The organism is Pseudomonas sp. 1L-B-1-E-C1, from assembly GCF_057291835.1.
Genome location: NZ_JBXAWN010000014.1, coordinates 112,339 through 169,837, shown reverse-complemented (window position 1 = coordinate 169,837; position 57,499 = coordinate 112,339). Strand labels below are relative to the sequence as shown.

The following is a 57,499-nucleotide window of genomic DNA, read 5'->3' as shown; positions in this document are numbered from 1 at the left end:
GAAGTGCCGCCGACCGGCGACGACAAGACTTCGATCATCGTGTCGATGAGCAACAAGCCCGGTGCGCTTCATGAGCTGCTGGTGCCGTTCCACGACAATGGCATCGACCTGACCCGCATCGAAACCCGTCCGTCGCGCAGCGGCAAATGGACCTACGTGTTCTTCATCGACTTTGTCGGCCACCACCGTGATCCGTTGATCAAAGGTGTGCTGGAAAAGATCAGTCAGGAAGCAGTAGCACTCAAAGTGCTGGGTTCCTACCCGAAAGCAGTTCTCTAAGGGCGGTAGCAAATGAGTGGCAACTTCCTCGCTCTGGCACAGCCGGGCGTGCAACAACTTTCGCCGTACGTTCCGGGCAAGCCTGTGGACGAACTGGCGCGCGAGCTGGATCTGGATCCGGCAAAAATCGTCAAACTGGCGAGCAACGAAAACCCATTGGGCGCCAGCCCGAAGGCATTGGCGGCGATCCGCGATGAGCTGACCGAGCTGACCCGCTACCCGGACGGCAATGGTTTCGCCCTGAAATCGCTGCTCGCCGAGCAGTGCCGCGTCGAGCTGAACCAAGTCACGCTGGGCAATGGCTCCAACGATATTCTTGAACTGGTTGCGCGTGCCTATCTGGCGCCGGGCCTGAACGCGGTGTTCAGTGAGCACGCTTTCGCTGTGTATCCGATTGCTACCCAGGCTGTCGGCGCACAAGCCAAAGTCGTTCCTGCCAAGGATTGGGGGCACGATCTGCCGGCGATGCTCGCAGCCATCGATGCAAATACCCGCGTGGTGTTCATTGCCAACCCGAACAACCCGACCGGCACCTGGTTCGGCGCCGAAGCGCTGGATGAGTTCCTGCAGGACGTTCCCGAGCATGTGCTGGTAGTCCTCGACGAGGCTTACATCGAGTACGCCGAGGGCAGCGATCTGCCGGACGGCCTGGATTTCCTCGCCGCTTACCCGAACCTGCTGGTGTCGCGCACCTTCTCCAAGGCCTATGGTCTGGCAGCGCTGCGCGTCGGTTATGGCTTATCGACGCCAGTAGTTGCCGATGTGCTCAATCGTGTTCGCCAACCTTTCAACGTCAACAGCCTGGCGCTCGCCGCAGCCTGTGCGGCATTGAAGGACGAAGAATATCTGGCGCAAAGCCGTCAGCTCAACGAATCCGGCATGCAGCAGTTGCAGGCCGGTTTCCGCGAGCTGGGGCTGGGCTGGATCGAGTCGAAAGGCAACTTCATCTGCATCGATCTCGGCCAGGTCGCGGCGCCAATTTTCCAGGGCTTGCTGCGCGAAGGTGTGATCGTGCGTCCGGTGGCCAATTACGGCATGCCGAACCATCTGCGGGTGACCATCGGTCTGCCGGCGGAAAACAGCCGTTTCCTCGAGGCCTTGCGCAAGGTTCTGGCTCGTGGTTGATGTCACTGCGCTGCAACCTGCTGCACCTATGATCGGTCGCCTTGTGGTGGTCGGTCTGGGGTTGATCGGTGGTTCGTTTGCCAAGGGTTTGCGTGAGAGCGGCCTGTGCCGTGAAGTGGTCGGCGTCGATCTGGATCCGCAATCGCGCAAGCTCGCGGTCGAGTTGGGTGTAGTCGATCGCTGCGAAGACGATTTGGCGGCGGCTTGCGTCGGTGCTGATGTGATTCAGCTGGCGGTGCCGATTCTGGCCATGGAAAAACTGCTCGCGCGTCTGGCTGTGATGGATCTGGGGCAGGCGATCCTGACGGATGTCGGCAGCGCCAAGGGCAATGTGGTGCGTGCGGCGAACGAGGCATTCGGCGGCATGCCGGCGCGTTTCGTGCCCGGGCACCCGATTGCCGGATCCGAGCAGAGCGGGGTGGAAGCCTCGAATGCCGAGCTGTTCCGCCGGCACAAGGTGATCCTGACGCCGCTCGAGCAGACCGATCCTGCCGCGCTGGCGCTGGTCGATCGCCTGTGGCGCGAGCTGGGCGCCGATGTCGAGCATATGCAGGTCGAGCGTCACGACGAAGTGCTCGCTGCGACCAGTCATCTGCCGCACCTGCTGGCCTTCGGTCTGGTCGATTCGTTGGCCAAGCGCAATGAAAATCTGGAGATCTTCCGTTACGCTGCCGGTGGTTTTCGCGATTTCACAAGAATCGCCGGAAGCGACCCGGTGATGTGGCACGACATCTTTCTCGCCAACCGCGAGGCTGTCCTGCGCACACTCGATACATTTCGCAGCGACCTCGACGCCTTGCGCGACGCGGTCGATGCAGGGGATGGGCACCAATTGCTGGGCGTTTTCACGCGCGCCCGGGTTGCCCGCGAGCATTTCAGTAAAATCCTGGCCCGCAGGGCCTATGTGGACGCTATGAATTCCAACGATCTGATCTTCCTGGCTCAACCTGGTGGCCGCCTGTCCGGTCGGATTCGCGTACCGGGTGACAAATCGATTTCCCACCGTTCGATCATGCTCGGCTCGCTGGCCGAAGGCATCACCGAAGTCGAAGGTTTTCTCGAGGGCGAAGATGCCTTGGCGACCTTGCAGGCCTTCCGCGATATGGGTGTGGTCATCGAAGGCCCGCATCACGGCCGCGTGACCATCCACGGCGTCGGCCTGCACGGCCTGAAACCGGCGCCGGGCCCGATCTATCTGGGCAACTCCGGCACCTCGATGCGTCTGCTCTCCGGCCTGCTGGCGGCGCAGAACTTCGACAGCACTCTGACCGGCGACGCATCGCTGTCCAAGCGGCCGATGAATCGCGTGGCCAATCCTCTGCGGGAAATGGGCGCCGTGATCGAAACCGCCGCTGAAGGGCGTCCGCCGATGACCATTCGCGGTGGCCACAAGCTCAAAGGCCTGACCTACACCATGCCGATGGCCAGCGCCCAGGTGAAATCCTGCCTGCTGCTCGCCGGTCTGTACGCTGAAGGCAAGACCACCGTCACCGAGCCGGCACCGACTCGCGATCACACCGAGCGCATGCTGCGTGGCTTCGGTTATCCGGTCAGCGTCGACGGCGCCACGGCTTCGGTAGAATCCGGCGGCAAGCTGACCGCGACTCACATCGAAGTGCCGGGCGACATTTCGTCGTCGGCGTTCTTCCTCGTCGCGGCCTCGATCGCCGAGGGTTCCGAGCTGGTGCTTGAGCACGTTGGCATCAACCCGACCCGTACGGGCGTGATCGACATCCTGCGTCTGATGGGCGCTGACATCACTCTGGAAAACCAGCGCGAAGTCGGCGGTGAGCCAGTGGCTGACTTGCGCGTGCGGGCAGCTAGACTCAAAGGTATCGAGATTCCAGAAGAGCTGGTGCCGCTGGCCATCGACGAATTCCCGGTACTGTTCGTCGCTGCTGCATGCGCCGAAGGGCGTACCGTGCTGACCGGCGCCGAAGAGCTGCGGGTCAAGGAATCCGACCGGATCCAGGTCATGGCGGACGGTTTGCTGGCGCTGGGCGTCAAGTGCGAACCGACCCCGGACGGTATCATCATCGACGGCGGCCAGATCGGCGGCGGTGAAGTGCACGGTCATGGCGATCACCGTATTGCCATGGCCTTCAGCGTTGCCTCGTTGCGCGCTACCGCACCGATCCGCATCCACGATTGCGCCAACGTCGCGACCTCGTTCCCCAACTTCCTCGCGCTGTGCGGGCAAGTCGGTATTCGTGTGGCACAAGAGGCTCAATCGTGAAAAACATTGCACCGGTCATCACCATCGATGGGCCAAGCGGCTCCGGCAAAGGCACAGTCGCCGGGATTCTGGCCAAGCGTCTGGGCTGGAACCTGCTGGATTCCGGTGCGCTTTACCGTTTGCTCGCTTTCGCTGCGCATAACCATGGCGTCGACCTGACCAATGAAGAGCTGCTGAAGACATTGGCCGCTCATCTGGACGTGCAGTTCATTGCCGCGACCGAAGGTCAGTTGCAGCGGATCATTCTGGAAGGCGACGAAGTCAGCGATGTCATTCGCACCGAAAGCGTCGGTTCCGGCGCCTCGCAAGTGGCTGCGCTGCCCGCCGTGCGCGAGGCGCTGCTGCAACGCCAGCGCGCATTCCAGGAAGCGCCGGGCCTGGTGGCCGACGGCCGCGACATGGGTACGGTGGTTTTTCCGGACGCACCGCTGAAGATTTTCCTCACCGCCAGTGCCGAGGAGCGGGCGCGCCGTCGATATTTGCAGTTGAAGGGCAAAGTCGAGGGTGTTAGTCTGTCGAGTCTGCTAGATGAGATCCGTGCACGCGATGAGCGTGATACCCAGCGCGCAGTAGCCCCGCTCAAGCCGGCGGCCGACGCGATTCAGCTGGATTCCACGGAGCTTTCCATCGATCAGGTGCTTGAACGCATCATGAGCGAGATCGCCATTCGCGATATCGCCGGGTGACCAAGAGGGTCGCAGGGGACCAGTCATAGTCCTGCGGTGCTTCTTTTAAATGAAACTAACCCACACCGTCTGGGGTGTGGAGATGGGCGTTTACTTCGCCCTCATCTACAGGAATTAAAATGAGCGAAAGCTTTGCGGAACTCTTTGAAGAAAGCCTGAAAACCCTGAACCTTCAGGCAGGCTCCATCATCACCGGTGTTATCGTTGATATCGATTACCAGGCTCGCTGGGTAACCGTTCACGCTGGTCTGAAGTCTGAAGCACTCATCCCGCTTGAGCAGTTCTACAACGATGCTGGCGAACTGAACATCAACGTTGGTGATGAAGTTCACGTTGCTCTGGATTCGGTTGAAGACGGCTTTGGCGAAACCAAGCTGTCCCGTGAAAAAGCCAAGCGCGCTGAATGCTGGATCGTTCTGGAAGCAGCCTTCGCAGCCGAGGAAGTGGTCAAGGGCGTTATCAACGGTAAGGTTAAAGGCGGCTTCACTGTCGACGTTAACGGCATCCGTGCGTTCCTGCCAGGTTCCCTGGTTGACGTCCGTCCTGTGCGCGACACCACGCACCTGGAAGGCAAAGAGCTGGAATTCAAGGTCATCAAGCTGGACCAGAAGCGCAACAACGTTGTCGTTTCCCGTCGCAGCGTCCTCGAAGCCGAGAACTCTGCCGAGCGTGAAGCTCTGCTGGAATCCCTGCAGGAAGGCCAGCAAGTCAAAGGTATCGTCAAGAACCTCACCGATTACGGCGCATTCGTCGATCTGGGTGGCGTGGACGGCCTGCTGCACATCACCGACATGGCTTGGAAGCGCATCAAGCATCCTTCCGAGATCGTCAACGTTGGTGACGAAATCGACGTCAAGGTTCTGAAATACGATCGCGAACGCAACCGTGTTTCCCTGGGCCTGAAGCAACTGGGCGAAGATCCATGGGTTGCTATCAAAGCCCGTTACCCAGAAGGCACTCGCGTTACCGCTCGTGTTACCAACCTGACCGACTACGGCTGCTTCGCTGAGCTGGAAGAAGGCGTTGAAGGTCTGGTACACGTTTCGGAAATGGACTGGACCAACAAGAACATCCACCCTTCGAAAGTCGTACAAGTCGGCGACGAAGTGGAAGTCATGGTTCTGGACATCGACGAAGAGCGTCGTCGTATCTCCCTGGGCATCAAGCAGTGCAAGTCGAACCCATGGGAAGACTTCTCTGGCCAGTTCAACAAGGGCGACAAGATCTCCGGCACCATCAAGTCGATCACCGATTTCGGTATCTTCATTGGTCTGGACGGCGGCATCGACGGTCTGGTTCACCTGTCCGACATCTCCTGGAACGAAGTGGGCGAAGAAGCCGTACGTCGTTTCAAGAAGGGCGACGAGCTGGACACCGTCATCCTGTCGGTTGACCCAGAGCGCGAGCGCATCTCGCTGGGCATCAAGCAACTGGAAAGCGATCCGTTCTCCGAGTACGTCTCGGTTAACGACAAGGGCGCTATCGTGACCGGTACCGTGAAAGAAGTTGACGCCAAAGGCGCCATCATCGTTCTGGCCGACGACATCGAAGCTACCCTGAAAGCCTCCGAAATCAGCCGTGACCGCGTTGAAGACGCGCGCAACGTTCTGAAAGAAGGCCAGGAAGTTGAAGCCAAGATCATCAGCGTTGACCGCAAGAGCCGCGTAATCCAGCTCTCGATCAAGTCGAAAGACGACGCTGAAGAGAAAGAAGCCATCCAGAGCCTGAAAGCAGCTCCGGAAGGCGAAGCAGCTGACACCACCATGGCGGCACTGCTGCGTCAAGCAATGGCCAAACAGAACTGAGTTCTGCTTGATCATTAAAAAGGGCGACTTCGGTCGCCCTTTTTTGTGCCTGCGATTTGGTCTTTGTACGTCCGTGCATGAAACCAATGGCTTCGGCTGCGGGTCTGTTTCTTTAATCGGATCAATCGCCTATTGGCGACTAAGCTTGATCTTGAGCATTAGTCGTCAGGCTTGCCTGGCATAAGGAAGTGGATGAACAAGTTATTTGTTGTTGCGGTGGTATTGGCGCTGGCAGGGTGTACCACCAGTGCGAAGACTCATGCGGTGCGCGGGGTCAGTGGTATCGAGGTCGATTGCTCCGGGTTGGGTTCCGGTTGGGAAAAGTGCCAGAAGCGTGCAGCGAAGGAGTGCAAAGGCAAGGGCTATAAGGTCATCACCCGTTCTGACGATGCCAAAGATGAAGACGAATACCTGTTCGGCTTCAATCCCGCAGGCTTTGTAACCCGGACCATGCTGGTGATGTGTCGTTAAGTGAGCGGCGATCCGACTCGCTAGGGAATGCCCTGAAAATGGGCGTTTTGACCCCGGGAAAGATATGTCAATCCCTGGGCTGTTCAAAATCATCCGGGCATGCTAAAACCTTTCAAGCGCTGATCTAGCTGCTTGAAAAAGAAGGGAAAAATATGACGAAGTCGGAGTTGATCGAACGAATTGTCACCCATCAAGGGCTACTCTCATCCAAGGATGTGGAGCTGGCCATCAAGACCATGCTTGAACAAATGTCTCAGTGCCTCGCCACCGGTGATCGTATCGAGATCCGTGGATTTGGCAGCTTCTCCCTGCACTACCGCGCACCGCGCGTTGGTCGCAACCCAAAGACCGGACAGTCCGTCAGTCTGGACGGTAAATTCGTCCCGCATTTCAAACCGGGCAAGGAATTGCGTGACCGCGTGAACGAAGAAGAGGAGGAGGGCGCGTGATCTTCGCTATTCAAATTCGAGGGCGCTTGAATGCGTAATCTGCAACGCATACTGCTTGGCGTTTTTCTTCTGCTGATGGTTCTGATTGTTCTGGCGTTTGTGCTTGAGAACCAGCAGTCGGTTTCGCTTCTTTTTCTGGGTTTTTCCGGCCCGCAACTGCCGGTATCAGTGGTCGCGGTATTGGCACTGCTGATCGGTATGCTGATCGGCCCGGTACTGGGCTGGTTTCTGGGACGTTCGTCCAGAGCTGCACGCAAGCGAATGATCTGAAAGCGACGCGAGCACGGCATCTGTCGAAATTGCGCCTCAGCCTGTCTTTATCCATTAGTAAAACTATCATTAAGCTGTAAAATGCCTCCCTTGTTCGATCGTGCCTTAATGCATGTCGATTTTCAGATTGACTCTGACGGATGCCAGTTAGTGGCTTCTGCATCATGGATTAGACCGCGCTCGCTGGCAGCGCTGTCCGCAGCTCAAGGGTATCGTTTCGCGTGAAAATTCTAGTTACCGGCGGCGCCGGCTTCATTGGCTCGGCAGTCATCCGTCACATCATCTCCAACACTTCCGACGCAGTGGTCAACGTCGATAAGCTGACGTACGCCGGTAATCTGGAGTCCCTGGCAGAAGTCAGCCAGAACTCGCGTTACGCCTTCGAGCGTGTCGATATCTGCGATCGTGACCAGATCGACCGTGTCCTGCGTGAGCACCAACCCGATGCAATCATGCACCTGGCCGCAGAATCCCACGTCGATCGCTCGATCTCTGGTCCGTCCGAGTTCATCCAGACCAACATCATCGGTACTTACACTTTGCTCGAGTCCGCGCGCCACTATTGGTCCGCGCTGGACGATACCCGCAAGAGCAACTTCCGCTTCCACCATATCTCCACTGACGAAGTGTATGGTGATCTTGAAGGCCCGGAAGATCTGTTCACCGAAACTACGCCTTATCAGCCAAGCTCGCCATACTCGGCCAGCAAGGCCAGTTCCGACCACCTGGTTCGTGCCTGGGCTCGCACCTATGGTTTGCCAACACTGGTCACCAATTGCTCAAACAACTACGGCCCTTGCCACTTCCCCGAGAAGCTGATCCCGCTGATCATTCTCAATGCGCTGGAAGGCAAGCCGCTGCCGGTGTACGGCAAAGGCAATCAGGTCCGCGACTGGCTCTATGTGGAAGACCATGCTCGCGCGCTGTACAAGGTCGTAACCGAGGGTGTTATCGGCGAGACCTACAACATTGGCGGTCATAACGAAAAGCAGAACATCGAAGTGGTTCGTACACTTTGCGCCCTGCTTGACGAGCTGCGTCCGGATTCTGCACATCGCCCGCATGCCAGTCTGATCACCTACGTCCAGGATCGCCCGGGCCATGATCAGCGTTACGCAATCGATGCCAGCAAGATCCAGCGTGAGCTGGGCTGGACTCCTGAAGAAACCTTCGAAACGGGTATTCGCAAGACCGTCGAGTGGTATCTGAACAACGCTGAATGGGTAGAGCACGTGAAGAGCGGCAGCTACCAGCAGTGGATCGATCAGAACTACGCGGATCGTTCGAACAAGGCATGAAGATCCTTCTTCTGGGAAAGGATGGTCAGGTGGGTTGGGAGCTGCAACGATCCCTTCGGCCGCTTGGCGAATTGATCGCACTGGGTCGGCATGGCGTTGACGGGTTGTCTGGTGACTTGACCGACCTAGCGGCCTTGCGCGAGACAATCCGCAAGATTCAGCCTGACGTGATCGTCAATGCGGCAGCTTACAATGCCGTCGACACTGCCGAGTCCGAGCCAGATCAGGCTAATCTGGTGAATGCGCGAGCTATCCAGGTTCTCGCCGATGAAGCTCGCGAAGTGGGTGCCTGGTTGGTCCACTACTCGACTGATTACGTGTTTGGCGGTCAGGGACAAGAGCCCTGGCTGGAGAGCGACGAACCGCAGCCGCTGAATCGCTACGGCGAAAGCAAGTTGGCGGGGGAGCGAGCCGTTCAGGTCTCCGGTTGCCGTTACTTGCTGTTTCGTACCAGTTGGGTTTACAGCGCTCGTGGCGGCAACTTCGCCAGGACCATGCTGCGTCTGGGTAAAGAACGCGAAAAACTCAATATCATCGTTGATCAGGTGGGAGCGCCGACAGGTGCCGATCTGATTGCGGATATAACCGTACTGGCACTGCAGCAAGCGCTCAAGCGCCCGGAGCTGTTCGGTTTGTATCATCTGGCAGCCGCTGGGGAAGTGTCATGGTACGGCTATGCCTGTCATGTCCTGGATTTTGCCAAGGCCAATGGCGAGTCGCTTGCCGTACAGGCAATAGAACCCATCGAGGCAACGGCTTATCCGACTGCCGCACGTCGTCCGTTGAACTCGCGGTTGAATACACAAAAGCTACGCGACAATTTTTCTCTACACTTGCCGGATTGGCAAAGTGGTGTAACTCGAATGCTTAGGGAAGTTCTGAACAAATGACCACCAATAATCGTAAAGGCATCATCCTCGCCGGCGGTTCGGGCACTCGCCTGCATCCGCTGACCCTCGGCGTGTCGAAGCAGATGCTGCCGATTTACGACAAGCCGATGATTTTCTACCCGCTTTCGGTACTGATGCTTGCCGGCATGCGCGAGATCCTGATCATCTCCACGCCGGAAGATCTACCGAACTTCCGCAAATTGCTGGGTGATGGCAGCCTTTACGGTATCAAGCTGACTTATGCCGAGCAGCCGAGCCCGGATGGACTTGCACAAGCGTTCATCATCGGTGAAGAGTTCATCGGCAAGGACCCTTGCTGCCTGATCCTGGGTGACAACATCTTCTACGGCCAGCACTTCTCGGACAACCTGCGCTCTGCCAATGAGCAGGAGAGTGGCGCCACTGTGTTTGGCTATCACGTTTCCGATCCGGAGCGTTTTGGCGTGGTCGAGTTCGACGCGACAGGCCGTGCCCTGAGCATCGAAGAAAAGCCGTTGAAGCCGAAATCCAACTACGCGGTGACCGGTCTGTATTTCTACGACAACGATGTCGTGGAAATCGCCAAGAATATTAAGCCGTCGGAGCGAGGCGAGCTGGAAATCACTGATGTGAACAGCGCCTACCTCAATAAGAAGTCTTTGAATGTCGAAATGCTCGGCCGTGGCTTCGCGTGGCTGGATACCGGTACCCATGACTCCCTGCTGGAAGCAAGTCACTTCGTTCACACCATCGAACAGCGTCAAGGCTTGAAAGTGGCGTGCCTCGAAGAAATTGCTTACCACAATGGCTGGATAACAGCAGAGCAACTGGGTTCTCAGGCAAATGCCTTGAAGAAAACCGGTTACGGTCAGTACCTGCAAAAACTGCTGGACTCGCCTTCTCGCTGATTCGAAAGCCTCGCGCTTTCAATCGGTGGGTTTAATCGCTGCTAGCAGGAATGGCATGCCAGTAAAACATCCCAAGATTGCGGTTTTGCTGGCTGCCTACAATGGCATGCAGTGGATCGAGGAGCAGGTAGCTTCGATCCTCGGTCAGCAGTCCGTCGATGTCACTATTCATATCAGCGTTGATTTGTCCGATGACGGCACCGAGGCCTGGTGCAAAGCTCTCGAAGAGGTCGACAGTCGCGTGATTCTTTTGCCTCCTGCCGGGCGTTTTGGTGGTGCGGCGCGTAATTTTTTTCGTTTGATTCGAGATGTTGATCTTCACGATTACGATGCTGTGTCGTTTGCAGATCAGGATGATATCTGGGAGTCCGACAAGTTGCTGCGCGCTACACAAGCCATTGCCTCGCACGGAGTCGATGCCTACTCGAGCAATGTCACGGCTTTCTGGCCGGATGGCAAGACCATCCTGCTCGACAAGAGTCAGCCACAAGTTGCCTGGGATTTTCTGTTCGAGGCGGCGGGGCCAGGCTGCACTTACGTGTTAAACCCCGCGCTTGCCCGGTCACTGCGCCAACAGGTCGTTCAGGATTGGGAGCGGCTGCAGCAAGTCAGTTTGCACGACTGGTATTGCTATGCGTTCGCTCGCAGTCATGGCTTCAAATGGTTCATCGATTCGCGGCCGAGCATGCTTTATCGGCAGCACGAGAGTAACCAAGTAGGCGCCAATACCGGGTTGACGTCACTATTTCAACGCTATGTCACCATCCATGAAGGCTGGTGGTTCAAGCAAGTTCAGGCCATCGCACTGCTTGTCGGGGCGGATAAAAACCCCTTCGTAAGCAACTGGTTGCCTCTGCGGCGGCGTGATTTGCTGCGGTTATCCGTCAGGGGCGGGCAGTGCCGTAGGCGGCCGCGTGACAAGTTTCTGTTTTTCTTCGTCTGCTGGCTGACTGCGGTCGTTGGCAGGAAGTGCTGATCGAGGCTGGAGCGGGTTTTGCGATTTCGCTTCGCCTGCTCGAAGCCCAACAACCGCAGATGAAAGTTCTCTATAATCGCCCGCTTCATGAAGGGAACGAATGAAGCCGATGCCGTCGAAGCACTGGATATGATTCCTCAGGCTTCCGACCGGCGTTTTAATTGCAGTGGAGCATACAGTGTCAAGCCCCTTATCAGCGGATTCCGCGAACTCCGGCCTGAGTGTCGATACAGTCGAAGTGCCGGGGCTGGATGAGTCTGTCGCGATATTGCTGTGCTCGTATAACGGTGAGCGATTTATTTCCGAGCAATTGAGCTCCATTGAACAGCAGCAACATACGCAGTGGCGTCTGTTCGTTTCCGATGACGGATCGTCCGACTCGACACTGGAGATTCTCAAGTTGTTTCAGGCGCGTATGGGGGAGCAGAAAGTGACGTTGCTTTCCGGCCCTCGAACGGGGTTCGCCGACAACTTCATGTCGGTGACCTGTCTGGAAAATATCAGCGCTGATTTTTATGCATGGTCCGACCAGGATGATGTCTGGGCGGCCGATAAGCTCAGCGCTGCGTTGACGTGGCTACGTCAGGTACCCGTTGGCGTTCCTGCGCTTTATGCCTCCCGGACGACGCTAGTCAATGAGTCCGGTGTCGAAGTGGGAATGACCCCCGGATATTGCCGCGACTTCAGCTTCCCCAATGCGCTCATACAGAATGTCGCCGCCGGAAACACGATGGTTTTCAATCGCGCGGCGCATGAGCTATTGAAAGCGGGGCCGGCTCGGGGCATTGTCGCCCATGACTGGTGGGCTTATATGTTGGTGACAGGCGCCGGCGGGCAGTTTCATTTCGATCAGGTGCCGCATCTTTTCTATCGGCAGCACGAAATGAATTCGATAGGCGCCAATGCGGGATTCATGGCCGCCCTGACGCGTATCCGGAAAATGTTTCAGGGACGTTTGCGGCGCTGGATCGACCAGAACATCGAGCACCTGGAGGTGGTTGAGCATCTTCTGACCGAGCAGAACCGCAAAGTGCTGAGCCAGTTCAAGAATGCTCGCAAGCATGGCCTGGCTGGACGCATCACCGGGATATGGCGCTCGGGTATTTACCGCCAGACGCTCCTGGGGAATCTGGGGCTTGCAGTAGCAATCATTTTCAAAGGAATTTGATGATGAATGTTGTGAAAAGGGGTTTGAAAATGAGTTTTTTTGAGGTCACAGGTTAATGCAGAAGTTTTCAGCGGCGCCTGGCGTCATGTTCTCCAGTGTCTGGCGCAATCGCGCACTTATCATTGCTTTGATCAAGCGCGAAGTCATCGGTCGCTACCGCGGCTCCTTTATGGGCATTCTCTGGTCGTTCTTCAATCCGATCGTGATGCTGGCGATCTACACATTCGTGTTCAGCTTCATTTTCAATTCACGCTGGACTGGGGCCGGTGATTCAAAAGCCGAGTTCGCGTTGATCCTGTTCGCCGGCCTGATGGTTTTCAACCTGTTCGCAGAGTGCGTCACCCGCGCGCCCAATCTGATTATTTCAAATGCCAACTACGTGAAGAAGGTCGTGTTTCCGCTGGAAATACTGCCGTGCGTAATCGCCGGCTCTTCCTTGTTCCATGCGTTGGTCAGCCTGATTGTGTGGTTGCTGGCTTACTGCGTGTTCTTTGGCATACCGCCGCTCACATTGTTTTACCTGCCGCTGGTCATAGCGCCGCTGGTGCTGATCATCCTGGGTCTGTCATGGGGGTTGGCCGCCATCGGTGTTTACATGCGAGATGTCGCGCATTTCATCGGCCTGGTGACCAGCGGTCTGATGTTCCTGGCGCCGATTTTCTATCCTGCTACAGCAGTGCCGGAGGAGTATCGGCATCTGCTTTTGCTCAACCCGCTCACCGTGGCCGTGGAGAACGTAAGGGCCGTACTGTTTTTCGGGCAGCAGCCTGATTGGCAGGCGCTCGGCATCTACGCATGCATAGCGATTGCAGTGGCTTACCTGGGGTTTGCCTTCTTCCAGAAGACTAGAAAGGGGTTTGCCGATGTCCTCTGAAATCGCAATCAAGCTGCAGAATGTCAGCAAGTGTTATCACATTTACGACAAGCCTCGCGATCGTCTCATGCAGATGGTTGCTGGACAGCGCAAACAATATTATCGGGAGTTCTGGGCGCTCAAGGACGTCTCGTTCGAAATCAAGAAAGGCGAAACGGTCGGTATTGTCGGCCGTAATGGCAGCGGCAAATCGACGTTGCTTCAGGTCATCTGCGGTACGTTGAACCAGACCGTCGGTGATGTTCAGACTCTGGGCCGTATCGGCGCGCTGCTTGAACTCGGCTCCGGATTCAACCCAGAGTTCACCGGGCACGAGAACGTCTACATGAACGCCGCGATTCTCGGCTTGAGCCGTGCGGAAGTGGATGAGCGCTACGCCGACATTGCCGCATTCGCCGACATTGGCGAGTTCATTCATCAGCCGGTCAAGACGTACTCCAGCGGCATGATCGTGCGTCTGGCGTTTGCCGTTCAGGCGATGGTCGACCCGGACATCCTGATTGTCGATGAGGCGCTGGCGGTCGGTGATGAGCGCTTCCAGCGCAAGTGTTTCGCCAGGCTCGATGAGTTGAAGGCGAAGGGCACTTCTATTCTATTCGTCTCCCACTCGGGACCGCAGGTTGTCGAGCTGTGTGATCGGGCGATTTTGATGGAGCGCGGTGAACGCGTCTGTACCGGATCGCCGATGGAAGTAGTCCGGGCGTATCAAAAGCTGATTTACGCGCCCGCGGACGAACAGCCTCGATTGATCGAGGAATTCCGCGCAATTGGTATGGACAAGATTGCTGTCGAAACGACCCCGCTGGAAGCTGGGCAGGATGCTCCGGCGCAAGACCAGTACTTCGATGCCGGAATGGTGCCTGAGTCGACTACGGTCTACCCCGAACAAGGTGCTCGAATCGACGCATTCGAGGTGTTCGACAAAGAAGGACATCGTTGTAATGTCCTGAAGGCCGGCGGCGAATACGATATTGTCATGCGTGGCAAGCTCACTGACGCGGTTTCGCGGGTTTTCTTTGCGATGCATATTCGCACGGTGTCGGGCGTCGTGATTACCGGTCAGCGTTTCCCCGATGAAGGGAAATATTTTGACTGTGAAGCCGCTGAGCGCGAGTTTCGAGTCACGTTCAGCTGCAAGATGGTGATGCTCCCCGGCGTATACTTCGTCGGTGGGGGCGTGTGGTCGGAGAGCGAGCCAACCCTGTGCCATCGGATTCTGGATGCTTCGATGTTCAGGGTGGTGTCGGATCAGGGGGCGAGGTCGTTTGGTTATATGGATGTTTCGGTCGATGAGCCCGCACTTGAATTGCTCTGAACATCAAAAAATTTCCCAGTTCGCGTATGTTGCGCTGAAGAGCTGGCTAATTCACGTTGAAGAACACCGGGCGCTCGGGTTGGCACAGTCTAGTGTCGATAAAGTTTCCGTTCGCGAGATAAGATATGAAGCCTGAGAGGACGGTGATGACAAACAGTAGTGAAGAAAGTTTACTGGATTATTTTTCGTGGAATAGCTGCGTTTCGGATAAGCAGAAGTTGTTCTACGTCGCCACTCCAAAGGTGGCTTGCACGTCTCTGAAATGGTGGTTTGCGGAGCTTGAGGGCGTCGCCCAGGCCGTTAGAGAGAAGAAAATTAGTTCAGAGACCGATCCGGAACTTGTCATCCACGATACGCTGCTGGCCGTAGCTCCGAATCTTCTGGTTCGTTCCGAAGAGCGGCTGGCTCAGGTCATAAGTGAAGGTTATTTTAGCTTTGCGTTGGTAAGGAATCCCTACAAAAGGCTGTTTTCTGCCTGGCAATCGAAAATCTTGCTGCGCGAGCCACTGCAGATTGAACCTTACGTTAGTCAAGCTTTTCTGGACTGCCCGGTTAAGGTCATGTCTGACGTGACAGCTGCGTTCGAGTGCTTTCTCGAGTACTTGTATGCGCATGAGCGTGAGGGGTTCAAGGATTCACACTGGACACCACAGTACGATTTGCTCCAGCCGCTGAATTTCTCTTACGACTTCATTTCCAAAATTGAAGACACTTCAGAGCTTAACGCCGCGCTTCGTAGTCATCTCGGCGATGCTTACGTCAACCCGTTCACGACGGCCAGAGCAAATGAAAGCCTTATTCCTTACCTTCCGGAGTTCATAAGTCCTCGTTCCAAAGCGTTGATAGACGACCTCTACGCGAAGGATTTTGAAGCGTTCGGTTATCCGACGACAGTCGCACCGGCGAAAGAGAAGTTTTCTCAAGAACAGTTGACGGTGGCGCTCAAGGGCGTCGAGTTGCTGCACGGTCGACATCAGCGAATCAGTGAAATTCGCCAGACTTTCACAGAACAGGTGTCCAGCTTGTTAGTCGACAAGCAATGGCTTGCCGAACAGCGTGAGACCTGGATGGAGATGGCAAAGAGCAAAGAGAGCGAACTCTTGGATCTTCAAGCGCATCACAAAGAATTTGTGGGCCAAGCTGAATTGCAGTGGGTCAAGTCTCAGCAACTTCAGGCTGAAAACGAAAAATTGCAGCATGCTCTCGAGAAGGCCCAAACCGGGGTCGCGGCGCCTGCCTCAGAGCATGTTATTGAAAAGGGCAAAGGGGATTAAGGTGGCGAAGGTTTCAGTTGTACTCACTTCCTATAATCACGATAAGTTCATTGGGCAGGCAATTGATTCTGTTCTCAATCAAACTTACAGTGATTGGGAACTCATTGTCGTTGATGATGTATCGCCAGATGACTCTTGGGCGGTTATTGAAAGTTATAATGACCCCCGGATCATCAAGATCCGAAATGATCGTACGCGCCGTTATATTTACAATATCAACCGTGCGATTCAGTCCCAAAGCACTGGTGAATACATCGCGATCCATCACTCGGATGATGCCTGGGCACTGGAAAAACTTGAAAAGCAAGTGGCTGTGCTTGATTCCAATCCGCACATAGGGGCAGTTTTTACCCATGTGCAATGCATCGATGAAAGTAATCAGGCGCTGTCTATCGATTGGTTCAATCAGCCGAACAAAAGCCGAACGGCCTGGTTGCGAGCACTGTTTTTCAACGAGAACCGTTTGTGCCATCCGAGTGTGTTGGTTCGGCGCAGTGCCTATGAGCAGGCTGATCTTTACAAGTGCGCCCATGCTCAAATTGATGACGCTGAGTTGTGGACTCGCCTGTTAAAGAAGTCGGACATTCACGTCATTCAGGAAAAGCTGACACTGCATAGGATCTTCTCGGATCAATCCAATGCGAGTGGCGACCGACCAGATCGGCGGGCTCGCTTGAAGCTGGAATGGCATCTGCAGAAGCAGCATTATGTCGATTTGCCCCAAGCGGATATTCTTGAGATCTTCCCGGAGGCAGCTAAGTGGGTTACGCCTCAGGGTGCGAATAATGAGTTTCTGGTGGCAATGGTGGCGATTCATGTCGGTCTTTGCCCAGGTACGCGATTGTTTGGTATCGAACTGCTCTATCAACTGATGACCTGCGCGGAAACTCAGGAACAGATTGAGACGGTGCACGGCTTTAACTATCTGGACTTCATCGGCCTTACCGGAAAAGAGGATTTTTTCGGTGAGGGTTCCGGACCCTTGCAGCCTCCTGTGACTGCAGTTACGGGATGGCGAGGCTCGGTGAGCAAGGCTCTGCGCAAAATAGGTATTTTGTAAAGTTTTTGGCCAGGCCACTGTAGGCCGGTTGCGACATCGGAATCAGCGATGGCTCTTGAGATAACGTCAAGAGTATTGCTGGTTTTGTTTGCATATCACAAAAGGTTGAGGCGCTGAGTGAAGATTGATCTGAAAATTTTAGGCTCCGTTTGTATATTTGTCTGCCTGGCTGCGGCTGTTTTGTATTTCACTCGCTGGATGGACGTCAAGGCGCCTGTAGAAAACATCACTTCCGTTGCTGTTTCTGATCAGTTGCAGATTGACATTGTCAGCAACGCATTGCAGTTGGAATTGAAAGGCTGTGATGTCGCTCAGGTCGCCGATAATTTTTTTGTTCATATCTATCCGCTAGACGCGTCGAAAGCGGGGGCAGAAGGCTTCATAAACAAAGACTTCAATTTGACTGGCTTAAAGCGGTTATCCAAAGAGACGCGGTCGGGTGTGACCTATTGTCGTTATGTGGTTGCCTTTGGCTCAGTGGCCGTTGACAGGATGGAACTGGGGCAGTTCAGGGCTCCCGAGGGAAAGTGTTGCGAGATACTTTGGAATAGACAAGTAAACTTTAATAGATAGTTTTGGTGTCATTAATGAGCACAACTGTTGCGGATTCCAATCGTTCTTTCGGACTTGACGTTTGTCGGACGCTCGCCTGTTTACTTGTCGTATTCGGCCACATGCTTGGGCATTCTTTGCCCAGTCCGATACTGTCTAATTTCGCATTTCTCGCCATATTTGGCGTTGATCTATTCTTTTGTCTCAGTGGTTTTTTGATCGGCAGGATTCTGCTGAAAGAAGCTGCTAACTGGAGTATGTCCAGAACCAGTGGGCTTACCAATTTTTGGTATCGTCGCTGGATGCGTACTTTGCCACTTTACGTTTTTTTCTTTTTTGTTTCCTTAAAGTTCGACTGGCAAGGGGCGACCACTTTTTCTGAACAGTTTCGCTATCTGTTTTTTGCTCAGAATTTTGCTTGGCCCATGACGGATTTCTATCGTTTGTCCTGGAGCCTAGCGGTGGAAGAGTGGTTTTATTACACCTTTCCGCTGTTGATTTTGCTAGTGATCGGCTTTGGTGCGGGTGTCAAGCGAGCAGCCATGGTTACAATCGTCGTTTTCATGGTCGTGCCATTCCTGGCGCGAATCGGGATGCCTATTGAGTCGGTCAGATATGATGACGCCCGCTATGTTGTCCTCTATCGGCTGGACGCCATAGGCTTCGGTGTGCTGGCGGCGTACATCTATACGTGGCACAGACCAAGGTTTGAGCGCATTGCCAAGTATTGGTATATCCCGCTGGCAGTTGTGATAGGGATTATTGTTTCGACCAAAATGGGAGCGCCTTGGTTGTTGAATGGCAAGGTTCTTCAGTCGCTGTTTTTCACCTGTTCGGCGATATTTTTTGCAGCCTTGATTCCAGCATTCTTTAGTTTGCGGCCCTGCCGCTGGGGCTGGTTCAACCGCTTTGTAAATTTCACGAGTCTGGTTTCGTATTCGATCTATCTCGGGCACATTTTTGCGTTCACGATAGTGATTGCAGTGCTCAATCGTTTCGGATTGCACGAGGCTGTCTACAATAATCCATGGATCGTGTATCCGATATTTACGATTTGTGTCTACTTGCTTGCTTACTCTACTTATCGTCTCATCGAAAAACCGTTTCTCAAACTTCGCGATATTGATGGAACGTCGTTGATGAAATTTTTGAAAAGTCTTCAGCGCCTTGGGGCAGGGAAGTAGGTCTTTTATGCAAGATTCAACAGCTCCCGATTTTCCTAGCTACCGTGCCACGGTTGCAATGGCGAAGAATTACCAGGCAGCATTAGCTGATGGTGCGCAAGATGCTTCTGTACTTGTTGTTACTGCGATAGATGATCGCGCTTGTGACTTGAGCGAAGTTTATGAGTCATTGTGCGCTCAAACATTTCAAGGTTGGAACTGGCTTGTTTCTTATGACCAAGCGTTGGGTCATCAACTGAGTCCTGGCCTCGTTACAGCACTTGCAGGCGATAAGCGGGTATCCCTGCGGCCCCATGCCGAATGTCGGTCTGCGAGTGCATTATGGAAGTCGTTTGATTATGTGGTGCTTGTGGATGCCAAGACGCAATTGGCGGCTACCTTTATCGAGAAGGCTTTATGGTGTCTGGTGTCTAATCCGGAATTCTCCTTTTGCAATTCATTAGGAGTTATACCGGGGAAGAGGGGGGGGCTGATCAATCAGAATCTAAACCAGGGCAAGTATCACCTCGATAATGCTCAGCCAAAAGTCAGAGGGATGGTTTTTCGTAAAGCGCACCTTCTTGGGTCTGTTACTGATGTAGCAAGCCTGGCCGATGGCCGTGACCCGACAGAAATGCTGTCGCGATTGGCAGAGGCTGGTCATTGGGGCTATACCATCCCTGAGTGTTTGCAATGGTGCGGAGTTTCGGCTGTCGAAAGCGAAGCGGAAACGAATGTTGCAAGAGCAAGTAAGCCGGTCCCACAGGTTAATCGTCGCTATCCCTCAGCTTATGAAACATTGCCGGTGGAGTTTCCGTTTCATAATGCATTGAAGCCAAACGCCAATGGCAGGAGGGTAATGGTCCTTTTGCCGTGGATGGTGGAAGGTGGGGCTGATCGGGTCAGTATTGACCTCATCCAGGGAATGGTTGCCAACGGGGTGGATGTTACGGTGTGCGCCACTCTTGAGGCAGATCACCGTTGGCTTGGCAAGTTTGCCGAGTTGACTCGCGATATTTTCATTCTGCCGGATATTTTGTCGCCGTCTGACTTTCCGCGCTTCATCCTGTACCTGATCGGGTCGCGAAGCATCGACACCGTTCTGATCACCGGCAGTACGCTGGGCTATCAACTTCTTCCGTATCTGCGTAGTGCTGCACCGGATACCGCGTTCATCGATTTATGCCATACCGAAGAGATGAATTGGCTTAACGGCGGGCATCCACGATTTGCGGTGGGCTATCAGGACGCGCTCGATCTGAACGTTGTGAGTACGGGTCATCTCTCAAAATGGATGGTGGGGCTGGGAGCGGACCAAGACAAGATTCGGGTCATGTATACCGGGATCAAGTCTCAGCCAGTATCGCTGTCCGAAGAGAAACGTGTTGCGGTATTGCGTGGTTTCGGGCTGGATGAAAATGCGCTGACCATCATTTTCGCCGGTCGTATGTGTGATCAGAAGCGACCGCTGAAGCTTGCTGAAATTTTTCATGCGGCAAAGCAGAAAGGCATCCGTTTCAATGCACTTGTCATTGGTGAGGGGGAGCTGCGTCCTGCGTTCGAAACCTTGATCTCTGACTACGACCTTAAGGCCGAGTTGCGGATTCTGGGGGCCAAATCTCACGCCGATTGGCTGTCCCTTCTGGCGGTATCGGACATCTTGTTGATGCCATCCGAATATGAGGGGATTTCCGTGGCTCTCCTTGAATCCATGGCGGCGGGAGTAGTTCCGGTCGTGGCGGATGTTGGCGGCCAGGATGAACTGGTAGGCGAAGATACTGGCTATCTGATTCCGCACGGCGAGGATGAAGTAGCTCAATACGTGAGTGTCATTCAGGCGCTTGCTGCTGATCCCGTCAGTCGTCGTAACAAAGCACAGGCGTGCATGAAACTGATCGAGCGGAGCTACACCGCTGAGGCAACAAATCGTCAGTGGCTTGAAATCCTGGATGAGGCGCATGTCCGCAGAGATGGCTCAGCGCAGCCTTTCCTGCCGATGGGCCTGGCGAAGGAATTAGCCACGACTGCACTGGAAAACAGACGTGTCACGTCCTATCTTGATCATCTGTATGCGACGCACTGTCTGACTAACAATGCGCAAACAGAGATTTCATATAGTCGCGGAATTGTTAATTTGTTGATTGCTAAAGTTCGTCGATACCGTGTTGCGAAGTTTATATTTGACAGGCCTTTTATCAAGAAAACTTTAAGAAGGCTAAAACTGACTGTTTCTTGACGTATTTTGGTTTTTGTGTTAGGTTTTTTGTCTTTTTGTTGACTGATTTATGTCAGTTTTTTGCAATAGTTTCGATGTCTGTCGAGAGTTTTTATGAAAATTACGGTATTTGGCGGCGGCGGCTTTATCGGCTCGACTATTGTTGATCGCTTGTTGCAAGACGGGCATTCGATCCGAGTATTCGAGCGTCCGCGAGTGGGGGAGTACCGTAAGTTCTTGCCCAATGAATCCGTCGAATGGATGACAGGTGATTTGTCGTCCACCAGTGACATAAACAAGGCAGTAGAAGGGGCAGATGTTGTTTTTCATCTGGTTTCCACCACGCTGCCGAAAAGCTCGAATGAAGATCCGGTCTACGATGTCCAGAGCAATGTCGTTGCAAGTTTGCAACTGCTCAATGCAATGGTTGCGCACGAGGTTGGCAGAATCGTTTTCATTTCTTCCGGAGGCACTGTCTATGGCGCTCCGAAGTACCTGCCGATCGACGAAAAACACCCGACAGATCCAGAAGTTTCTTATGGCATCACCAAGCTGACCATCGAGAAATACCTGCAAATGTACAACCATCTGTATGGCATCAAGCCTGTTGTTCTGCGGGTCGCCAACCCTTACGGCGAGCGTCAGCGCGTGGAGACTGCGCAGGGCGCGGTGGGTGTGTTCATCCATAACGTGCTGAAGGGCTTGCCGATCGAGATTTGGGGGGACGGTAGCGTCGAACGCGATTTCCTGCATGTCAGCGATGTGGCCGAGGCGTTCGCCAAGGCGGCTACCTACTCGGGTAGCGCCAGTGTCTTTAATATCAGTTCGGGCGTGGGAACCAGCCTGAACAGTCTCATGTCGATGATCGAAGAAGTCAGCGGTGAGCCGGTTGCCCGTAACTACAAGCCTGGCCGTTCTTTCGATGTGCCAGTGAGTGTACTGAGCAACGATTTGGCGCGCGACGAACTGGGCTGGGAGCCCAAGGTTTCGATGAGGGAAGGGATCGTGCGAACTTTCGAGTGGGCCAAGAACGAACAGCAGAAGTGAGTGGTCGGTTGAGTTACCGCCTGCTCGGTGCCAGCGTTGGTTACAAATGAAGGTCCTGCTCACTGTTCATCAGTTTTTCCCGGAGTTTTCCGCGGGTACAGAGGTTTTGACGCTGTCCGTTGCCCGCGTATTGCAGGCCCTTGGCCATGAGGTCAGGGTTTTTACGGGCTATCCGGCTACCGAGGCGCTCGCGGACAGTGAGCGCTTCGATCAATATCGGTACGACTCCATTCTGGTTGATCGTTTTCGGCATGCCTATGTGCCCATGGGCGATCAAACTTCAAAAATTGAGATCGGATGTGATAACCATCTGGCCGCTGACTTTTTCGGGCACTTGCTGGAAGAGTTCAGGCCGGATGTCGTGCATTTCTTTCACCTCAATCGTCTCGGCACTGGCCTGATCGAAAAAGCGGTCGCTGCCGGTGTGCCTGCGTATTACACGCCAACCGACTTCTGGAGTATTTGCCCTACCGGGCAGTTGCTGCGTTGTGGTGGAAGAACGTGCGCGGGCCCGAGCAAGGAAGCGGGCAATTGTGTCGTGCACTTTGCTGCCAGCCAGCTTCCTGAGCGCATTGGCAGGCTCATGAGCGCGGTGCCGGATGTCTTTAGTGATACGGTCGTACGCATTGTTCGCTCGTCGCGCATACCGGCCGGCTCGGTGGTACGTGAGGTGCGGGCGTTGAGTGGTCGTCTCGAGCGTAACGTTCGGCGGCTGAATCTTCTGCAGGGCATCATTGCGCCGAACCGGATGATCGAAACGCTGTTGACGCGTTATGGCGTGCGGCCAGACATCCTGGTCAGGTCGTCCTATGGCATCAATCTTGAGCCGCCAGTCGTCGTGCGAGATCGGGCGCGGCGTGAGGGTCCCTTGGTATTGGGGTTCGTTGGCACGCTCGCGTCACACAAAGGTTGTCATGTGCTTCTTGAGGCTCTTCAGCGTTTTTCTGCTCGCGATTTACAGCTGAGAATCTACGGCAAGCAAACGGATTTTCCCGACTATGTTGCCGGTTTGCATCGACTGGCTGATGGCAACGAAGCGGTAAAATTTTGCGGCACGTTTGCCAACGAAGACATATTCACCGTGCTGGGTGGACTGGATGCATTGGTGGTCCCTTCGGTTTGGAATGAAAATACGCCACTGGTCGTCTATTCAGCGCAGGCTGCCGGTTGCCCGGTTGTGGCCTCCGATGTGCCTGGCATTGCTGAGGCCGTGACACACGATTTTAATGGGTTGCTGTTTGAACCAGGCAGCGTTTCTGACCTTGAAAGCGCATTGAAACGACTATTGGTCGAGGATGAGTTGTTAGCGAGACTGGCAACGAATTCCTCGCCTCCGAAATCTGTTTCTGTCTATGTGAATGAATTGTTGCAAAAATGGAATTCATCCATGTAACAGTGGCCATTAATGTCTCGTGTCAAGGTTTTCCTTGGCGCGGGCAGACCCTGGGTCTATTCTTCACGCTTAATTACGAACTTGGTTTCAATGCGCGCAAAGCCAATTCCTTTCAGCGTTGAAAGCCTGATTCAAGTCAATGTATATATAACTGCGGTGTAGTTTCGATGACGGAAAATCTTGTCGCTCATCAAATGGTTGTTGATCGTGAGCAGCGGAGTGCTCTTAAACAGCAACGACCAGTGGTACTTTGGTTCACCGGGCTCAGCGGTGCCGGTAAGTCGACGATTGCCAATGCTCTTGAGCAGGCACTGCTAGAGCGTAATCGTCATACCTACCTCCTGGACGGGGACAACATGCGCCTTGGTCTGTGCAGTGATCTGGGCTTCAATGATCATGATCGGGCGGAGAACATCCGTCGTATTGCAGAAGTTGGCAAATTGTTCGTTGACGCTGGCCTGATCGTCGTCAGCGCTTTTATTTCGCCATTTCGCCTTGACCGGGCATTGGCCCGCGATGTGATAGGTGATGAGTTCTTTGTTGAGGTCTACATCAGCACGCCTTTACCGGAATGTGAGCGCCGCGATCCGAAGGGGCTGTACGGTAAGGCACGCTCGGGCATGATCAAGAACTTTACCGGTATCGACTCGTTGTATGAGCCTCCGCTGACACCGGATATCACGATCAACACTCTTGAAGAAGATGTGCACGCGTCTGTCGCGAAAATCATGCAGTACCTGGTTGGACGGATCGAACGTTGAAGACGCTGGTCATCATTGGTGCCGGATTCAGTGGCGCGGTAACTGCTGTTCAGTTTCTTCGCGTCTGCAAGCCTGACACTCGAGTGGTGTTGCTCAACCGTTCCGGTGAGATGGCCCGTGGTCTCGCCTATGGAACCAACAGTTCGCGGCACCTGCTGAATGTGCCGGCGGGAAATATGACGGCGCTTGTTGATCAGCCTGATCATTTTCTGCGTTTTTGCGAGACTCGCCTGCCGGGTACTTCATCGGGGTCCTTCGTTCCCCGCAAACTCTACGGTGAATATCTCTCGGAACTGCTCACCGAGGCTGAGCATCAGTGTCGTGACGGGGTCAGTTTCGAGCGGATCACGACCGAAGCGCACAGCATCGAAGCGGATCGCGGCAAAGCCCGGATACGTATCGCTAATGGCCGGGAAATACTGGCTGACCATGTGATTCTCGCCTTCGGCAACTTCTCTCCGTTCAATCCGGCCATCACCTCGATTCCCCGCGCCGCAGGGCGCTATCTCGCTGATCCATGGTCGGGAGAGATAGAGGTACCAATCGATCCGAAGGCTCCGATTCTGTTGCTGGGCGCAGGATTGACCGCATTGGATGTGGCGCTGACTCTGGATCAGCAAGGGCACACCGGGCCGGTGTACATGCTGTCACGGCGAGGCGTTCAGCCGCTGCCCCATCGCACCTCGGGGCACGCCGATAGCATCGCCGGTGAGGTGGTGCAAACACTTTTGGCCTCCACACCGAGTGTGCGCAGCTATATGCGCCACATGCGTTCATTGGTCCGCGTTGCCGTTAATGATGACGTCGACTGGCGCGATGTCATCGCCGCCGTGCGTCCAATCACCGCACAACTGTGGGAGCGGTTGAGCGATGCCGAGCGCCTGCGTTTCCTGCGTCACGTCCAAGTGTACTGGGACGCCCATCGCCACAGAGTTGCACCGGCCTCGTATGCGGCGTTTTCCGCGCAGTTGGAGCAGGGTCGGTTGAAGCCGATGGCGGGCCGAATCCAGAACATCGAAGTGTTGCCCAATGGTTTACGTGTGCAAGTCGGGCTGCGTGGCACTGGGGTGGTAGAGTCTCTGGATGTTTCGCATATCATCAATTGCACCGGACCGAACTCCAATCTGGCGCGGGTTGATGACCGCTTGATCGCGCAATTGCGGCAGGCAAGGCTGATTCGATTGGATGAGCTCGGGCTGGGCATTTGTGTGGATGAGGACCTTTCCGTTGAAGACGAGCACGGTGTTCCCGTCAGTTGGCTGAGTTACGTCGGGCCAATGCTCAAGGCGCGATTCTGGGAGGCCACGGCTGTGCCAGAACTCAGGCGTTACGCGCGTGATCTGGCGCTGCGGGTTGCCGCGAAAGTCGGCTGATTCATATCGTGGCTGTCAGTCTCAGGGGGCCTTCTTTTCAGGCATCACGGTGCCCACTGACGCGTAGTTTGGCCTCGCTTTCTGCGGCGGGGTCAAATTCTGTTCTGAATAGTTTGATGATCATTAGTCATGATGCAATTTCAAGCGTCAATAACGTTACCGAGCCTCACCAATGAAAGTTGAAACGGTACTTGTCACCGGCGGCTCAGGCTTTTTGGGTGGTGCCTTGCTGCGACACCTGGATACCAGCGGGCAGTATTCCTTGATTGCCGCGTTGCGCAAGGAATGTAGCGATCTCCCCCAATCCATTCGGCGTTTCCTGTTTGCGGATCTGACGGCTGATGTCGATTGGCGAAATGCGCTTGATCAAGTTGATGTGGTGGTGCATTGCGCGGCACGGGTTCATGTCATGGATGAATCCGCTGCTGATCCGCTGACCGAGTTTCGACGGGTAAACGTCGATGCCACATTGAATCTGGCCCGGCAGGCTGCACGTGCAGGCGTGAAGCGCTTCATCTACATCAGCTCGATCAAGGTCAATGGCGAATCCACTTCGCCTGGCATTGCGTTTACAGCAGATGACGCACCCGCGCCCATGGACCCTTATGGCATTTCCAAATTTGAGGCCGAACTTGGATTGAAGGCGCTCGCAATCGCTACCGCAATGGAAGTGGTCATCATCCGGCCCGTTCTGGTGTATGGCGCGGGCGTCAAAGCCAACTTTCTAAGCATGATTCGCTGGCTACAACGTGCAATGCCGTTGCCGTTCGGTGCGGTGCATAACAAGCGCAGCCTGGTCAGTCTGGATAATCTGGTGGATTTGATCGTGACGTGTATGAGGCACCCTTCGGCGGCTAATCAGACATTTCTGGTCAGCGACGGGCATGATGTCTCGACAACCGAACTGTTACGCAGTCTGTCTGCTGCGCTGCACAAGCCCTCTCTGTTAATACCGTTGCCAGTGAGCCTGATGGTTGCTGCGGCAAAACTATTGGGTAAAGAGGCTGTCGCTCAGCGCATCTTTGGTTCCCTGGAGGTCGATATCAGTAAGAATCAACGTCTGTTGGGCTGGGTTCCGCCGGTCAGTTTTTCGCGGGCTCTGGACGCCACAGTAAAACCATTCCTGGATGCTCGAAAAAATGAATGAGTGTTGGCTAGTTCCGGTTGTTGCGATCCTGTCGTTCGCACTCACGGGTTTTTTACGTCGTTATGCAATTTCGCGCAGCCTGATCGATATTCCCAATCAGCGCAGTTCCCACACGATCCCAACGCCGCGTGGTGGTGGTTTGGCCATCGTCCTGACCTTTATCTTCGCTTTGTGCGTTTTGCTCGCCATCGGATTGACGACAAAGGACGCGTCGATTGCTTTGGCCGGCGCCGGCGGTATCACAGCGGTCATCGGCTTTCTGGATGATCACGGTCACATCGCCGCCCGGTGGCGCCTGCTGGCGCATTTTTTGGCCGCCGCTTGGGGCGTTTATTGGGTGGGTGGGCTATCGCCGTTGGTGATTGCCGGTGTCAGCGTTGATCTGGGATGGCTCGGGCATTCACTCGCGCTGTTTTATCTGGTCTGGATGCTGAATCTCTACAATTTCATGGACGGTATTGACGGTATTGCCGGTGTCGAAGCCGTCACGACATGCGCTGGTGCCTGTCTGATTTACTGGCTCCGTGACTTCCCGCAACTGTTATGGCCACCTGCGTTACTGACGGTATGCGCTGCCGGTTTTCTATGCTGGAACTTTCCCCCGGCAAAAATTTTTATGGGCGATGCGGGCAGTGGCTTCCTCGGTATCATCCTTGGCGTGTTGTCGCTGCAGGCGACATGGACTGATCCCGGGTTGCTGTGGGTCTGGCTCATACTGCTTGGCGTGTTCATCGTTGATGCAACGTTCACATTGATGCGTCGATTGCTGCGCGGCGATAAAGTCTACGAGGCGCATCGCAGCCACGCCTATCAGTTTGCGTCCCGACAGTTTGGCAAGCACCTGCCCGTGACTGGGGCGGTCGGGCTGATCAATGTGTTCTGGCTGCTGCCGATTGCGCTCTGCGTAAGCTACTTGAAAATGGACGGTGCACTGGGGTTGGTTGTGGCTTACTTGCCACTTGTCTGGCTGGCCATAAAGTTCCGTGCCGGACAACTTGAAGATCGCTGAAAAAGCGTCCTGAAGGCGCAGAGCTTCGTCGTGGCTGCGCGAGTAAAAATTGGAATCTTTTGTTTGCCAGGGTGTCTGCATTATCGACCAGAGTGAGCTCCTGGCGATGTTCAACACCCAGGTTTCGATTTATCCCCAATAGGGAATTTCGTCATGCGTTACGGCCTCCTCAAACCGTAGTTTGTTGACGGGAGCAGGGATCGCTCTGATGAATGCTGTCTTCTATTCAAACGCAAGAAAAAGGATCAGATTTTGTCTCGAAGTGGCTCCTTGTCAGATCTCCTACGGACGGTCATTCGTAGGTTAATTAACTCGATTCGCTTCAGGCTTGCCGCTAAGTTTCGTCGCAACACTCATGTGGACGCAGTGGTGGAGCGTGAAGTACTCGACTTGAGTTTGCTTCCGGAAGAGTTTGATCCCGATTTATATTTGAAGATGAACCCGGATCTCGGCCTGGTTGATCCCGTTGAGCACTTCCTGAAATACGGTCGACACGAGGTGTGGCGGCCCTATTCTTTGCCGGGAATTTATCTGTCTACAGCTCGCGCGGCGAATCCCGAGCGGGAAACGATATTGGTGGTGAGTCACGAAGCGTCTCGCTCTGGAGCGCCCATTCTCGCTCTTGATCTTGTCCAGCGCTTGTCTGCTCGATACAACGTTGTTGTGCTTCTGCTGGGTGAGGGGCCATTGCTGAGTGCTTTTCAAGAAGCGGCTGTTGTACTGGTGAAAGGTTTGAGAATCAAAGGGAATTCTGAGTATTCAGGACAAGTAGTTGAATTGTTGAGCAAAAAATTCAAATTTAAGTTTGCGCTGGTAAATAGCCTTGAAAGCAATATTATCCTGAAGCCACTTGCCAGAAATTTTATTCCTTCGATTTACCTAATTCATGAATTCGCCTCTTCTTATCCCAACTCGAAGGCGTTGTTGTCTGACGCGATTCTTTGGGCGGAAAAGTTGGTATTCTCCGCCGCTCTGACTTTAGACAACGCGATAGAGTCGTTGCCGGAATTGAAACTTGCTGCGCCGCTGATCATGCCTCAAGGGCGTTGTGTTCTGCCGGAGCAACAGCACACTGAGCGTCAGAGCCTGGAAGAGTCGGAATCTTTGCGAAAGCTGATCCGTCCTGAAGGCGACACCGAAAGAAAGTTTGTTGTGCTGGGGGCTGGGTACGTTAATTTTCGAAAGGGCGTTGATCTGTTTATTCAATGTGCCATCAAGGCTATGCGTGGGCCGGGGGGCGGCACGTTTCGGTTTGTCTGGATTGGCGGGGGCTACGACCCGCAACTTGAGGACGGATATTCTGTTTATCTGGCGGATCAGATCAAGCGTTCCGGATTGCAGGACCGTTTTTTGATGCTGGGCGAAACATCCAATATCAACGCCGCCTATTCAGAAGCTGACGCATTGTTCATTTCATCGCGTCTGGATCCATTGCCTAACGTCGCCATAGACGCACTGACGATGCGCATACCGGTGGTTTGCTTCGATAAAGCGAGCGGTATTGCAGATTTTCTGGATACTTGTGGTTTACATGAGGCGTGCGTTGCGGATTACCTCGACGTGGACAGTGCTTTTCAAAAATTATCCGCACTCGCCAATTCGCGCGCGTTCCACGAGCATGTGGCGAATCAATCCTTTGAGGCATCCAAGACGTACTTTGACGCAGACAAGTACGCTGGCCAGCTTGAGCGACTGGGTGTCGAGGGGCATGAGAATGCTCGACAGGAAAAGCATGATGTAACGACTATCCTGGACTCCGGTCTGTTTGGCTCGGCCGGGGGTAACGCGAACGCCGAGGACGTGCAGGATTACGTCCGTGGAAACGCTCGTGGCATCAACCCTCAACGTCTATACGCCAATTTTCGCGCGGATGTCTACCTTGCCGAGCACGGAGTTGCTAAAGCAGGAGCTGATCCTTTCGCTGACTATATTCGTGCGGGTTGCCCTCAGGGCGCCTGGAATGAGTCCGAATAAGCCGAACGCTATTTCCAGCGCTGTATGAAGTTCAGCAGCCTTTCGCGAACAGTTTGCTTTGTGACCGGCTGCGCCCTGTAACCATCCGGATGGAAGTGGAGGCTTTTGAGCAAAGGGGCCAGTAACGGTCCAATCATCAACGCGTGTGCTGAAGGATCATAGTGGTGATCGCTCGGATCAGAATTTCGAAGTGATTCCTTGAGATTGCCTGAATCATCCGTGGATTGGTCGTCAAAATTCAGGTAGCTGATGCCTTCCGAGACGCAAAAGCTCTCCATCAAGTGATTGAACTTAATTGTCAGCAGGGTTCTTTCAGCGAGAGAGGCTGCCACTTCTCTACGCAAATTGGCCACCTCTCCCCAGTCCATATCGTCCCTGATGGTGGGAAGAGGCGTACTAATACAAATTACCTCGTGTGTACGAGCGATATCTTTCAACAGCTTCTGGTAGTTATCGATTGCCAATTGCAGCATCTGGCTAACGGGGGTGCCATGTTTTTGCGCCCGATACCAAATAACAAATCCGGTATCTACCTCGCCTAACATAACGATCACAGTGGTTGCCGCTGTCTTTTCAAGTGCTGATATGAACCGAGGCCTGGCTTGGGTGACGGCGTTCGGATTTTGCAAACCGGATACCGTTGCACCTCCGACTGACGTCACTTCAAACGAATACCCGGGTAGTAGCGCTGTTATCTCTTCACAGCTGAAAACCGATGCGTGAGAGTCGCCGAGCACAAGTACTGGGATCATTGCCTGTAATTCCCTTGATTCAATGATTTGAGCTGATGCTCGGGGTCGGGGCGAAAGTCTATAGAATCGGAGAATTCGCGCCTAGGTGAAGCGGGAAATCCGTTGGCAGCAACCCTTGAGGCAGAGGGCGACGTATGTTTCAGAGAAACAGTTCTCGTTTTCCAAGCTCGGCGGATGGTCTTGTAGACGTCGCATTGGTCCTTGAACTGCGGTTTTTTCAAGCGCGAAACATCAGGGCCACCCAAGATTTTTGCTCGCGAATTTGTGACAATCCCGCGAATCATCTGACCAATAATTCAGATGGACAAGCCAGCATTGAGGTTACAATGCTGGTCGTCGACTGTTAAGGAGGGAGCCACGTGCTCGAGCGGGTGAATGGATAAAGTGCGGGCTGTCTTGCTGGGCTTGCCTCGTAAGCAAAAGCGTTTGCTGCAGGTGGCTACTGACGTCGTCTTGGTATGGGTTGCCCTCTGGCTGTCGTTCATCGTTCGCCTGGGCATCGATGATATGTACAATCCATTGAAGGCCCATATCTGGCTCTTTGTTTTTGCCCCCTTCATCGCTATACCCCTCTTTATCCGCTTTGGCATGTACCGGGCCGTGATGCGTTATTTCGGTAACGATGCCCTGATTGCCATTGTCAAAGCGGTCAGCCTGTCCTCACTGATTCTTGCTGTGGTCGTCTACTGGTATAGCAACCACGAAGCCGTAGTGCCGCGATCGATCATCTTCAACTACTGGTGGTTGAGCATGATGATCATTGGCGGTTTGCGCCTTTGCATGCGCCAGTTTTTCATGGGCGACTGGTTCACGGCCGCGCAGCACGTACCGTTTACCAGCCGAGACGACGGTTTGACCAAGGTCGCCGTATACGGTGCCGGCGTTGCCGGTAATCAACTGGTTGCCGCTCTGCGGATGGGCCGCGTCATGCGTCCGGTGGCGTTCATCGATGACGATCCGGGCATTTCCGACCGCTCGATTTCCGGGCTTCAGGTCTATAAACCCAAGCAAATTCAGCAGATGATCGATGTGACTGGGGCCCAGGAGATACTCCTCGCGCTGCCGTCGTCGACCCGCGCCAGGCGCCGGGAAATTCTCAACCTGCTTGAGGGATTCCCGCTTCATGTACGCAGTGTTCCGAATTTCACCGATCTTGCCAGCGGTCGGGTCAAGGTTGAAGATATCCAGGAAGTGGATATCGCCGACTTGCTGGGCCGTGACGCAGTGCCGGCCCAGGCCGATCTGCTGGCGCGCTGTATAAGCGGCAAAGTCGTGATGGTTACGGGGGCGGGTGGTTCGATCGGTTCAGAACTCTGCCGGCAGATTTTCACCTTGGGACCGACCACGCTCGTCCTGTTCGAGCACAGTGAGTTCAACCTCTACAGCATTCTTTCCGAGCTTGAACAACGTGTTAACAGACAGGCTGTTCCGGTGCGTCTATTGCCCATCCTCGGTTCCATCCGCCACCAGGACAAGCTGTTGGACGTGATGAAAACCTGGAAAGTCGATACCGTTTATCACGCGGCGGCCTATAAACACGTGCCCATGGTTGAACACAATATTGCTGAAGGTGTGCTCAACAACGTTATCGGTACGCTTAATACAGCGCAGGCCGCTTTGCAGTCCGGTGTATCGAACTTCGTACTCATTTCGACCGATAAAGCCGTGCGCCCTACAAATATCATGGGCAGCACCAAGCGCCTTGCAGAGATGGCGCTGCAGGCTCTAAGTCGAGAGACCGCGCCAGTATTGTTTGGCGACAGTGCCAACGTGTCGCGCGTTAACAAGACCCGGTTTACCATGGTCCGTTTTGGAAATGTCCTGGGATCCTCGGGATCGGTTATCCCGTTGTTCCACAGTCAGATCAAATCCGGCGGCCCGTTGACCGTCACGCACCCGAAAATCACCCGTTATTTCATGACTATTCCAGAAGCCGCTCAATTGGTTATCCAGGCCGGTTCCATGGGGCAGGGCGGGGACGTATTTGTGCTGGACATGGGCGAGCCAGTTAAGATCGTCGAGCTGGCGGAGAAAATGATCCATCTTTCCGGCCTCAGCATTCGCTCGGAGCGTAATCCGCAAGGTGATATTTCCATCGAATTCACCGGGCTCCGGCCGGGCGAAAAGCTTTATGAAGAGCTTTTGATCGGCGATAACGTGGCCGCCACTCAACACCCGATGATCATGACGGCCAGTGAAGATCATCTGACGTGGGACGTTCTGAAGGGCAAGCTGAGCGAATTGCTCGTGGCAGTTGAGCGCGATGATTACACCCGAGTCCGCCAGCTCCTGCGAGAAACCGTCTCCGGCTACACCCCCGACGGCGAGATCGTCGACTGGATCTACCAGCAACGCCGTCTCGAGCCCTGATTGTTTCACATCCTGTAACGCTCGCATTTTTGACATCGCCTCATCATGACCTACGTTTGGAGAGCAGCTTCGGAAAAGCTGCTTTCTCAAACGATGATGGAGCGTCACTTATGCGTACCGGTTATTTCTATTCCCTGATTTTCGCTTTCCTGACCAGCGCCTCGATCGCTGCGATTGCTGCGCCTGTTGCGCCTGTTGCGCCTTCGGAATCAACAAAGGCACCTCTGGTAATAGATCCTGCGGCGGCGCCTTCGCAGACGGTCAAGGTCGATCTCAACGGCGCGGATGCGGCAACGTTGCAGAAAGAGTTGGCGGGTGTGGGTGAGGCAAAAGCACAGGCCATTGTTGCGTATCGTGATACAAACGGGCCGTTCGCGTCGGTGGATGAGTTGCTGGAAGTGAAGGGGATTGGCAAGGCGATTCTGGATCGCAATCGTGAAAAGCTGGAAGTGAACTAAGCTGACAGTTCAACGCCGAGAGGCCGGTCATTGACCGGCCTTTTTATTGGCTGCCGACCTGTGGAAGCATGCAAGCTGAAAATTACGGTTATCATATTGCGCCTTGATTATGCCTATAATAAATTCCGCTTGGGGCTGTTTCAGTAGCCGAAATGGCATTGCCCGAGCTGCTCATATTTGAATTGATAAGGGGTAACCACGATATGAACCAACGTCGAGTCGTCGTCACGGGCATGGGCCTGGTTTCACCCTTGGGCAGTGATGTTGAAATCGTCTGGCAGCGTCTGCTGGCCGGGCGTTCCGGGTTGCGTAATCTGCCGGACGCTGTGGTGGCCGATCTGCCGACCCGGGTGGGCGGCAGTGTGCCGACGGTCGAGGAGGACGCCGAGGCCGGGTTCGACCCGGATCGCGCGACGCCACCCAAGGAACAGAAGAAGATGGATCGCTTCATCCTGTTTGCCATGGAAGCGGCACGGCAGGCATTGGAGCAGGCCGGCTGGCATCCAGCGGACGCGGAAAGCCAGGAGCGCACGGCGACGATCATCGGCTCGGGGGTCGGTGGTTTTGGTGCAATTGCCGATGCGGTGCGTACCACCGACACCCGCGGCCCTCGGCGCTTGTCGCCGTTCACCATTCCATCGTTTCTGGTCAATCTCGCGGCTGGTCACGTGTCGATCCAGCATGGTCTCAAAGGGCCGTTAGGTGCTCCGGTTACCGCATGTGCCGCCGGGGTTCAGGCGATCGGCGATGCGGCGCGATTGATCAGGGCGGGAGAAGCGGACATCGCCGTATGTGGCGGTGCGGAAGCGTCGATCGATCGCGTCAGTCTCGCTGGTTTCGCCGCCGCGCGGGCGTTGTCCAGCGGTTACAACGACACTCCCGAGAAAGCTTCGCGTCCCTTCGACAGCGGGCGCGATGGCTTCGTGATGGGGGAGGGTGCCGGCCTGCTGGTCATCGAATCGCTGGAGCATGCATTGGCACGCGGTGCGACGCCGTTGGCCGAACTGGTTGGCTACGGCACCACCGCCGATGCCTATCACCTGACCGCTGGGCCGGAAGACGGCAGCGGCGCGCGGCGGGCGATGCAGCTGGCTTTGGCCCAGGGTGGCGTGACGCCGGAGCAGGTGCAGCATCTCAATGCCCATGCGACTTCAACTCCGGTCGGTGATTTGGGCGAGCTGGCGGCGATCAAGGCTGTGTTTGGTACCGAAAACAAAATCGCCGTCACCTCGACCAAATCCGCCACCGGTCATTTGCTCGGCGCGGCGGGTGGGCTTGAGGCGATTTTCACGTTGCTGGCGATCCGTGATCAGGTGGTGCCGCCGACGCTCAACTTCGAAAAACCGGATCCGGCGAGCGAAGGGGTGGACATTGTCCATGGCAAGGCGCGGTCGATGCCGATCGAATACGCATTGTCCAACGGCTTCGGTTTCGGCGGGGTCAATGCGAGCGTGCTGTTCAAGCGCTGGCAAGGTTAATCGTTCGATTGCTTGAGATGCTCGCGGGTGACGTCGAGGATGCGCTGAGCGAAGTCGGCATCCGCGACGCTGCGTGACAGCAACAGTGCACCGGCCAGGGTTGCCATGATGACAATGCTGCGGTCAGCACTCTTGTCGCCTGCGAGCGTGCCTTGTATCTGTTCGAGGCGAGCCTTGAGAACTTCGTCACTGGTGGGGCTTGGCTGGCCGCGCAGGCCCAGCTCTGAAGATATGGTCAGCAGCGGGCAGCCTTCGTCGGGCGAGGTCTGATGCCACTCTGACAGGTAGGTATCAATGAACATCTGCAAAGGATTTTCCTGCGCGAAGATTTCTTCGCACAGGCCCGCGACTTGCTCGCCGGCCGCTTGCAGGGCTTTTTCGACCAGTTCTTCCTTGGATTTGAAGTGCGAGTAGAAGCCGCCATGGGTCAAGCCCAGCGCTTTCATCAACGGTTGCAGGCCGGTCGCGCCGATACCGTCCTTGCGAAAGCGCGCCGAGGCTTCCTTGATGATGCGCTGATGGGTCTGGGCTTTGTGATCTGGCGAGTAACGCATGTGGAGCTCTCCGCGACGATGTTGCCATCTTAACCACGGAAGATTAAATGGTGACTGTACTTCTAAAATCTAAAAAGCCTGCGGGTAAGTCCGATTACGCTGGAAAAACCAACCCCGCCATTGCGGCGGGGTTCGGGTCAGCGGTCCTGTGCGTCCTTGGCATCCGCTTCGGCATTGCGCTGCGCGACGCGCTTGCGTTCTTCATCGGTCAGTTCGACCTTGTTGGCGGTGTCGCGCAACATCATCAATCCGCCAACAATCGAGCCGATCGCAACGACCAGAATCAACCAGGCATACCAGGGCATAACGGCTCTCCTTAATGGCAGCTCGACGGGCGAGGATTTCGCCGTGCAATGCTGCATACCACTTTTGAGCGAAGTGAACTCGCAGTGGTTCCATTCTAGGTCGGTTGCACCCGGTACACCCGAAATCCCTCAATTGCCTGTGAGCATCGCATCCGCCGGCGCATCGGCGCGCAGTTGTCCGGTCAGCATGAAGTAGCAGAACCCCACCGCCATGAAGCCGAGGAAAATCAGCCCGATCAGGGTGTTGAACCACGCCATCGCAACCAGGCAAACCACGGCCAATATCAGTGCAATCAGAGGCACCAGCGGATAGCACGGCGCGCGGAAGGTACGCTTCAGATTCGGTTCCGTTTTACGCAGTTTGAACAGGCTGAGCATGCTCATGATGTACATCACGATCGCGCCGAACACCGCCATGGTGATCATCGCTGCCGTCAGTGTCATACCGCCGAGGTTGATCAGACCATCGCTGTATATCGCGGCAATGCCGATGAGCCCGCCAGCGATGATCGCGCGGTGTGGTGTCTGGAAGCGCGAGAGTTTTGCCAGCGAAGCAGGCAGATAGCCGGCGCGGGCGAGGGCGAAGAACTGGCGTGAGTAGCCGAGGATGATGCCGTGAAAACTGGCGACCAGGCCGAACAGGCCGATCCAGACCAGCATGTGCAGCCAGCCTGAGTTGTCGCCGACCACGGTTTTCATGGCTTGCGGCAAGGGGTCGTTGATGTTGGCCAGCGTGCGCCAGTCGCCGACGCCGCCGGCGAAGAACATCACGCCCATGGCCAGCAGCACCAGGGTCAGGATGCCGCTGATGTAGGCTTTCGGGATCGTGCGCTTCGGATCCTTGGCTTCTTCGGCAGCCATCGCTGCACCTTCGATGGCGAGGAAGAACCAGATCGCAAACGGAATCGCCGCAAACATCCCGGCAATCGCTGGCGCGCCGAAGACGTCGGAGCCGGCCCAGCCATTCAGGGCGAAGTTGCTGAAACTGAACGCCGGCGCGACCACGCCCATGAATACCAGCAATTCGGCCACCGCCAACACGCAGACGATCAACTCAAAGGTCGCGGCCAGCTTCACCCCGAGAATATTCAGGCCCATGAACACGATGTACGCGCCAACCGCCGCGTGTTTCGGGTCGAGGGCCGGAAATTGCACATTCAGATAAGCACCGATCGCCAAGGCAATCGCCGGCGGGGCGAAGACGAATTCGATCAGTGTGGCCAGTCCGGCGATCAATCCGCCTTTTTCGCCAAACGCGCGGCGGCTGTAGGCGAACGGCCCGCCAGCATGGGGAATTGCGGTGGTCAGTTCGGTGAAGCTGAAGATGAAGCAGGTGTACATGGTCGCGACCATGAATGAAGTGACCAGAAAACCCAGGGTCCCGGCCACGCCCCAGCCGTAACTCCAGCCGAAATATTCCCCGGAAATCACCAGCCCCACGGCAATGCCCCACAGGTGCAACGTGCCCAGCGTGGGTTTGAGTTGTGTGTTCATACGCTTGCTCCCGCAATGGTTGGAAAGCTCGGGGGAGGGCGCGTGCAGTGGGCGTGCCATCGCCGTGAAACAAGTCGTAATGGGTTCAAAGCTGTCGCAGCGGGGATGATTGGCGCTGGGTGTGTGGGTTTTGTGCGCCAGTTGGGTGCGATGTTGTCTGCGCCGCCGCCTTCGCGAGCAGGCTCGCTCCCACATTTGTTATGCGCTCTCCCCTGTGGGAGCGAGCCTGCTCGCGAAGGCGCCAGCCCAAACACCACGAAACTCAGCCGTAAAGCCCGCATAAACCCACTCTTTACGCTTTCTTTATGCCCCATGCCGCGCCTCGCTCTCGTTCCTTTACAGCCACCTTCCCGACAATCACCGCACACACGGCAATACGCCGTAACACGGAGATCTTCCATGAGCGTTCTGGACGGGGTGTCACTGCTGTTGGCAGTGGGGCTGTTCATTTATCTGTTGGTTGCGCTGTTGCGCGCGGACCGGAACTAGGAGCGGCTATGCACAGTTATGACTATTGGCTGATCCTCGGGTTTTTCCTGCTGGTCCTGTTGCCTGCGCCGTTTCTCGGGCGCTTTTATTACAAGGTCATGGAGGGCCAGCGCACCTGGCTGACGCCGATTCTCGGCCCGGTCGAGCGCGGTTGCTATCGCCTCGCCGGGGTCGATGCGCAGGCGGAGCAGAGCTGGCAGAAGTACACGTTGGCGCTGCTGGCCTTCAACCTCGCCGGTTTCCTGCTGCTGTTTGCGATTCTGCTGTTTCAGGATCACCTGCCACTGAATCCGCAAAACCTGCCGGGCCAGGAATGGACGCAGGCGTTCAACACCGCGGTCAGTTTCATGACCAACACCAACTGGCAGTCCTACAGTGGCGAAGCGACCCTCAGCTACCTGAGCCAGATGGTCGGCCTCACCGTGCAGAACTTCGTCAGCGCCGCCACCGGCCTCGCCGTGCTGGTCGCGCTGTGCCGTGGCATCGGCCGCAAGTCGACAAAAACCCTCGGCAATTTCTGGGTCGACATGACTCGCGCCACGCTTTATGGCCTGCTGCCGCTGTGCCTGCTCCTCGCGCTGTATCTGGTCTGGCAGGGCGTGCCGCAGACCTTCGCCCAGTATGTGAATGCCGTGACCCTGCAAGGCGTCGATCAGGTAATTCCGCTCGGCCCGGCCGCCAGCCAGATTGCGATCAAGCAGTTGGGCACCAACGGTGGCGGTTTCTTCGGCGTCAACTCGGCGCATCCGTTCGAGAACCCGACCGCGTGGAGCAACCTGTTCGAAGTCGCCTCGATCATTCTGATCCCGGTGGCGCTGGTGTTCACCTTCGGCCATTACGTCAAGGACCTGCGCCAGAGCCGCGCGATCATCGCCTGCATGCTGGCGCTGTTCCTGATCGGCGGTGCGACGTCGCTATGGGCCGAGTATCAGCCGAATCCGACCCTGAACAACGCCGCCGTCGAGCAGACCGCGCCGCTGGAAGGCAAGGAAGCGCGCTTCGGCACCACCGCCACGGTGCTTTGGTCGGTGACGACGACGGCGGCTTCGAACGGCTCGGTGAACGGCATGCACGATAGCCTCAACCCGCTGAGCGGCATGATCGCGCTGGTCAACATGATGGTCGGCGAGGTGATCTTCGGCGGCGTCGGTGCCGGGCTCTACGGCATGTTGCTCAACGTGCTGATCGCGGTGTTCCTCGCCGGCCTGATGATTGGCCGCACTCCGGAATACCTCGGCAAGAAACTCCAGGCCCGCGAGGTGCAGTTGCTGGTGGTGACGCTGCTGGTGATGCCGGTCGGCGTGCTGGTGCTCGGCGCGATTGCTGCGGTGCTACCCGGCCCGGCGGCGACCATCAGCAACCCTGGCCCGCACGGGTTCAGTCAGTTGCTCTACGCCTACACCTCGGCCAGCGCCAACAACGGCTCGGCATTCGGCGGCCTGAGCGCAAACACGCCGTTCCACAACCTGATGCTCGGCCTGGGCATGTTGATCGGCCGCTTCGGCTACATCCTGCCGGTGCTGGCATTGGCCGGCAGCCTGGCGATGAAGAAAAGCGCACCGGTCGGCCAGAACAGTTTTCCGACTCACGGCCCGCTGTTCGTGACCCTGTTGACCGTGACCATTTTGCTGGTGGGTGGCCTGACGTTCTTGCCGACGCTGGCGCTCGGTCCTATCGCCGAACATTTAAGTATGGGCTTCTAAGGAATCCATCATGAATATGCCTGCAATCAAACCCGCCGCCGTCAAAGCGCCGGAACAAGCCAAAACCGCGATCTCGGCCCTGTGGCGCCCGGCGCTGGTGCAAGCCTTTGTCAAGCTCGACCCACGGCAGCTGGCGCGTTCGCCAGTGATGCTGGTGGTCGAACTGACGGCGATTTTCACCACCGTGCTGTGCTTCATCCCGGATGCCGATGTGCCGACTGTCGTCGCCGCACAAATCGCCCTTTGGCTGTGGTTCACCGTGCTGTTCGCCAACTTCGCCGAGGCCTTGGCCGAAGGGCGCGGCAAGGCCCGCGCCGACAGCCTCAAGGCCGGCAGCGAAGGTCTCAGCGCACGCTGCCGCCAGGCCGATGGCAGTTTCAAGATTGTCCCCGCTGCCAATCTGCGCAAGGGCGACGTGGTGCGAGTCGAAGCCGGGGAGATGATTCCCGGTGACGGCGAAGTCATCGAAGGCATCGCCGCGGTCAACGAGGCGGCGATCACCGGTGAGTCGGCGCCAGTGATTCGCGAGTCCGGCGGCGACCGTTCCGCCGTCACCGGCAACACGCGGCTGGTGTCCGACTGGCTGCTGGTGAAGATCACCGCCAATCCCGGTGAGTCGACACTTGATCGCATGATCGCCTTGGTCGAAGGCGCCAAACGCCAGAAGACCCCGAACGAAGTGGCGCTGGATATCCTGCTGATCGGCCTGACCCTGATCTTTCTGCTGGTGGTCGTCACCCTGCAACCGTTCGCGCACTTTGCCAATGGCAGCCTGCCGCTGGTGTTCCTCGTGGCGTTATTGGTCACGCTGATTCCGACCACCATCGGCGGTCTGCTGTCGGCCATCGGTATCGCCGGGATGGATCGGCTGGTGCGCCTCAATGTGATCGCCAAGTCCGGCCGCGCAGTGGAGGCGGCGGGTGACGTGCACGTGTTGTTGCTCGACAAGACCGGCACTATCACGTTCGGCAACCGTCGCTGCAGTGCCGTATACGCGGCGCCGGGTGTGACCGGCCGTGAGCTGGCCGAAGGCGCGTTGTTTGCGTCATTGGCGGACGAAACCGCTGAAGGCAAATCGATCGTCGAGTTCCTCCGTGGCCTGCATCCACAACCGGAGCCGGCCCCGGAAACCCTCACCGCCGTGCCGTTCAGCGCAGAAACCCGCTTGTCCGGCGTCGATTATCAGGGCCGCGTGTATCGCAAAGGTGCGGTGGATTCGCTGCTGGCGTTTCTCGGTCAACAGCGTAGCGATCTGGCCCCGGCGCTGGCGCGGGAAATCGACAAGATCGCCCAGAGCGGTGGCACGCCGTTGCTGGTCTGTGCAGACGGTAAGTTGCTTGGCGCGATCCATCTCAAGGACGTGGTCAAGCCAGGCATCCGCGAGCGTTTTGCCGAGTTGCGCAAACTGGGGATTCGCACGGTGATGGTCACCGGCGACAACCCGCTGACCGCTGCGGCCATCGCCGCTGAAGCGGGCGTCGATGACGTGCTTGCCGAAGCCACGCCGGAGAAAAAACTCGCGCGCATTCGTCACGAGCAGAACGACGGTCGCCTGGTCGCCATGTGCGGCGACGGCGCCAACGACGCCCCGGCACTTGCCCAGGCGGACGTCGGCATGGCGATGAACGACGGCACGCAAGCGGCACGCGAAGCGGCGAACATGGTCGATCTCGACAGCGACCCGACCAAGCTGCTCGACGTGGTGCAGATCGGCAAGGAATTGCTGGTGACCCGTGGCGCGCTGACGACCTTTTCCATCGCCAACGACATCGCCAAATACTTCGCGATTCTGCCGGCGCTGTTTGCCTCGATTTACCCGCAGCTGGGCGTGCTGAACATCATGCACCTGAGCAGTCCGCAGAGCGCGATTCTCTCGGCCATCGTCTTCAACGCTTTGATCATCGTTGTGCTGATTCCACTGGCATTGCGCGGCGTGCGTGTGCAAGCAGCGAGTGCGGCGGCGTTGTTGCGGCGCAATCTGCTGATCTATGGCGTGGGCGGGATTGTCGTGCCGTTCGTGGGGATCAAGGCGATCGACATGCTGCTTACGGCGTTGCATCTGGTGTGAGGCTGAAAAAAGCCCCTCACCCTAGCCCTCTCCCAGAGGGAGAGGGGACTGACCGAGGTGTTTGTGCGAGGTACGCCGACCTGAAATTCTGAGCCGAACTCAGATCTTGAACAGCATGAGATCGGCTCCCTTTCCCACTCGCCCCCTTGGGGGAGAGGGCTGGGGTGAGGGGGAAAAGATCTCCCTGACACCGCGCAAAAGTTTGTCCAACGAATTCGAGGATCTTGAAATGTCCACAACCCTACGCCCGGCCCTGACCCTGTTGGCGCTGATGACCCTGATCACCGGTGTCGCCTATCCACTGGCAGTCACCGGAATTGCCCAGGTCGCGTTTCCGGCCCAGGCCAACGGCAGCCTGATCCACGACGCCGACGGCAAGGTCCGCGGCTCGTCGCTGATCGCCCAGGATTTCAGCGGTGACAACTGGTTCCACCCACGCCCGTCCGCCGGGGCTTTTGCCACGGTCGCCAGCAGCGCCAGTAACCTCGCGCCAAGCAATCCGGCCCTGGCGACCCGCGTAATCGAAGACGCGCAAAAACAACAAGTCGCTGGGCAGGGGCCGGTGCCCTTGGCCTTGCTGACCACCTCCGCCAGCGGCCTCGATCCGCACTTGCCACCGGCAGCAATTGCCTATCAACTGGCGCGTGTCGCAGCAGCGCGTAACCTGCCGGTCTCCACCTTGCAGCAATTGCTCGACGCACATATCGAACAGCCGCTGGTAGGTCCGCCGGTGGTGAATGTGCTGGAGCTGAACCTGGCACTGCAAAACCTGTAGATCAAAAGATAGCAGCCTTCGGCAGCTCCTACATGAATCGCATTACCCCTGTAGGAGCTGCCGAAGGCTGCGATCTCTTGACGCTTCACACCAATCTCAAACCAAACAAGGCAATCCCAGCATGAGCGACTCCGGCCGCGCCGACGCACTGTTAGCAGACCTGCCCCGCGATGGCCGTGGCCGGCTCAAGGTTTTTCTCGGCGCCGCCCCCGGGGTCGGCAAGACCTACGCCATGCTCCAGGCCGCGCACACGCAACTGCGCCAGAGCGTGAAGGTCCTCGCCGGGGTGGTCGAAACCCATGGCCGCGCCGAAACCGAAGCCTTGCTCGGCGGCCTGCCGCAGCAGCCGTTGGTGCGCAGCGAATACCGTGGCGTGCTGCTTGAGGAAATGGACCTCGACGGCATTCTCGCCGCCAGGCCGAAGCTTGTGCTGGTGGATGAACTGGCCCACAGCAACGCCCCCGGCAGTCGTCATGCCAAGCGCTGGCAAGACATTCAGGAACTGCTCGCCGCCGGCATCGACGTGTTCACCACGGTCAACGTCCAGCACCTGGAAAGCCTCAACGATCAGGTGCGCGGCATCACCGGCGTGCAAGTGCGCGAAACCCTGCCGGACTGGGTATTGCAGGAAGCCTTCGAGCTGCTGCTGATCGACCTGCCGCCACGTGAATTGCTCGAGCGTCTGCGCGAAGGCAAGGTCTACGTGCCGGAGCAAGCGCGCGCCGCTATCGACGCATTCTTCACTCAGACCAACCTTACCGCACTGCGTGAACTGGCGATGCAGACCGCCGCCGCGCAGGTCGATAACGATCTCGCCCAAGGCTATCGTCAGCTGGGTCAGGCGGCGCCGGCGGTGCGCGGGCGTTTGCTGGTTGGTGTCGATGGTGATGCGCAGGCTGAGCGTCTGGTGCGTCATGCCAGCCGCGTCGCCCAGCGCCGGCATCTGCCGTGGAGTCTGGTGCATGTCGATAACGGCAGTGCCCGCGACGAGCAATCGCGGTTGCGTCTGCAAAGCGCCCAGCAACTGGCCGAACGCCTCGGTGGCGAAGTGGTGCTATTGCGCGCCGGGGAAGTGGCGAAAACCCTGATTCAACATGCCGCCGAGCGCCGCGCCAGTCTGTTGCTGGTCGGCCAGTCGCGGCCGCGATTACGTCGTCGCCTGTTTGGCGGTGGACTGGCGGCGCGACTGCTGCGTCAAGCTCACGGGCTGGAAATCAACGTCCTCGACACTGACCACGAGCAGCACCAACCGCGCCCGCGCAGTCCGCTCACGCTGGTGTGGTTCGACTATGTGCTGGCGCTGATTGCGACGCTACTGGCCAGTGCCTTGGCCTGGGCGGTATCGAGTGTATTGCCGTTGCCGAACATCTCGCTGGTGTTTCTCGCGGCGGTGTTGCTGGTGGCGGTGCGCAGCAGCCTGGGCCCGGCGCTGGCCTGTGCGGCGCTGTCGTTTCTGACCTACGACTTTTTGTTCATCCCGCCGAATTTTTCGTTCAGCATCCAGCGCGAAGAAGATGTACTGACGCTGCTGTTTTTCCTGCTGATGGCGGCGCTCACCGGCAACCTTGCGGCGCGTCAGCGGCGGCAATTGCAGGCCTTGCGCGATACCCAGGAGGAGACCAGCGAACTGCTCGACCTGTCGCGCAAACTCACCGCCGCGACCGACCGCCAGGCCGTGATCAGCGCCGCCGCGCAGCACCTCGAAGGCTGGAGCGACCTGCAGTTGTGCTTGCTCAACCGCGACGGGCAGGGCGGCTGGAAAGTCGAAACCGGCGGGCCGCTGCAATTCACCGAGGCCGAACGCGCCGCCGCCGATTGGGCCTGGCAACACGATCAACCGGCGGGCAAGGGCACCGGCACCTTGCCGCTGGGGCGTTGGTGGTGGTGGCCATTGTCGGTCGAGGACGGGCCGCTGGCATTGCTCGGTGTTTGCGCCAGGGAAGGCCAGACCCTGAGCGGTCAGCGCCGACGCCTGCTCACTGCGTTGAGCCAACCACTCGCACAAGCCCTGGCCCGCGCGCAGTTGGCCGATGATCTGGAAGCGGCGCGCCTGCATGGCGAAACCGAGCAACTGCGCAGCGCCTTGCTGGCCTCGGTGTCCCATGATTTGCGCACGCCGCTTACCGCCATGCGCGGCAGCATCGACAGCCTGTTGGCCCTCGGCGAAGCGATCCCGCTGGAGGATCGCCGCGAGTTGCTCGAAGGCACCCGCGATGAGGCCGAACGCCTCGACCGCTACATTCAGAATCTGCTCGACATGACCCGCCTCGGCCATGGCGCCTTGAAGCTGGCGCGGGACTGGGTGTCGCCGGCCGATATCGTCGGCAGTTCGCTCAATCGTCTGCGGGCAGTGCTGGCGCCGTTGCAGGTGAGCACCGAGGTGCCGGCCGAGTTGCCGCTGCTCTATGTGCACGCGGCGCTGATCGAGCAGGCGCTGGTCAACGTGCTGGAAAACGCCGCGCGTTTTTCGCCGAGCCACGGTCGCTTGCAACTGCGCGCCGGCACCAACGAGCAAGAGATTTTCTTTTCGGTCAGCGATGAAGGCCCGGGCATCCCCGAAGAGGACCGCGCGAAGATTTTCGACATGTTCTACACCGCCGCGCGCGGTGATCGCGGCGGCCAGGGCACGGGGTTGGGACTGGCGATCTGTCAGGGCATGGTCGGTGCTCACGGTGGGCGTATTTCCGTAGCCGACGGCATCGATGGGCGTGGCACCTGCATCACCTTGCACCTGCCGTTGCAGGCGCAACCTGGGATGGACAATGAAGCCTGAGGCCGACTGCGCTACTCTCTTGCCACTCTTTTGTGTTGATGTGAATTCATGAGCCAGACCGCGACCATTTTGGTCATCGACGACGAACCGCAGATCCGCAAATTCCTGCGCATCAGCCTCGCTTCACAAGGCTATAAAGTGCTCGAAGCCGGCACCGGTGCCGAAGGCCTGGCGCAAGCCGCCCTGAGCAAACCGGACCTGGTGGTGCTCGACCTCGGCCTGCCGGACATGGACGGTCAGCAAGTGCTGCGCGAGTTACGCGAATGGGCGAGCACGCCAGTGCTGGTGCTGTCGGTGCGCGCCAGTGAAGGGCAGAAGGTCGAAGCGCTGGACGGCGGCGCGAATGACTATGTGACCAAACCGTTCGGCATCCAGGAATTTCTCGCCCGGGTTCGCGCGTTGTTACGCCAAGCCCCGGCGGGCGAGGCGCAGCCGGCGGCGCTGAGCGTCGGCCCGTTGACTGTGGATCTGGCCTATCGGCGGGTGCTGCTCGACGGCGCCGAAGTCGCCCTGACCCGCAAGGAGTACGCAGTGCTGGCGCAACTGGCGCGGCATCCGGGGCGGGTGATCACCCAGCAGCAATTGCTCAAGGATATCTGGGGGCCGACACACACCGAGGACAGTCATTACCTGCGGATCGTGGTCGGACATCTGCGGCAGAAACTGGCGGATGATCCGACCCGGCCGCGGTTTATTGTGACGGAGGCTGGGGTTGGGTATCGGTTGTTGAGTGAGAACAGCCTGTAGCTTTGCAGTGGCCGATCCGGCGCTTTCGCGAGCAAGCTCGCTCCCACATTTGGAATGCATTCCCCTGTGGGAGCGAGCTTGCTCGCGAAGAGGCCAGAAAAAACACTGAAGGACGTTCAGGATTTCAACCCTGCTCCTGCTCATACCGATCCAGCGTATCACTGGCAATCTGTCTGCCCAGCGCGATCAACTCCGGCGCCTTGTAGAACTCGAAGAACCGGCACACGCGCTTCGGCACGTTGATCAGGATATCCGGCGGATAGCCGGCAATCTTGTACTGCGCCAGTGAGGTCTGCATCACCTCGAAACTCTGGTTGATCAGATCCAGCAGCGACGCCGGCCCGACGTTATCGATGATGAACGAGCCGGTGGCGGATTTCGGCGCGCCTTCGCGTTCCGGGGCGGCCGCTGGTTGCTGGCTTTCCGGCTCGACGCCTTCGAGCCACGGATTGATCTCTGCCGCCTCGGCGCGCAATGCTTCCTGTTCCAGCTTCAACAACTGCTCCGCCGGTTTACGGCGAAATGGCAGTTTCGATCCCAGCGAGTTGATCAGACTGTCGAACCGCGAACGGAACGCCGCTGGGCGCTCGATCACCGGCAATTTGTACTGACGCTGGTTGGTGGCGTTGAGGTTGACGGCGATGATCAGATCGCAGTGGCTCGACACTACCGGAACGATCGGCAACGGATTGAGAATGCCGCCGTCGACCAGCATGCGGTTGCCCTGCATCACCGGAGTAAACAGGCTGGGAATCGCCGCCGAGGCGCGCATGGCTTGATGCAGGCAGCCTTCCTGAAACCAGATTTCCTGCTGATTGGTCAGGTCGGCGGCGACGGCGGTGTAGGGGATGCGCAGGTCTTCGATGTTGATCTCGCCGACGATCTTGCGAATCTGCCCGAAGACCTTTTCACCGCGAATTGCACCGAGACGGAAACTCACATCGACCAGACGCAGTACGTCGAGGTAATCGAGGCTTTCGATCCAGCGCCGGTAGTCATCCAGTTTGCCGGCGGCATAGATCCCGCCAACCACCGCGCCCATCGAACAACCGGCGATGCAGGCGATGTCGTAGCCGCGTTTTTCAATTTCTTCGATAACGCCGATATGGGCATAGCCCCGGGCGCCACCGGAGCCCAGCACCAGTGCGACACGCTTTTTCATCAAACTTCCTCCCGACAAGCCTGCACAATGCACGCATCGGCCAAGCGGCTCAATCGCCAAGGTCGTTGCGCGCGGCAGTGACGTCGTTTTTCGCTCGCGGCGCATGCTTGCGGGCTATGCTCTGCGCCACATGGTTTGACCGGCGGGCGAGGCACTTTTTCGCCGCTTGACCGTCTTACCTGCACGACTGTTGACCTACCTTGAGGTGTGAGTGATGAAAGCCTGGATCTGTGTACCGTTGATGGCCTTGGTTCTGGCCGGTTGCGCCGGCAAAACCGCGTACCGCGACAGCTGCGGCAGCCAACTCGATACGGCCTGGCACGAACTGGACCTGGCCAAGGCTGAAGGCTTCGCCGGCACCGTCAGCTATTCCAAAGCGCTGTCGCTGCTGACCGCCGCCAAGACCCAGCAACAATTCGAAGGCTTCGAAGGCTGCAGCAAAAAGGCCGAAAAAGCCCGCTTCTACATTCGCGAATCTCGCGCAGGACGTTAAAAAGCAACTGCAAGCTTCTAGCTGCAAGCGGCAAGCTCAAGGCGACCGCGTTCAGCTTGAAGCTTGTAGCTTGCAACTTGAAGCTGTCTACGGAGTAGACCCCCATGATCGATCGTTTGGTGGCTCATGTGTTGAGCCTGGATGTGCGGCTGCTGGCGTGTCAGGCGCGGTTGACTGCGCGCACCGATCCGGAAGCGTTGCATGATTTGCGCACCACGGTGCGGCGCTTGCGCAGTCTGTTGCGGCCGTTGCGCGGTTTGCCGGGCGTCGAGCAACTGGAGGCAGCGGCTTCGGCAGTGGGTGACCTGACCACACCGTGGCGTGATCGCGAGGTACTTGCGGCGTATCTGCTCGAGCACGATCAACCCGAGGCAGCGCAGCGGCGCCTGGCGCAGATGGCCGAGGCGTATCCGGCGCTGGCGGCGAGTGCGGAATTGGCTTCGTTGCTAATGATACTCGACGCCTTTCCACGATTTTTGCGCGCGTCCGAGCGTCAGGGTCTGCTCAAGGATCTGGATAAGCGCATTGAAAAACGCTTGGGCAAACAATGGCAGAAACTCGACGCGGCGCTGCACGATCCCGCCCACGACCGCCATCGTCTGCGCCTGCTGATCAAACGCGTGCGTTATGGCATCGAAGCCTACCCGGAACTGGATCGTTTGCCGAAACCGGCTTACAAACGCCTGAAATCTGCGCAAGGCGCATTGGGCGATTGGCACGATTGCTGGCAATGGCTGGCGCGCGCCGAGCAGGAGGCCGATCTGCAACCGTGTGTGGCAACCTGGCAGGCGGGGTTGATCAAGGCAGAGCTGAAGGCCGATCAAGTGCTGGAAAAGCTCAGCGCCACTTGCTTCAAATCCTGAAACTTGCGCATCCCCCTGTAGGAGCTGCCGAAGGCCGCGATCTTTTGATCTTGATTTGCAAACCGATCAAAAGATCGCAGCCTCGTTTCACTCGACAGCTCCTACAAGGGTTTGCGGCGAAATCGAAACGCGCCAAGGCCTATCTGTCAGCCCATTTGACCGGAATAGACGCTGCGCCGCCGCCCCAGGCTGGTTAAGATCGCCGCATTCCTTTTTCGCTTTCCGAGGTTGCCATGCGCTTTTGCGATCTGCTCGATGCTGTCCGCCAACAACCTGAAGTGACCATCCCCGCCGAATGGGGGCAGGGCCGCGCGAGTTTTGGCGGGCTGGTGGCCGCGCTGCAATTTGAAGTCATGCGTGCCAGGGTGCCGGCGGAGCGCCCGGTCCGTTCGCTGGCGATTACCTTTGTCGGCCCGGTCGAGCCGGACGTGCCGGTGAGTTTCGAAGTCGACGTGCTGCGCGAAGGCAAAGCGGTCAGCCAGATCTTGGGCCGCGCCATGCAAAACGGTCAGGTGGTGACGATCATTCAGGGCAGCTTCGGTGCCTCGCGGCCCTCGGAAGTCGCCGTCGAAGCCTATCCAGCGCCAACGATGAAACACTGGGACGAATGCCAGGAGCTGCCCTATATCAAAGGCGTCACCCCGGAATTCATGCGTCACTTGGCGATGCGCTGGAGCGCCGGCGGCATTCCGTTCTCCGGCACGCCATCGCGCTTGATGGGCGGTTGGGTGCGCTTGCGTGGGGATGTCAAAGAGGAACCGGTCAGCGAGGCGCATCTGCTGGCGCTGGTGGATGCCTGGCCACCGGCGCTGTTGCCGTATCTGAAGAAGCCGGCGCCGGGTAGCACGCTGACCTGGACCATCGAATTCGTACAGCCGTTACGCGACTTGAGCACGCTGGACTGGTGCCAATACCTGGCCGATATCGAATACGCGGCCGACGGTTACGGTCATGTTGCCGCGAAGTTGTGGAGTGCGAAAGGGGAGTTGATTGCCATGAGTCGGCAGACCGTGACGATCTTCGCCTGACTCAATGCCGACGGTGGCGCTCACGCCAGGCGCGCCACCAGCCACCGCTGAGAAAGAACCGGGGAAAGGTCAGAAACTGCTCGACCAGCAAACGTGACACGGCATCTTTGCGATCACTGAACGGCTCGGAGGCTTGCGCCTCCAGGCCGTGACCGTGGCGCTGCAGACCCAGCGCCGCGACGATACCGATCACGCCGATGGCGACGCTGGCCAGACTCAGGCTGAACACCCCCGACACGATCAGCAGAAACGCCACGATGAACAGCGGCACGGCAATCAGGTGCAAGACCAGATTGGTCGGATGCTGATGATTGCCCGGGTAGGCGCGCCATTGCCACGCGGGAAGGTTGGGGTGACGTTTGCCCATGTTTGCTACTCCTCGATCCATGTTGAACACATGCTTGAAGAATAGGCCCGGGCGCGGAGGGCGGCGAATCAAGGTTGGCTATTGAGTTGATAGCGGCAATGGCCGTTTTCGATGCTGACCGATCTGCCGCCATCGGGAGCAGGCTCACTCCTACACTTGGAATGCGTTCCCCCCTGTAGGAGCTGCCGAAGGCTGCGATCTTTTGATCTTAAAGCTTCAACTGCCCAATCGCCTTGCTCAACTCCCCAGCCAATGTCGCCAACTCATCACTGGTCGTCGCCGAATCCACGGTCTGCTGTACGGTGTTCTCGGTCACATCACGAATGCTCACCACCGCCCGGTTCATCTCCTCGGCAACCTGACTCTGTTGCTCTGCCGCCACGGCGATCTGCGTGTTGCTCTCGCGCATCTGCGCCACCGCGCCGGTGATCTCAGCCAGAGCTGCGCCGGCCTCCTGCGCCTGCTGCACACAATCATCGGCCTTGTACGAACTCTCCTGCATGAAATCCACCGCATCGCGAGTGCCGGCCTGCAACGCCGCGATCATGCCGGTGATCTCGTCGGTGGACGCCTGCACGCGCTTGGCGAGGTTGCGTACTTCATCGGCGACCACGGCAAAGCCGCGACCCATTTCCCCGGCGCGTGCGGCTTCGATCGCCGCGTTGAGCGCGAGCAGATTGGTCTGTTCGGCGATGCTGTGAATCACGCTGACCACACCGCTGATCTTCTGACTGTCCTCGGCCAGGCGTTGAATCATTTCCGCCGTCTGCTGCACGCCACAGGACAGCCCGGCAATCGACTGCTGCACCCGCGCGACCACTTGCTGGCCGCTGCCGGCGAGGCCGTCGGCGGTTTTCGACAGATCGCGAGTGGCGCCGGCGTGTTGAGCGATGTGGTAAACGGTGGCGGTCATTTCGTTGATCGCGGTGGCCGCCTGATCGGTTTCGCTCTGCTGCCCGAGCATACCGTGACGCACATCGTTCATGCTCGCCGCCAGCCGCGCGGCACCGACATCCAGTTGCCGTGCGGTGTTGGCCACTGTCGTCACGACGCGTTGATAGCCGGCCTGCATGGCGTTGAAGGCATTGGCCATCTGCCCGACTTCGTCCTTGCCCACCAGCGGCACTCGAGCTGAAAGGTCGCCGGTTTTTTCAACGTGCAGCATCACGTCTTTCAACGTGTTGAGCTGGCTTAGCAGAAAGCGAATCAACAGTTGCGAGGCGCCGAGCATCGCCAGCATCAGGATGAAGACCGCCAGCGCATAGTGGGCGAAGCGTTCGCTGAACACTTGGCTCAGGCTTGGCGCGTAGGCAATGACCGCCACTTTCTCGCCGTCGGCGCGGCTGAACACTTCGGCGCCGACCAAGGGGTTGTCGCCGAACAGCGGCATTTCATTGATGACGTTCCAGCCGGTTCCGCCGCTGATTTCCAGCAGCGGTTGATCATTGAGTCGCGGCGCTTCACCGCGCTTGAAGGTCAGCACCTGAGCGGACTTGGGCAACGGTTGCCCGGTCGGCCAAGCCTTGAGCAACTGCGCCTGCGCCTGCGCGGACGCCTGCGAGGCATGACTGCGGGCCTGCTGTTCGAGATGTACGGCGTACAGCACCAACAGCAGGGTGGTGACAAAGGCGACCGCGTTGACCGCCCAGAATTTGTATTTCAGCGAGATGTTGCTAAGCCAGGCACCCATGGAGGTCTTCTCTGATAGCGGAAACAGTTTTGGCAAGGTGCCATTATTGTGCCGCTATGCAGAAAACCATTTTTTGATGCGGATCAACAGATCAAAAGATCGCAGCCTTCGGCAGCTCACATTGGCACGGCGTACATTCTGTAGGAGCTGCCGAAGGCTGCGATCTTTTGCGTTTTACACCAACGTCGGAAGATTAAAAAACGCCCGGGCACATGCGGTGCTATGCGCGGCCAGCGCTTCCTCGGTCTCGCCGCGATGCAACGCCACCTCGCGCAGCACTTCGCTCAGATACGCCGGCTCATTGCGGCCGTTTTTCGGCTTCGGCCGCAACGTGCGCGGCAGCAGATACGGCGCGTCGCTTTCCAGCATCAGTCGTCCCGCTTTGATCTCCTTCACCAGCGGATGCAGATGCGTGCCCCGGCGCTCGTCGCAGATCCACCCGGTAATGCCGATGTGCAGATCCAGATCGAGGTAGCTGAAGAGGGCTTTCTGTTCGCCGGTGAAGCAGTGCACCACCGCCGCCGGCAGTTTATCGCGGAAGTCCTTGAGGATCTCCAGCAGGCGCTGGCTGGCATCACGCTCATGCAGGAACACCGGCAATTGCAGCTCGACGGCCAGCGCCAGATGTTCTTCGAGGACCTTTTCCTGCTGCGGGCGCGGGGAGAAGTCGCGGTTGAAATCCAGACCGCATTCACCTACCGCGACGACATTGGCTTCGTTCAACAGACTGCGCAAGCGCTGCGCGCTGTCAGCGTTCCAGTCACTCGCCGAATGGGGGTGAATACCGGCGGTGGCGAACAGCCGTTGGCCGCTTTCGTCCAGTTGCTGGCAAAGCTCCAGCGCCTGCTCGCTACCCTCGACGCTGGTGCCGGTGAGGACCAGTTGGCAGACGCCGGCGGCGTAGGCGCGGTCGAGCACGGCCTGGTGTTTGTCGGCGAAACTGGGGTTGGTCAGGTTGACGCCGATATCGATGAGTTGCATGGTGCTACCTCGGGCCGAAGGCCGGAAAGCATATCAGAGCTGTAGATTTATAAGAAAAGCCAAGAACTACAAAGACTTATGGCTGTCTGTTGAGGCCGCGGGGGACTCCGGGGTGGCGACAATGCCATCACTGTGCCAGTCTCACGCACTTTATCAGCGCTCAAAGCGCTCTGTTTTCGTCGGTGATGTCGTCTCTCTTGCGACAAATCGCCCCGTATTCTTTTCGGAGAGTGGATGCATCGTCCCTCGGTTCTGCTGCTGTTGTGTGCTGCGTTGCTACTGCCGATGACGGCGGCCGCGCGCTTGCCCGGGCCGTTGCAAGCCGTACCGGCGAGCAAGGTTCGCGACCTCTCCGAAATTCGCAGCAGTCGCGTGTTGCGGGTGTTGGTCAATCAGAGCCGCAACAGCTCCGGCGAAGTCCAGGGCCAGGCCATTGGTGTCGAATACCACCGCCTGCGCGCCTTCGAGCAATACCTCAACGGCCATGCCCGTGACGGCCAGGACGTTACCCTCAAAATCATTCCCAAAGCCAAGGATCAACTGCTCGGCGCGTTGCAGCGTGGCGAGGGCGATATGGTCGCGCCGGGCGAATTGCTCGATCTGCCATCGGGCTATGCGGTCGCCAGCAGTGAGCCAATCGCCAGCAACGTACCGCTGGTGCTGGTCGGCATCAAGGGCCAGCGCCGCTACACCAAGGTCGAACAGCTCTCTGGCAAAACCCTGGCGCTGCCGACCGGCAGTGCGGCGGGGGAGGTGGTCAGCCAGCTCAACCAGAAACTGGCGCTGCACAAACTCGCGCCGATCAATATCGAATGGGTCGATCCAACGCTGGCAGTGGAAGACGTGCTGGAAATGGTTCAGGGCGGGATTTTCCACCTGACCATTGTCGAGCAACCGATTGCCGAGCGCTGGGGCAAGATCCTGCCGAAGCTGCGCCTCGACCGGCAACTGAGCCTCGGCGAGCCGGGCGAGGAACATTGGTTCGTGCGCCGCGACGCGTCGATGTTGCGTGCGAGCATCGATCGTTTCCTCACCGGTTACAAGAAACCGTCTGATGAAGACGCCGCTTTCCTGCGCATTTATCGGCGCTTGTACCAGGTGCACAATCCGCTGGCCAAGGCCGATCGCCAGCGTCTGGAAAAACTCCGCCCGACCCTGCAAAAGCACGCCGACGCGCAGAACATGGACTGGCTCAATCTTGCGGCGCTGGCGTTCAAGGAATCGCGTCTGCAGCCCAACGCCCGCAGCGGCAGCGGCCCGACCGGGCTGATGCAGATCACCCCATCCGCCGCGCAACGGGTCGGCGTCAGCAATATCCACAATCTCGATGCGAATGTGCAGGCCGGCGCCAAGTACCTGGCGATGATCCGCCGCAAGTTCTTCAGCAGTCCGAAACTCAACGAGCGTGAGCGCATGGCATTCACCCTCGCCGCGTACAACATCGGCCCCGAGCGCGTGCAGGGCATGCGCGCCGAAGCGCGCCGCCGTGGCCTGAATCCCAACCAGTGGTTTTTCCAGGTCGAGCGCATCGCCATGGAGCAGGTGGGAATGGGCGCCGTCAGCTATGTTAATAGCGTGAACAAGTACTACCTGGCATTCGACCGGGAGCGTGAGTCGCTCGAGCCCCGCCAGCAGAAAGTGGTCACACGGAAATAATCTATTAATTCGATTGTTATGGCGAAATTTTTGCGCTTTAAACATGAAATAAACTGATTAATATAGCGACCAACCCAAATACACAAACACTTCTGCACAACAAGGAATGCCCCATGAGCTCTCTGATCAACAAGGTTCTGTTCACCCGCGCCGGTTACGGCCTGACTGTCCTGCGCATTGCTGTCGGCGTGATCTTCGCCGCCCACGGTTCGCAGAAACTCTTTGGTCTGTTCGGTGGTTACGGCCTGGCCGGCACCGCACAATGGATGGAAAGCATCGGCTTGACCCCGGGGTACCTGATGGCCTCGCTGGCCGGTGGTACCGAGTTCTTCGCCGGTCTGGCACTGATCATCGGCCTGCTGGCACGCCCGGCGGCACTGGGTCTGGCGTTCCTCTCGCTGGTGGCAATCTTCTCGGTGCACATCGGCAACGGTCTGTTCATGGCCAACAACGGTTATGAGTTCGCCCTGGCTCTGCTGGCCGGTAGCATCGCGGTACTGATCGAAGGTGCCGGCAAGCTCTCGGCGGATCGCGCCATCGCCGGTTGAAGGCTCTGGCTCAAGGCAAAGGCCCGCATTGCGCGGGCCTTTTTTTGTTGCGGGCGATTCTTGACACTGGTCGGTCACGTTCTCTAGGATGTTGGTCATGCGCCGATTTAAACAGCTACTTGCGGGGCGCCAGGTGACTTCTACAGTTACCGTCAGAAGCCGGAACAGGGCTTCGAAATACCGCTAAAGCGCTGGTTCGGTGTTGCCTCTCACCTGCCATGCAGACTTTTGAGGCAGAGACACGACAGATGAACGCACTAAGCCCTCCAGCACGTCCCGCGCCGATCACGGCACATATCACCCAGCGCAACCCGAAAATTCTTCTTGGCGGCAAACACCAGCCGACACTGTTGCGTTATCTCGATGGCTGGCCACGTCGCAGTGGCGGTCCTGCCGCGTTCCTGATCCAGTTTGTCGATGATGGTGAGTCGCTGGCGCGTTTCGCTACGGACAGCTTTGATCTGGCGGTGATTCAGGCGCCGAGCGCAGAAGATGCGCCGGAAATGATCAAGCAACTGACCCGCGTTGCGCGGCAGGGCTTGATCACTCGGCGCTGATTGGCCTTACGGATATTCAATCGCAACGATATAAACGAATTGCTCGCCGGTCGGCGTCTGCACCCGCACTTCGGCGTCCAGTGCCTTGCCGATCAGCGCGCGGGCCAGCGGTGAATCGATGCTGATCAAACCCTGTTTGAGGTCCAGTTCGTCGGGGCCGACGATGCGGTAGCGCGATTGCTTGCCGTCTTCGTCTTCGATGGTGACCCAAGCGCCGAAATAGACCTTGTTCGGATCGCTGGGTTTTTCGCTGACCACTTTGAGCGCTTCCAGGCGTTTGGTGAGAAAACGCACGCGGCTGTCGATTTCGCGCAGCATCTTCTTGCCGTAGGTGTACTCGGCGTTTTCCGAACGATCTCCCTGCGCCGCCGCTTCACTGACGGCCTGGGTGACCTGCGGGCGACGCACATGCCACAACTCATGGAATTCGGCACGCATCCGCGCTTCACCCTCGGGGGTGATCAACGCGGTGCCAGCGGTGCGGGGAGGGCGATAACGGCTCATGGCGACTTCTTGTGATTAAGAGCGCTTGAGTCTATCAACCCTCGCGCAACACTGTCAGCGGGCTGGCGTTCAGTGCGCGACGCGTGCCGAACACGCCGGCGCCACCAATCAGTGCAGCGCCAATCAACGGCAGCACCAGCAGCCATGGATGCGGATGCCACGGCAGGTCGAAGGCGAAGCGGTACAGCACCAGACTGACCACCTCGGAACCGATTGCCGCGAGCAAGCCGCTGACTGCGCCCAACAAACCAAATTCGATGCGTCGCGCCTTGATCAGCAATTGCCGCTCGGCACCCAGCGCGCGCAACAGCGCACCCTGACGAATGCGTTCATCCAGCGTCGCTTGCAAGCCGGAGAACAACACCGCCATCCCCGCAGCGAGAACGAACAACAACACATATTCCACCGCCAGGGTGACCTGGGCGAGGATGCTGCGCAGCTGTTCGAGCAAGGCTTCGACCTGCAGGATAGTCACCGCCGGGAAGGTCCGCGACAGCTCGACGATCTGCTGATCGTGCCCCGGCGCCAGGTAGAAACTGGTCAGGTAGGTGGCCGGAAGATCCTTCAAGGTGCCTGGCTGGAAGATCATGAAGAAGTTCGGCTGGAAGTTGTCCCAGTTGATCTCGCGCAGGCTGGTGACCTTCGCTTCGCGATTGACCCCACCGACACTGAACACCATGTGATCGCCGAGTTTGAGTTTCAGGCTTTCGGCAACCTTGCCTTCCACCGAGACCCCCGGCACATCGTCGGACGGCTGACCGCTCCACCAGGAGCCGGCGGTGAGCTTGTTGCCGGCCGGCAGATCCGCCGCCCAGGTCAGGCTCAGATCACGCTGAATGGCGCGGTCACCGGCCGAATCCTTGCTGACGATTTGCTGCACCGGCTCGCCATTGATGCTGATCAGTCGACCCGGCACCACCGGATACAACGGCGCGGCTTGCGCTGAGACCTTGATCAGGTGATCGGCGAAGGCCTGTTTGTCAGCCGGGAGGATGTTCAGGGCGAAGTAGTTCGGCGCGTTTTTCGGTAGCTGGTTTTGCCAGGTGTCGAGCAGTTCCCCGCGTAGCAGCGCAATCAGCGCCATCGACAGCAGGATCAAACCGAAGGCCAGCGATTGCCCGGCCGCCGCCAATGGATGACGCAACAACTGGCCAAGGCCCAGACGCCATGGCAACGAAGCGCGGGCGAGCATGCGGCGCAGGCTTTGCAGCAATAACAGCAGCAGGCCGCCCAGCACCAGCGCGGCGACCACGCCACCGCCGAGCAGGGCGAAGGTCAGCAGCAGGTCGAGGCTCAGACGCCACATGATCAGGCCCAGTGCACCCAGCGCCGCGCCGTAGACCATCCACGTACTTGAGGGGATCGGCAGCATGTCGCGGCGCAATACCCGCAGCGGCGGCACGCGACCCAGTGCAGCCAAAGGCGGCAAGGCAAAACCGGCCAGCGCCACCAGCCCGGTGCCAATCCCGGCAATCGCCGGAAACAGGCCACCCGGCGGCACATCGCTCGGCAGTAAATCATGCAGCAACGCGAACAGACCCAGTTGCGCCAGCCAGCCGAGCAGGGCGCCACTGATGGCGGCAATCAGGCCGAGCACGGTCAGTTGCAGGCTGAACAGCACCATGGTTTCCCGGCGCGACAAACCAAGGCAGCGCAGCAAGGCACTGGCGTCGAAACGCCGACTGGCGAAACGGTTGGCCGACAACGCCACCGCCACCCCGGCCAACAACACCGCGACCAGACTGGCCATGTTCAGATAGCGTTCGGCCTTGCCAAGCGCACCACCAATCTGCCGGTTACCGTCACGGGCGTCCTGGATTCGCTGGTTTGCAGCGAGGCCCGGTTTGATCAACTCGCGATAGGTTTCCAGCGCCTGCGGTTCGCCGCGCCACAGTTCGCGGTAACTCACCCGGCTGCCCGGTTGCACCACGCCGGTGGCGGCGAGGTCCTCCAGATTGATCAGCACCCGTGGCGTCAGGCTGTAGAA

The 57,499-nt window shown here is 57.6% G+C and carries 52 protein-coding genes (2 of these 52 running past the window's edge); 42 read left to right on the top strand and 10 right to left on the bottom strand.

Annotated elements, in window-relative coordinates:
- The 27 genes from pheA to AC0Z4S_RS23240 form a co-directional block, all read left to right on the top strand.
- Window positions 1-279, top strand: partial view of a prephenate dehydratase gene (gene pheA, locus AC0Z4S_RS23370; protein WP_016770924.1) — the end only. It extends 816 nt beyond the left edge of the window; only the last 279 of its 1,095 coding nucleotides appear in the window; its start codon lies off the left edge, out of view; it ends in the stop codon at window positions 277-279.
- 12 nt (window positions 280-291) lie between these two features.
- Entirely contained in the window at window positions 292-1,404 is a 1,113-nt protein-coding gene (gene hisC / locus AC0Z4S_RS23365; protein ID WP_485624760.1) for a histidinol-phosphate transaminase, read from the top strand.
- A 28-nt stretch (window positions 1,405-1,432) separates the two neighbouring features.
- The gene (locus tag AC0Z4S_RS23360; protein WP_485624772.1) at window positions 1,433-3,640 is read left to right on the top strand and encodes a bifunctional prephenate dehydrogenase/3-phosphoshikimate 1-carboxyvinyltransferase; all 2,208 of its coding nucleotides are present in this window, start codon (window positions 1,433-1,435) and stop codon (window positions 3,638-3,640) included.
- On the top strand, window positions 3,637-4,326 hold the full coding sequence (gene cmk / locus AC0Z4S_RS23355) for a (d)CMP kinase (protein WP_024013869.1): 690 nt from the start codon (window positions 3,637-3,639) through the stop codon (window positions 4,324-4,326). Before AC0Z4S_RS23360 ends, cmk begins: the two co-directional genes overlap by 4 nt.
- A gap of 119 nt (window positions 4,327-4,445) precedes the next feature.
- A complete protein-coding gene (gene rpsA, locus AC0Z4S_RS23350; protein WP_016770920.1) occupies window positions 4,446-6,131 on the top strand; it encodes a 30S ribosomal protein S1 in 1,686 nt (561 codons plus the stop codon).
- A 192-nt stretch (window positions 6,132-6,323) separates the two neighbouring features.
- On the top strand, window positions 6,324-6,602 hold the full coding sequence (locus AC0Z4S_RS23345; protein WP_485624759.1) for a hypothetical protein: 279 nt from the start codon (window positions 6,324-6,326) through the stop codon (window positions 6,600-6,602).
- A gap of 152 nt (window positions 6,603-6,754) precedes the next feature.
- On the top strand, window positions 6,755-7,051 hold the full coding sequence (gene ihfB / locus AC0Z4S_RS23340; protein WP_007950920.1) for an integration host factor subunit beta: 297 nt from the start codon (window positions 6,755-6,757) through the stop codon (window positions 7,049-7,051).
- Between the two features lie 30 nt (window positions 7,052-7,081).
- Complete coding sequence (locus tag AC0Z4S_RS23335; RefSeq protein ID WP_485624758.1) at window positions 7,082-7,321, top strand: lipopolysaccharide assembly protein LapA domain-containing protein; 240 nt, start codon at window positions 7,082-7,084, stop codon at window positions 7,319-7,321.
- A gap of 221 nt (window positions 7,322-7,542) precedes the next feature.
- Window positions 7,543-8,619 (top strand): dTDP-glucose 4,6-dehydratase, encoded by a 1,077-nt coding sequence (gene rfbB / locus AC0Z4S_RS23330; protein ID WP_485624757.1) that lies wholly within the window; start codon window positions 7,543-7,545, stop codon window positions 8,617-8,619.
- Window positions 8,616-9,509 (top strand): dTDP-4-dehydrorhamnose reductase, encoded by an 894-nt coding sequence (gene rfbD / locus AC0Z4S_RS23325; protein ID WP_485624756.1) that lies wholly within the window; start codon window positions 8,616-8,618, stop codon window positions 9,507-9,509. The genes rfbB and rfbD overlap by 4 nt, the downstream gene beginning before the upstream one ends.
- Window positions 9,506-10,396, top strand: a complete 891-nt coding sequence (gene rfbA / locus AC0Z4S_RS23320; protein WP_223631194.1) for a glucose-1-phosphate thymidylyltransferase RfbA — start codon at window positions 9,506-9,508, stop codon at window positions 10,394-10,396. The genes rfbD and rfbA overlap by 4 nt, the downstream gene beginning before the upstream one ends.
- A gap of 55 nt (window positions 10,397-10,451) precedes the next feature.
- Window positions 10,452-11,372 (top strand): glycosyltransferase, encoded by a 921-nt coding sequence (locus tag AC0Z4S_RS23315; RefSeq protein WP_223631195.1) that lies wholly within the window; start codon window positions 10,452-10,454, stop codon window positions 11,370-11,372.
- Window positions 11,373-11,550: 178 nt separating this feature from the next.
- Window positions 11,551-12,540, top strand: coding sequence for a glycosyltransferase family 2 protein (locus AC0Z4S_RS23310; protein ID WP_485624755.1), 990 nt, complete (start codon window positions 11,551-11,553; stop codon window positions 12,538-12,540).
- Window positions 12,541-12,595: 55 nt separating this feature from the next.
- A complete protein-coding gene (locus tag AC0Z4S_RS23305; protein ID WP_485624754.1) occupies window positions 12,596-13,414 on the top strand; it encodes an ABC transporter permease in 819 nt (272 codons plus the stop codon).
- A complete protein-coding gene (locus AC0Z4S_RS23300; protein WP_485624753.1) occupies window positions 13,404-14,729 on the top strand; it encodes an ABC transporter ATP-binding protein in 1,326 nt (441 codons plus the stop codon). Before AC0Z4S_RS23305 ends, AC0Z4S_RS23300 begins: the two co-directional genes overlap by 11 nt.
- 146 nt (window positions 14,730-14,875) lie before the next feature.
- On the top strand, window positions 14,876-16,003 hold the full coding sequence (locus tag AC0Z4S_RS23295) for a sulfotransferase family protein (protein ID WP_485624752.1): 1,128 nt from the start codon (window positions 14,876-14,878) through the stop codon (window positions 16,001-16,003).
- A gap of 1 nt (window position 16,004) precedes the next feature.
- A complete protein-coding gene (locus tag AC0Z4S_RS23290; RefSeq protein WP_485624751.1) occupies window positions 16,005-17,063 on the top strand; it encodes a glycosyltransferase family 2 protein in 1,059 nt (352 codons plus the stop codon).
- Window positions 17,064-17,180: 117 nt separating this feature from the next.
- Window positions 17,181-17,636, top strand: a complete 456-nt coding sequence (locus tag AC0Z4S_RS23285) for a hypothetical protein (RefSeq protein WP_485624750.1) — start codon at window positions 17,181-17,183, stop codon at window positions 17,634-17,636.
- A gap of 14 nt (window positions 17,637-17,650) precedes the next feature.
- Entirely contained in the window at window positions 17,651-18,799 is a 1,149-nt protein-coding gene (locus AC0Z4S_RS23280) for an acyltransferase family protein (RefSeq protein ID WP_485624749.1), read from the top strand.
- A gap of 7 nt (window positions 18,800-18,806) precedes the next feature.
- Window positions 18,807-21,014 (top strand): glycosyltransferase family 4 protein, encoded by a 2,208-nt coding sequence (locus AC0Z4S_RS23275; protein WP_485624748.1) that lies wholly within the window; start codon window positions 18,807-18,809, stop codon window positions 21,012-21,014.
- A gap of 93 nt (window positions 21,015-21,107) precedes the next feature.
- Window positions 21,108-22,040, top strand: a complete 933-nt coding sequence (locus AC0Z4S_RS23270) for an NAD-dependent epimerase/dehydratase family protein (protein WP_485624747.1) — start codon at window positions 21,108-21,110, stop codon at window positions 22,038-22,040.
- Window positions 22,041-22,086: 46 nt separating this feature from the next.
- On the top strand, window positions 22,087-23,433 hold the full coding sequence (locus AC0Z4S_RS23265) for a glycosyltransferase (protein ID WP_485624746.1): 1,347 nt from the start codon (window positions 22,087-22,089) through the stop codon (window positions 23,431-23,433).
- Window positions 23,434-23,600: 167 nt separating this feature from the next.
- Window positions 23,601-24,194, top strand: coding sequence for an adenylyl-sulfate kinase (gene cysC / locus AC0Z4S_RS23260; protein WP_223631206.1), 594 nt, complete (start codon window positions 23,601-23,603; stop codon window positions 24,192-24,194).
- Window positions 24,191-25,567 (top strand): FAD/NAD(P)-binding protein, encoded by a 1,377-nt coding sequence (locus AC0Z4S_RS23255; protein WP_485624745.1) that lies wholly within the window; start codon window positions 24,191-24,193, stop codon window positions 25,565-25,567. Before cysC ends, AC0Z4S_RS23255 begins: the two co-directional genes overlap by 4 nt.
- A 172-nt stretch (window positions 25,568-25,739) precedes the next feature.
- Window positions 25,740-26,714, top strand: coding sequence for a UDP-glucose 4-epimerase family protein (locus AC0Z4S_RS23250; RefSeq protein WP_485624744.1), 975 nt, complete (start codon window positions 25,740-25,742; stop codon window positions 26,712-26,714).
- Window positions 26,707-27,723 carry an MraY family glycosyltransferase gene (locus tag AC0Z4S_RS23245; protein WP_223631254.1) on the top strand — a complete coding sequence of 339 codons (1,017 nt, stop codon included), beginning with the start codon at window positions 26,707-26,709 and terminating at the stop codon, window positions 27,721-27,723. The genes AC0Z4S_RS23250 and AC0Z4S_RS23245 overlap by 8 nt, the downstream gene beginning before the upstream one ends.
- 369 nt (window positions 27,724-28,092) lie before the next feature.
- The gene (locus AC0Z4S_RS23240) at window positions 28,093-29,697 is read left to right on the top strand and encodes a glycosyltransferase (RefSeq protein WP_485624743.1); all 1,605 of its coding nucleotides are present in this window, start codon (window positions 28,093-28,095) and stop codon (window positions 29,695-29,697) included.
- Window positions 29,698-29,705: 8 nt separating this feature from the next.
- Here AC0Z4S_RS23240 and AC0Z4S_RS23235 read toward each other — a convergent pair whose 3' ends face one another.
- The gene (locus AC0Z4S_RS23235; RefSeq protein WP_485624742.1) at window positions 29,706-30,449 is read right to left on the bottom strand and encodes an SGNH/GDSL hydrolase family protein; all 744 of its coding nucleotides are present in this window, start codon (window positions 30,447-30,449) and stop codon (window positions 29,706-29,708) included.
- Between the two features lie 375 nt (window positions 30,450-30,824).
- Here AC0Z4S_RS23235 and AC0Z4S_RS23230 point away from each other — a divergent pair, with 375 nt between their 5' ends.
- From AC0Z4S_RS23230 to fabF, 3 genes are all read left to right on the top strand, one after another.
- Entirely contained in the window at window positions 30,825-32,819 is a 1,995-nt protein-coding gene (locus AC0Z4S_RS23230; protein ID WP_485624741.1) for a polysaccharide biosynthesis protein, read from the top strand.
- Window positions 32,820-32,929: 110 nt separating this feature from the next.
- A complete protein-coding gene (locus AC0Z4S_RS23225; RefSeq protein ID WP_485624740.1) occupies window positions 32,930-33,277 on the top strand; it encodes a ComEA family DNA-binding protein in 348 nt (115 codons plus the stop codon).
- Between the two features lie 203 nt (window positions 33,278-33,480).
- Window positions 33,481-34,755, top strand: a complete 1,275-nt coding sequence (gene fabF, locus AC0Z4S_RS23220) for a beta-ketoacyl-ACP synthase II (protein ID WP_485624739.1) — start codon at window positions 33,481-33,483, stop codon at window positions 34,753-34,755.
- Here fabF and AC0Z4S_RS23215 read toward each other — a convergent pair.
- The 3 genes from AC0Z4S_RS23215 to eat form a co-directional block, all read right to left on the bottom strand.
- Window positions 34,752-35,309 (bottom strand): TetR/AcrR family transcriptional regulator, encoded by a 558-nt coding sequence (locus AC0Z4S_RS23215; protein WP_485624738.1) that lies wholly within the window; start codon window positions 35,307-35,309, stop codon window positions 34,752-34,754. The two genes, fabF and AC0Z4S_RS23215, sit on opposite strands and share 4 nt — an antisense overlap.
- A gap of 137 nt (window positions 35,310-35,446) precedes the next feature.
- Window positions 35,447-35,614 carry a DUF2897 family protein gene (locus AC0Z4S_RS23210; protein ID WP_016770901.1) on the bottom strand — a complete coding sequence of 56 codons (168 nt, stop codon included), beginning with the start codon at window positions 35,612-35,614 and terminating at the stop codon, window positions 35,447-35,449.
- Between the two features lie 129 nt (window positions 35,615-35,743).
- On the bottom strand, window positions 35,744-37,108 hold the full coding sequence (gene eat, locus AC0Z4S_RS23205; RefSeq protein ID WP_485624737.1) for an ethanolamine permease: 1,365 nt from the start codon (window positions 37,106-37,108) through the stop codon (window positions 35,744-35,746).
- A gap of 399 nt (window positions 37,109-37,507) precedes the next feature.
- Here eat and kdpF point away from each other — a divergent pair, with 399 nt between their 5' ends.
- The 6 genes from kdpF to AC0Z4S_RS23175 all read left to right on the top strand — a co-directional run bounded on the left by kdpF (window position 37,508) and on the right by AC0Z4S_RS23175 (window position 45,663).
- Window positions 37,508-37,597, top strand: coding sequence for a K(+)-transporting ATPase subunit F (gene kdpF / locus AC0Z4S_RS23200; RefSeq protein ID WP_007899818.1), 90 nt, complete (start codon window positions 37,508-37,510; stop codon window positions 37,595-37,597).
- Window positions 37,598-37,605: 8 nt separating this feature from the next.
- Window positions 37,606-39,300 (top strand): potassium-transporting ATPase subunit KdpA, encoded by a 1,695-nt coding sequence (kdpA, locus tag AC0Z4S_RS23195; protein WP_485624736.1) that lies wholly within the window; start codon window positions 37,606-37,608, stop codon window positions 39,298-39,300.
- Window positions 39,301-39,310: 10 nt separating this feature from the next.
- The gene (gene kdpB, locus AC0Z4S_RS23190; protein ID WP_485624735.1) at window positions 39,311-41,368 is read left to right on the top strand and encodes a potassium-transporting ATPase subunit KdpB; all 2,058 of its coding nucleotides are present in this window, start codon (window positions 39,311-39,313) and stop codon (window positions 41,366-41,368) included.
- Between the two features lie 229 nt (window positions 41,369-41,597).
- The gene (kdpC, locus tag AC0Z4S_RS23185) at window positions 41,598-42,143 is read left to right on the top strand and encodes a potassium-transporting ATPase subunit KdpC (protein WP_485624734.1); all 546 of its coding nucleotides are present in this window, start codon (window positions 41,598-41,600) and stop codon (window positions 42,141-42,143) included.
- Window positions 42,144-42,264: 121 nt separating this feature from the next.
- Window positions 42,265-44,916, top strand: a complete 2,652-nt coding sequence (locus AC0Z4S_RS23180; protein WP_485624733.1) for a DUF4118 domain-containing protein — start codon at window positions 42,265-42,267, stop codon at window positions 44,914-44,916.
- Window positions 44,917-44,964: 48 nt separating this feature from the next.
- Window positions 44,965-45,663 (top strand): response regulator, encoded by a 699-nt coding sequence (locus tag AC0Z4S_RS23175; RefSeq protein WP_485624732.1) that lies wholly within the window; start codon window positions 44,965-44,967, stop codon window positions 45,661-45,663.
- Window positions 45,664-45,787: 124 nt separating this feature from the next.
- On the opposite strand, the gene AC0Z4S_RS23170 is transcribed toward AC0Z4S_RS23175, so the two are convergent.
- Complete coding sequence (locus tag AC0Z4S_RS23170) at window positions 45,788-46,825, bottom strand: patatin-like phospholipase family protein (RefSeq protein ID WP_253504114.1); 1,038 nt, start codon at window positions 46,823-46,825, stop codon at window positions 45,788-45,790.
- Window positions 46,826-47,039: 214 nt separating this feature from the next.
- On the opposite strand from AC0Z4S_RS23170, the gene AC0Z4S_RS23165 reads away from it, so the two are divergent.
- From AC0Z4S_RS23165 to AC0Z4S_RS23155, 3 genes are all read left to right on the top strand, one after another.
- Window positions 47,040-47,318 (top strand): lipoprotein, encoded by a 279-nt coding sequence (locus tag AC0Z4S_RS23165; RefSeq protein ID WP_042607906.1) that lies wholly within the window; start codon window positions 47,040-47,042, stop codon window positions 47,316-47,318.
- A gap of 104 nt (window positions 47,319-47,422) precedes the next feature.
- On the top strand, window positions 47,423-48,181 hold the full coding sequence (locus AC0Z4S_RS23160) for a CHAD domain-containing protein (RefSeq protein WP_160767749.1): 759 nt from the start codon (window positions 47,423-47,425) through the stop codon (window positions 48,179-48,181).
- Between the two features lie 233 nt (window positions 48,182-48,414).
- Window positions 48,415-49,209, top strand: a complete 795-nt coding sequence (locus tag AC0Z4S_RS23155; RefSeq protein WP_485624731.1) for an acyl-CoA thioesterase — start codon at window positions 48,415-48,417, stop codon at window positions 49,207-49,209.
- Window position 49,210: 1 nt separating this feature from the next.
- Here the strand turns inward: AC0Z4S_RS23155 and AC0Z4S_RS23150 are convergent, their stop codons facing one another.
- The 3 genes from AC0Z4S_RS23150 to AC0Z4S_RS23140 form a co-directional block, all read right to left on the bottom strand.
- Window positions 49,211-49,576, bottom strand: coding sequence for a DUF962 domain-containing protein (locus AC0Z4S_RS23150; protein WP_041478386.1), 366 nt, complete (start codon window positions 49,574-49,576; stop codon window positions 49,211-49,213).
- Window positions 49,577-49,784: 208 nt separating this feature from the next.
- Window positions 49,785-51,266, bottom strand: coding sequence for a methyl-accepting chemotaxis protein (locus AC0Z4S_RS23145; protein WP_485624730.1), 1,482 nt, complete (start codon window positions 51,264-51,266; stop codon window positions 49,785-49,787).
- Window positions 51,267-51,440: 174 nt separating this feature from the next.
- A complete protein-coding gene (locus AC0Z4S_RS23140; RefSeq protein ID WP_485624729.1) occupies window positions 51,441-52,247 on the bottom strand; it encodes a TatD family hydrolase in 807 nt (268 codons plus the stop codon).
- A 234-nt stretch (window positions 52,248-52,481) separates the two neighbouring features.
- Between AC0Z4S_RS23140 and AC0Z4S_RS23135 the strand changes: the two genes are divergently transcribed.
- The 3 genes from AC0Z4S_RS23135 to AC0Z4S_RS23125 all read left to right on the top strand — a co-directional run bounded on the left by AC0Z4S_RS23135 (window position 52,482) and on the right by AC0Z4S_RS23125 (window position 55,008).
- Window positions 52,482-53,903, top strand: a complete 1,422-nt coding sequence (locus tag AC0Z4S_RS23135; protein ID WP_485624728.1) for an MltF family protein — start codon at window positions 52,482-52,484, stop codon at window positions 53,901-53,903.
- A gap of 113 nt (window positions 53,904-54,016) precedes the next feature.
- Window positions 54,017-54,451, top strand: a complete 435-nt coding sequence (locus AC0Z4S_RS23130; RefSeq protein WP_016770887.1) for a DoxX family protein — start codon at window positions 54,017-54,019, stop codon at window positions 54,449-54,451.
- A gap of 248 nt (window positions 54,452-54,699) precedes the next feature.
- Window positions 54,700-55,008 (top strand): class I SAM-dependent methyltransferase, encoded by a 309-nt coding sequence (locus AC0Z4S_RS23125; protein ID WP_253504096.1) that lies wholly within the window; start codon window positions 54,700-54,702, stop codon window positions 55,006-55,008.
- Window positions 55,009-55,014: 6 nt separating this feature from the next.
- On the opposite strand, the gene greB is transcribed toward AC0Z4S_RS23125, so the two are convergent.
- Both greB and AC0Z4S_RS23115 read right to left on the bottom strand, forming a co-directional pair.
- A complete protein-coding gene (greB, locus tag AC0Z4S_RS23120; RefSeq protein ID WP_071173132.1) occupies window positions 55,015-55,512 on the bottom strand; it encodes a transcription elongation factor GreB in 498 nt (165 codons plus the stop codon).
- A gap of 34 nt (window positions 55,513-55,546) precedes the next feature.
- Window positions 55,547-57,499, bottom strand: the 3' portion of a protein-coding gene (locus AC0Z4S_RS23115) for an ABC transporter permease (RefSeq protein ID WP_485624727.1). It continues 552 nt past the right edge of the window; only the last 1,953 of its 2,505 coding nucleotides appear in the window; the start codon falls outside the window, past its right edge; it ends in the stop codon at window positions 55,547-55,549.

Bases quoted from the DNA above. Each gene is read 5' to 3' on its own strand.
- hisC (WP_485624760.1), top strand. From the start codon at position 292: ATGAGTGGCAACTTCCTCGCTCTGGCACAGCCGGGCGTGCAACAACTT.
- AC0Z4S_RS23360 (WP_485624772.1), top strand. From the start codon at position 1,433: ATGATCGGTCGCCTTGTGGTGGTCGGTCTGGGGTTGATCGGTGGTTCG.
- rpsA (WP_016770920.1), top strand. From the start codon at position 4,446: ATGAGCGAAAGCTTTGCGGAACTCTTTGAAGAAAGCCTGAAAACCCTG.
- AC0Z4S_RS23345 (WP_485624759.1), top strand. From the start codon at position 6,324: ATGAACAAGTTATTTGTTGTTGCGGTGGTATTGGCGCTGGCAGGGTGT.
- ihfB (WP_007950920.1), top strand. From the start codon at position 6,755: ATGACGAAGTCGGAGTTGATCGAACGAATTGTCACCCATCAAGGGCTA.
- AC0Z4S_RS23335 (WP_485624758.1), top strand. From the start codon at position 7,082: ATGCGTAATCTGCAACGCATACTGCTTGGCGTTTTTCTTCTGCTGATG.
- rfbD (WP_485624756.1), top strand. From the start codon at position 8,616: ATGAAGATCCTTCTTCTGGGAAAGGATGGTCAGGTGGGTTGGGAGCTG.
- rfbA (WP_223631194.1), top strand. From the start codon at position 9,506: ATGACCACCAATAATCGTAAAGGCATCATCCTCGCCGGCGGTTCGGGC.
- AC0Z4S_RS23315 (WP_223631195.1), top strand. From the start codon at position 10,452: ATGCCAGTAAAACATCCCAAGATTGCGGTTTTGCTGGCTGCCTACAAT.
- AC0Z4S_RS23305 (WP_485624754.1), top strand. From the start codon at position 12,596: ATGCAGAAGTTTTCAGCGGCGCCTGGCGTCATGTTCTCCAGTGTCTGG.
- AC0Z4S_RS23300 (WP_485624753.1), top strand. From the start codon at position 13,404: ATGTCCTCTGAAATCGCAATCAAGCTGCAGAATGTCAGCAAGTGTTAT.
- AC0Z4S_RS23295 (WP_485624752.1), top strand. From the start codon at position 14,876: ATGACAAACAGTAGTGAAGAAAGTTTACTGGATTATTTTTCGTGGAAT.
- AC0Z4S_RS23280 (WP_485624749.1), top strand. From the start codon at position 17,651: ATGAGCACAACTGTTGCGGATTCCAATCGTTCTTTCGGACTTGACGTT.
- AC0Z4S_RS23275 (WP_485624748.1), top strand. From the start codon at position 18,807: ATGCAAGATTCAACAGCTCCCGATTTTCCTAGCTACCGTGCCACGGTT.
- AC0Z4S_RS23270 (WP_485624747.1), top strand. From the start codon at position 21,108: ATGAAAATTACGGTATTTGGCGGCGGCGGCTTTATCGGCTCGACTATT.
- AC0Z4S_RS23265 (WP_485624746.1), top strand. From the start codon at position 22,087: ATGAAGGTCCTGCTCACTGTTCATCAGTTTTTCCCGGAGTTTTCCGCG.
- cysC (WP_223631206.1), top strand. From the start codon at position 23,601: ATGACGGAAAATCTTGTCGCTCATCAAATGGTTGTTGATCGTGAGCAG.
- AC0Z4S_RS23250 (WP_485624744.1), top strand. From the start codon at position 25,740: ATGAAAGTTGAAACGGTACTTGTCACCGGCGGCTCAGGCTTTTTGGGT.
- AC0Z4S_RS23245 (WP_223631254.1), top strand. From the start codon at position 26,707: ATGAATGAGTGTTGGCTAGTTCCGGTTGTTGCGATCCTGTCGTTCGCA.
- AC0Z4S_RS23235 (WP_485624742.1), bottom strand. From the start codon at position 30,449: ATGATCCCAGTACTTGTGCTCGGCGACTCTCACGCATCGGTTTTCAGC.
- AC0Z4S_RS23230 (WP_485624741.1), top strand. From the start codon at position 30,825: ATGGATAAAGTGCGGGCTGTCTTGCTGGGCTTGCCTCGTAAGCAAAAG.
- AC0Z4S_RS23225 (WP_485624740.1), top strand. From the start codon at position 32,930: ATGCGTACCGGTTATTTCTATTCCCTGATTTTCGCTTTCCTGACCAGC.
- fabF (WP_485624739.1), top strand. From the start codon at position 33,481: ATGAACCAACGTCGAGTCGTCGTCACGGGCATGGGCCTGGTTTCACCC.
- AC0Z4S_RS23215 (WP_485624738.1), bottom strand. From the start codon at position 35,309: ATGCGTTACTCGCCAGATCACAAAGCCCAGACCCATCAGCGCATCATC.
- AC0Z4S_RS23210 (WP_016770901.1), bottom strand. From the start codon at position 35,614: ATGCCCTGGTATGCCTGGTTGATTCTGGTCGTTGCGATCGGCTCGATT.
- eat (WP_485624737.1), bottom strand. From the start codon at position 37,108: ATGAACACACAACTCAAACCCACGCTGGGCACGTTGCACCTGTGGGGC.
- kdpF (WP_007899818.1), top strand. From the start codon at position 37,508: ATGAGCGTTCTGGACGGGGTGTCACTGCTGTTGGCAGTGGGGCTGTTC.
- kdpA (WP_485624736.1), top strand. From the start codon at position 37,606: ATGCACAGTTATGACTATTGGCTGATCCTCGGGTTTTTCCTGCTGGTC.
- kdpB (WP_485624735.1), top strand. From the start codon at position 39,311: ATGAATATGCCTGCAATCAAACCCGCCGCCGTCAAAGCGCCGGAACAA.
- kdpC (WP_485624734.1), top strand. From the start codon at position 41,598: ATGTCCACAACCCTACGCCCGGCCCTGACCCTGTTGGCGCTGATGACC.
- AC0Z4S_RS23180 (WP_485624733.1), top strand. From the start codon at position 42,265: ATGAGCGACTCCGGCCGCGCCGACGCACTGTTAGCAGACCTGCCCCGC.
- AC0Z4S_RS23175 (WP_485624732.1), top strand. From the start codon at position 44,965: ATGAGCCAGACCGCGACCATTTTGGTCATCGACGACGAACCGCAGATC.
- AC0Z4S_RS23170 (WP_253504114.1), bottom strand. From the start codon at position 46,825: ATGAAAAAGCGTGTCGCACTGGTGCTGGGCTCCGGTGGCGCCCGGGGC.
- AC0Z4S_RS23165 (WP_042607906.1), top strand. From the start codon at position 47,040: ATGAAAGCCTGGATCTGTGTACCGTTGATGGCCTTGGTTCTGGCCGGT.
- AC0Z4S_RS23160 (WP_160767749.1), top strand. From the start codon at position 47,423: ATGATCGATCGTTTGGTGGCTCATGTGTTGAGCCTGGATGTGCGGCTG.
- AC0Z4S_RS23155 (WP_485624731.1), top strand. From the start codon at position 48,415: ATGCGCTTTTGCGATCTGCTCGATGCTGTCCGCCAACAACCTGAAGTG.
- AC0Z4S_RS23150 (WP_041478386.1), bottom strand. From the start codon at position 49,576: ATGGGCAAACGTCACCCCAACCTTCCCGCGTGGCAATGGCGCGCCTAC.
- AC0Z4S_RS23145 (WP_485624730.1), bottom strand. From the start codon at position 51,266: ATGGGTGCCTGGCTTAGCAACATCTCGCTGAAATACAAATTCTGGGCG.
- AC0Z4S_RS23140 (WP_485624729.1), bottom strand. From the start codon at position 52,247: ATGCAACTCATCGATATCGGCGTCAACCTGACCAACCCCAGTTTCGCC.
- AC0Z4S_RS23135 (WP_485624728.1), top strand. From the start codon at position 52,482: ATGCATCGTCCCTCGGTTCTGCTGCTGTTGTGTGCTGCGTTGCTACTG.
- AC0Z4S_RS23130 (WP_016770887.1), top strand. From the start codon at position 54,017: ATGAGCTCTCTGATCAACAAGGTTCTGTTCACCCGCGCCGGTTACGGC.
- AC0Z4S_RS23125 (WP_253504096.1), top strand. From the start codon at position 54,700: ATGAACGCACTAAGCCCTCCAGCACGTCCCGCGCCGATCACGGCACAT.
- greB (WP_071173132.1), bottom strand. From the start codon at position 55,512: ATGAGCCGTTATCGCCCTCCCCGCACCGCTGGCACCGCGTTGATCACC.